Source organism: Trinickia soli, assembly GCF_002879855.1.
Lineage (GTDB): Bacteria > Pseudomonadota > Gammaproteobacteria > Burkholderiales > Burkholderiaceae > Trinickia > Trinickia soli.
In genome coordinates, this window is the sequence record NZ_PNYB01000019.1 from 56,435 (window position 1) to 102,472 (window position 46,038).

General features: G+C 64.2%; 36 protein-coding genes and 4 tRNA genes (1 of these 40 running past the window's edge). 18 read left to right on the forward strand and 22 right to left on the reverse strand.

Annotated elements, in window-relative coordinates; all coding sequences use genetic code 11:
• The 3 genes from folP to C0Z19_RS20350 form a co-directional block, all read right to left on the reverse strand.
• Positions 1 to 551, reverse strand: partial view of a dihydropteroate synthase gene (gene folP, locus C0Z19_RS20340; RefSeq protein ID WP_102611676.1) — the 5' portion only. Its footprint begins 265 nt before the window's first position; 551 of the gene's 816 nt are visible here — the first part of the coding sequence; it begins with the start codon at positions 549 to 551; its stop codon lies beyond the left edge, outside the window.
• A gap of 161 nt (positions 552 to 712) precedes the next feature.
• Positions 713 to 2,599: an ATP-dependent zinc metalloprotease FtsH gene (gene ftsH, locus C0Z19_RS20345; RefSeq protein ID WP_102611677.1), complete on the reverse strand. Its 1,887-nt coding sequence runs from the start codon at positions 2,597 to 2,599 to the stop codon at positions 713 to 715.
• 179 nt (positions 2,600 to 2,778) lie between these two features.
• Entirely contained in the window at positions 2,779 to 3,441 is a 663-nt protein-coding gene (locus C0Z19_RS20350; RefSeq protein WP_102611641.1) for an RlmE family RNA methyltransferase, read from the reverse strand.
• A gap of 181 nt (positions 3,442 to 3,622) precedes the next feature.
• Between C0Z19_RS20350 and C0Z19_RS20355 the strand changes: the two genes are divergently transcribed.
• Complete coding sequence (locus tag C0Z19_RS20355) at positions 3,623 to 4,243, forward strand: YhbY family RNA-binding protein (RefSeq protein ID WP_102611642.1); 621 nt, start codon at positions 3,623 to 3,625, stop codon at positions 4,241 to 4,243.
• A 119-nt stretch (positions 4,244 to 4,362) separates the two neighbouring features.
• Here C0Z19_RS20355 and C0Z19_RS20360 read toward each other — a convergent pair whose 3' ends face one another.
• The 6 genes from C0Z19_RS20360 to gloB form a co-directional block, all read right to left on the reverse strand.
• Complete coding sequence (locus C0Z19_RS20360) at positions 4,363 to 4,863, reverse strand: DUF4149 domain-containing protein (protein WP_102611643.1); 501 nt, start codon at positions 4,861 to 4,863, stop codon at positions 4,363 to 4,365.
• Between the two features lie 19 nt (positions 4,864 to 4,882).
• The gene (greA, locus tag C0Z19_RS20365) at positions 4,883 to 5,359 is read right to left on the reverse strand and encodes a transcription elongation factor GreA (protein ID WP_102611644.1); all 477 of its coding nucleotides are present in this window, start codon (positions 5,357 to 5,359) and stop codon (positions 4,883 to 4,885) included.
• Positions 5,360 to 5,505: 146 nt separating this feature from the next.
• Positions 5,506 to 8,760, reverse strand: coding sequence for a carbamoyl-phosphate synthase large subunit (carB, locus tag C0Z19_RS20370; RefSeq protein ID WP_102611645.1), 3,255 nt, complete (start codon positions 8,758 to 8,760; stop codon positions 5,506 to 5,508).
• A 75-nt stretch (positions 8,761 to 8,835) separates the two neighbouring features.
• On the reverse strand, positions 8,836 to 9,984 hold the full coding sequence (gene carA, locus C0Z19_RS20375; protein ID WP_102611678.1) for a glutamine-hydrolyzing carbamoyl-phosphate synthase small subunit: 1,149 nt from the start codon (positions 9,982 to 9,984) through the stop codon (positions 8,836 to 8,838).
• Positions 9,985 to 10,567: 583 nt separating this feature from the next.
• Positions 10,568 to 12,241: a transglycosylase SLT domain-containing protein gene (locus C0Z19_RS20380; protein ID WP_102611679.1), complete on the reverse strand. Its 1,674-nt coding sequence runs from the start codon at positions 12,239 to 12,241 to the stop codon at positions 10,568 to 10,570.
• Positions 12,242 to 12,586: 345 nt separating this feature from the next.
• Positions 12,587 to 13,378, reverse strand: coding sequence for a hydroxyacylglutathione hydrolase (gene gloB / locus C0Z19_RS20385; RefSeq protein ID WP_102611646.1), 792 nt, complete (start codon positions 13,376 to 13,378; stop codon positions 12,587 to 12,589).
• Positions 13,379 to 13,397: 19 nt separating this feature from the next.
• Here gloB and C0Z19_RS20390 point away from each other — a divergent pair, with 19 nt between their 5' ends.
• The 5 genes from C0Z19_RS20390 to C0Z19_RS20410 all read left to right on the forward strand — a co-directional run bounded on the left by C0Z19_RS20390 (position 13,398) and on the right by C0Z19_RS20410 (position 16,940).
• On the forward strand, positions 13,398 to 14,249 hold the full coding sequence (locus C0Z19_RS20390) for a class I SAM-dependent methyltransferase (protein ID WP_102611647.1): 852 nt from the start codon (positions 13,398 to 13,400) through the stop codon (positions 14,247 to 14,249).
• A 1-nt stretch (position 14,250) separates the two neighbouring features.
• Complete coding sequence (gene rnhA, locus C0Z19_RS20395) at positions 14,251 to 14,697, forward strand: ribonuclease HI (RefSeq protein ID WP_102611648.1); 447 nt, start codon at positions 14,251 to 14,253, stop codon at positions 14,695 to 14,697.
• 85 nt (positions 14,698 to 14,782) lie between these two features.
• Positions 14,783 to 15,538 carry a DNA polymerase III subunit epsilon gene (gene dnaQ / locus C0Z19_RS20400; RefSeq protein ID WP_102611649.1) on the forward strand — a complete coding sequence of 252 codons (756 nt, stop codon included), beginning with the start codon at positions 14,783 to 14,785 and terminating at the stop codon, positions 15,536 to 15,538.
• A gap of 48 nt (positions 15,539 to 15,586) precedes the next feature.
• A tRNA-Val gene (locus tag C0Z19_RS20405) sits at positions 15,587 to 15,661 on the forward strand.
• Between the two features lie 244 nt (positions 15,662 to 15,905).
• Positions 15,906 to 16,940, forward strand: coding sequence for a GSU2403 family nucleotidyltransferase fold protein (locus C0Z19_RS20410; RefSeq protein ID WP_102611680.1), 1,035 nt, complete (start codon positions 15,906 to 15,908; stop codon positions 16,938 to 16,940).
• A 315-nt stretch (positions 16,941 to 17,255) separates the two neighbouring features.
• On the opposite strand, the gene C0Z19_RS20415 is transcribed toward C0Z19_RS20410, so the two are convergent.
• Positions 17,256 to 18,146: a manganese catalase family protein gene (locus tag C0Z19_RS20415; protein ID WP_102611650.1), complete on the reverse strand. Its 891-nt coding sequence runs from the start codon at positions 18,144 to 18,146 to the stop codon at positions 17,256 to 17,258.
• Between the two features lie 176 nt (positions 18,147 to 18,322).
• On the opposite strand from C0Z19_RS20415, the gene C0Z19_RS20420 reads away from it, so the two are divergent.
• Both C0Z19_RS20420 and C0Z19_RS20425 read left to right on the forward strand, forming a co-directional pair.
• A complete protein-coding gene (locus tag C0Z19_RS20420; protein WP_102611651.1) occupies positions 18,323 to 19,192 on the forward strand; it encodes a PadR family transcriptional regulator in 870 nt (289 codons plus the stop codon).
• A 151-nt stretch (positions 19,193 to 19,343) separates the two neighbouring features.
• The gene (locus C0Z19_RS20425) at positions 19,344 to 20,615 is read left to right on the forward strand and encodes an MFS transporter (RefSeq protein WP_102611652.1); all 1,272 of its coding nucleotides are present in this window, start codon (positions 19,344 to 19,346) and stop codon (positions 20,613 to 20,615) included.
• Positions 20,616 to 20,719: 104 nt separating this feature from the next.
• On the opposite strand, the gene uvrA is transcribed toward C0Z19_RS20425, so the two are convergent.
• From uvrA to C0Z19_RS20450, 5 genes are all read right to left on the reverse strand, one after another.
• Complete coding sequence (gene uvrA / locus C0Z19_RS20430; protein ID WP_102611653.1) at positions 20,720 to 26,635, reverse strand: excinuclease ABC subunit UvrA; 5,916 nt, start codon at positions 26,633 to 26,635, stop codon at positions 20,720 to 20,722.
• Between the two features lie 270 nt (positions 26,636 to 26,905).
• Positions 26,906 to 27,571 carry a uracil-DNA glycosylase family protein gene (locus tag C0Z19_RS20435; protein ID WP_102611654.1) on the reverse strand — a complete coding sequence of 222 codons (666 nt, stop codon included), beginning with the start codon at positions 27,569 to 27,571 and terminating at the stop codon, positions 26,906 to 26,908.
• A gap of 43 nt (positions 27,572 to 27,614) precedes the next feature.
• Entirely contained in the window at positions 27,615 to 27,983 is a 369-nt protein-coding gene (locus tag C0Z19_RS20440) for a DUF488 domain-containing protein (RefSeq protein ID WP_102611655.1), read from the reverse strand.
• Between the two features lie 118 nt (positions 27,984 to 28,101).
• Positions 28,102 to 28,938: a hypothetical protein gene (locus C0Z19_RS20445; RefSeq protein WP_102611656.1), complete on the reverse strand. Its 837-nt coding sequence runs from the start codon at positions 28,936 to 28,938 to the stop codon at positions 28,102 to 28,104.
• 243 nt (positions 28,939 to 29,181) lie between these two features.
• Positions 29,182 to 30,246, reverse strand: coding sequence for a glycosyltransferase family 4 protein (locus C0Z19_RS20450; protein WP_102611657.1), 1,065 nt, complete (start codon positions 30,244 to 30,246; stop codon positions 29,182 to 29,184).
• Positions 30,247 to 30,978: 732 nt separating this feature from the next.
• Here C0Z19_RS20450 and C0Z19_RS20455 point away from each other — a divergent pair.
• Complete coding sequence (locus C0Z19_RS20455) at positions 30,979 to 32,853, forward strand: ABC transporter ATP-binding protein (RefSeq protein WP_233196223.1); 1,875 nt, start codon at positions 30,979 to 30,981, stop codon at positions 32,851 to 32,853.
• Between the two features lie 87 nt (positions 32,854 to 32,940).
• Here C0Z19_RS20455 and otsA read toward each other — a convergent pair whose 3' ends face one another.
• Positions 32,941 to 34,428, reverse strand: a complete 1,488-nt coding sequence (gene otsA, locus C0Z19_RS20460) for an alpha,alpha-trehalose-phosphate synthase (UDP-forming) (protein ID WP_102611658.1) — start codon at positions 34,426 to 34,428, stop codon at positions 32,941 to 32,943.
• Positions 34,425 to 35,177, reverse strand: a complete 753-nt coding sequence (otsB, locus tag C0Z19_RS20465; RefSeq protein WP_102611659.1) for a trehalose-phosphatase — start codon at positions 35,175 to 35,177, stop codon at positions 34,425 to 34,427. Before otsB ends, otsA begins: the two co-directional genes overlap by 4 nt.
• 339 nt (positions 35,178 to 35,516) lie before the next feature.
• Between otsB and C0Z19_RS20475 the strand changes: the two genes are divergently transcribed.
• The 3 genes from C0Z19_RS20475 to C0Z19_RS20485 all read left to right on the forward strand — a co-directional run bounded on the left by C0Z19_RS20475 (position 35,517) and on the right by C0Z19_RS20485 (position 37,675).
• Positions 35,517 to 36,233 carry an SCO family protein gene (locus C0Z19_RS20475; protein ID WP_102611661.1) on the forward strand — a complete coding sequence of 239 codons (717 nt, stop codon included), beginning with the start codon at positions 35,517 to 35,519 and terminating at the stop codon, positions 36,231 to 36,233.
• A gap of 64 nt (positions 36,234 to 36,297) precedes the next feature.
• Positions 36,298 to 36,774 (forward strand): copper chaperone PCu(A)C, encoded by a 477-nt coding sequence (locus tag C0Z19_RS20480; RefSeq protein ID WP_102611682.1) that lies wholly within the window; start codon positions 36,298 to 36,300, stop codon positions 36,772 to 36,774.
• Between the two features lie 28 nt (positions 36,775 to 36,802).
• Positions 36,803 to 37,675, forward strand: coding sequence for a cytochrome c oxidase assembly protein (locus C0Z19_RS20485; RefSeq protein ID WP_102611683.1), 873 nt, complete (start codon positions 36,803 to 36,805; stop codon positions 37,673 to 37,675).
• A gap of 132 nt (positions 37,676 to 37,807) precedes the next feature.
• Here C0Z19_RS20485 and C0Z19_RS20490 read toward each other — a convergent pair whose 3' ends face one another.
• Entirely contained in the window at positions 37,808 to 38,323 is a 516-nt protein-coding gene (locus tag C0Z19_RS20490; protein ID WP_102611662.1) for a GNAT family N-acetyltransferase, read from the reverse strand.
• 273 nt (positions 38,324 to 38,596) lie between these two features.
• On the opposite strand from C0Z19_RS20490, the gene C0Z19_RS20500 reads away from it, so the two are divergent.
• The 4 genes from C0Z19_RS20500 to C0Z19_RS20515 all read left to right on the forward strand — a co-directional run bounded on the left by C0Z19_RS20500 (position 38,597) and on the right by C0Z19_RS20515 (position 41,806).
• Positions 38,597 to 39,811 (forward strand): polysaccharide pyruvyl transferase family protein, encoded by a 1,215-nt coding sequence (locus C0Z19_RS20500; RefSeq protein WP_102611664.1) that lies wholly within the window; start codon positions 38,597 to 38,599, stop codon positions 39,809 to 39,811.
• 159 nt (positions 39,812 to 39,970) lie between these two features.
• Complete coding sequence (locus C0Z19_RS20505) at positions 39,971 to 40,645, forward strand: FMN-binding negative transcriptional regulator (protein ID WP_102611665.1); 675 nt, start codon at positions 39,971 to 39,973, stop codon at positions 40,643 to 40,645.
• 108 nt (positions 40,646 to 40,753) lie between these two features.
• Positions 40,754 to 41,395: a LysE family translocator gene (locus tag C0Z19_RS20510; protein ID WP_102611666.1), complete on the forward strand. Its 642-nt coding sequence runs from the start codon at positions 40,754 to 40,756 to the stop codon at positions 41,393 to 41,395.
• A 102-nt stretch (positions 41,396 to 41,497) separates the two neighbouring features.
• Positions 41,498 to 41,806, forward strand: a complete 309-nt coding sequence (locus C0Z19_RS20515; RefSeq protein WP_102611667.1) for an antibiotic biosynthesis monooxygenase family protein — start codon at positions 41,498 to 41,500, stop codon at positions 41,804 to 41,806.
• Between the two features lie 66 nt (positions 41,807 to 41,872).
• Here C0Z19_RS20515 and C0Z19_RS20520 read toward each other — a convergent pair.
• The 4 genes from C0Z19_RS20520 to C0Z19_RS20535 all read right to left on the reverse strand — a co-directional run bounded on the left by C0Z19_RS20520 (position 41,873) and on the right by C0Z19_RS20535 (position 43,757).
• A tRNA-Cys gene (locus C0Z19_RS20520) sits at positions 41,873 to 41,946 on the reverse strand.
• Between the two features lie 124 nt (positions 41,947 to 42,070).
• Positions 42,071 to 42,146: transfer RNA gene (locus C0Z19_RS20525), tRNA-Gly, on the reverse strand.
• Positions 42,147 to 42,216: 70 nt separating this feature from the next.
• Positions 42,217 to 42,292, reverse strand: a tRNA-Gly gene (locus tag C0Z19_RS20530).
• A 133-nt stretch (positions 42,293 to 42,425) separates the two neighbouring features.
• Positions 42,426 to 43,757, reverse strand: a complete 1,332-nt coding sequence (locus C0Z19_RS20535) for a gamma-glutamyl-gamma-aminobutyrate hydrolase family protein (RefSeq protein ID WP_102611668.1) — start codon at positions 43,755 to 43,757, stop codon at positions 42,426 to 42,428.
• 189 nt (positions 43,758 to 43,946) lie between these two features.
• Between C0Z19_RS20535 and C0Z19_RS20540 the strand changes: the two genes are divergently transcribed.
• A complete protein-coding gene (locus tag C0Z19_RS20540) occupies positions 43,947 to 45,326 on the forward strand; it encodes an amidase (protein ID WP_102611669.1) in 1,380 nt (459 codons plus the stop codon).
• A gap of 71 nt (positions 45,327 to 45,397) precedes the next feature.
• Positions 45,398 to 45,916 (forward strand): disulfide bond formation protein B, encoded by a 519-nt coding sequence (locus C0Z19_RS20545; protein WP_102611670.1) that lies wholly within the window; start codon positions 45,398 to 45,400, stop codon positions 45,914 to 45,916.
• Positions 45,917 to 46,038 lie beyond the last annotated feature (122 nt).

A 46,038-nucleotide genomic window follows, 5' to 3' on the forward strand; every position in this document is an offset into this window, starting at 1 on the left:
AAAGCGTAATTGTGCTCGCGCGTCGCCTTGCCGAAACCGAAGCCGGGATCAACGCTGATCCGCGCGCGCGCGATGCCGGCCTGCGTCAACACCTCGACACGTTCTTGCAGGAACGCACGCACCTCGGCGACGACATCGGCATAGTCAATCTCACCGCGCTGCATCGTCTGCGGCTCTCCGAGCATATGCATGACGCAAAGGCCGCAGTTCGTGTCGCGCACCGCGTCGAGCGCGCCGAGGCGACGAAACCCCCAGATATCGTTGATGAGGTCGGCGCCCGCGGCAAGCGTAGCCCTCATCACTTCGGGCTTGTAGGTGTCGATCGACAGCGGCACGCCGGTGCCGACAAGCGCCTCGACGACGGGCACCACGCGCGCGAGTTCTTCCTCGAGCGGCACCGGCGGCGCGCCGGGCCGCGTCGATTCGCCGCCTATGTCGATGATGTCGACGCCTTGCGCGATCATCTGCTCGGCCTGACGCAGCGCATCGTCGCGGGCGACGAAGCGTCCGCCGTCGGAGAACGAGTCCGGCGTCACATTGAGGATGCCCATCACGAGCGGGCGCTCGAACGTCAACGTGAAGCGTCCGCACACGAGCGGTTCGGGCGTTGCGGTAAGGGGATAACGGGGAGTCAAAGCGACAAAACCGGAAGGACCAAAAAAACGGGTCGGTGCCGTTCCGGCACCGACCCGTCGTCTGTTGCGTCAGCGCGTCACGCCGTCGCGGCTGCGCTGCCCGGCCGCACCTCGGCGCCCGCGCTGCCGCTGCCGCCCGACGCGTCCGTAGACGCCACGCTCTTGGGCGAGCGTGGCGGACGGCCCGCCATGATGTCGTTGATCTGATCGGCGTCGATCGTTTCCCACTCCATCAAAGCCGACGTCATGGCTTCGACCTTCTCACGGTTCTCTTCGAGCAGACGGCGCGCCAGACCGTACTGCTCATCGAGCAAGCGACGAATCTCTGCGTCGACCTTCTGCTGCGTGGCCTCCGAGATGGTTCGCGTGAAGCCTCGCCCGAACGGCGACGCTTCGTTCTCGTCGTCGACATAGACCATCGGCCCCAGTGCATCGGTCATACCGAAGCGGGCGACCATTGCACGCGCCGTTTGCGTCGCCTTATTGAAGTCGTCCGACGCACCCGTGCTGATGAGGTTCAGGAACAGCTCCTCGGCCACGCGGCCGCCGAACAAAATGGCGAGGCGATCGAGCAGGTAGTCCTTCGAGTAGGTTTCGTTGTCGTGCTCCGGCAACTGCCAGGTCACGCCGAGCGCACGGCCGCGCGGAATAATCGTGACCTTGTGAACCGGATCGGCCTTCGGCAGCAGCTTCGCCACCACGGCGTGCCCTGCTTCGTGATAGGCCGTGGCGCGCTTGGCGTCTTCGCGGATGACGGCCGACTTGCGCTCCGGCCCCATGAAGATCTTGTCCTTCGCGTCCTCGAAGTCCTGCATCTCGACGATGCGCTTGCCGCGCCGCGCGGCGAACAGCGCTGCCTCGTTGACGAGGTTCGCAAGATCGGCGCCCGAGAAGCCCGGCGTGCCGCGCGCGATGACGGATGCATCGACGTCGTTCGCGATCGGCACCTTGCGCAGATGGACCTTCAGAATCTGCTCGCGACCACGAATATCGGGCAGCCCAACATAAACCTGGCGGTCGAAGCGGCCCGGGCGCAGCAGCGCCTTGTCGAGCACGTCGGACCGGTTTGTCGCCGCGATCACGATGACGCCGGAGTTCGCTTCGAAGCCGTCCATCTCGACGAGCATCTGGTTCAGCGTCTGCTCGCGCTCGTCGTTGCCGCCGCCCATGCCTGCGCCGCGGTGACGGCCGACCGCATCGATTTCGTCGATGAACACGATGCACGGCGCGTGCTTCTTGGCCTGCTCGAACATATCGCGCACGCGCGCAGCGCCGACGCCGACGAACATTTCGACGAAGTCCGAACCCGAAATGCTGAAGAACGGCACCTTCGCTTCACCCGCAATCGCACGGGCGAGCAGCGTCTTACCGGTACCCGGAGGCCCGACGAGCAGCACGCCGCGCGGGATGCGACCGCCCAGCTTCTGGAATTTTTGCGGATCGCGCAGGAAGTCGACGAGTTCGGAGACTTCCTCCTTGGCCTCGTCGCAACCGGCGACGTCAGTGAAATTGATCGCGTTGTTGTTCTCGTCGATGAGGCGCGCGCGCGATTTGCCAAACGAGAAGGCGCCGCCTTTGCCGCCCCCCTGCATCTGCCTCATCATGTAGAACCAGAATCCGATGATCAGGATCGTCGGCCCCAGATAGTAGAGCGCAGAGACGAGCGCATTCGGCTCGTCCTCGGCCTTGCCGCTGACCTGGACGCCGTATTTCATCAGATCGCCGACCATCCAGATGTCGCCCGGCGAAACGATCTGGTACTTTTGACCGTCGGCGGGAGTGACCGTCAGATTACGGTTCTGGACGATCACGCTCTTGATCTTGCCGTTCTTGGCGTCGTCCATGAACTGCGAGTACGAGACGCCTTCCTGGACGCGGGGCTTGTCGAACTGCTTGAACACCGTAAACAGCACCAGTGCGATGACCAGCCACACTGCTGCCTTCGAAAACATATTGTTGTTCAAAGCCCACTCCTTCCTCATAGACGGGCGCCTACATTTACCTTGCGGCGCCACAAAAGCATTCTAATCCAGTCGGCTAGCCCCTGCCATAACGTTTCGCTACCGTGAAAATAGCGCTTTTCGTTATGCCGGCGCGGCTTTCGCCGCGATGACAAGGGGAATCAGCCGCCTTCCGGGCGCAATCAGCCCGGCCGCTTCAGAACCTTGCCCAAAATGAACGTTTCGGCCGACTTGTCGCGCGACGCCTTGGGCTTGCGTGCGGCGACAGTTTTGAACTGGCGCTTGAACTTCTCGACAATCTGGCTGTAGCCGCTTCCGTGAAAGCATTTGACGAGCAGCGCGCCCTCAGGCTTCAAATGCGCCTGTGAGAATTCGAGCGCGAGATCGCAAATATGTTCGATGCGCGCGGCATCGGCCACCGCCACCCCGGACAGATTGGGCGCCATATCGGAAATAACAAGGTCCACGCGCCGATCGCCGACCACTTCTTCGAGTTGCGCCAGCACTTCGTCCTCGCGGAAGTCGCCCTGAATGAAATGGACGTCCGCGATCGGTTCCATCGGAAGAATATCGAGCGCAATAATAGTGCCGTCGATCCCGCCCTCGCGCCCCGCATGGCGGCCCGCGCCCTGCGCGAGCCTGTTGCGCGCGTACTGGCTCCAGCTGCCCGGCGCCGAGCCGAGATCGACGATGACCTGCCCGGGGCGGATCAGCTTGTCCTGCTCGTCGATTTCCTTGAGCTTGTAGGCGGCCCGCGCGCGATAGCCCTCGCGCTGCGCGAGCTTCACGTAAGGGTCATTGATGTGATCGTGCAACCACGATTGATTGAAGCGATTTTTTGCCATCGAAAGGTCATCTATTACTGCATGGCGCCGCAGTTTTACTGCGTCGAGCCGCACTTTTGGCGGATAATACGCGTTTTGCCGGCGCGCCGTCCGGTCCCGCCGGCCGCAGGTTCGGCCGGCCGGATCGTCCACGCAATCAATGCGTGACCGCCCCTATTTTAGTCGAGTCGTGTACCGCCCTATGCCAGCCCTCAAAGTCTCCCCCGCCCAACGCGCCGATCTGCGCTCCCAAGCCCACGCGCTCAACCCGGTCGTGCTGATCGGAGCCGAAGGGTTGACCGATGCCGTGCTGGCCGAAATCAAAGTCCACCTGGCGGCCCATGAGCTGATCAAGATCCGCGTGTTCGGCGACGACCGCGATGCCCGCGTCTCGATTTACGACGAAATTTGCGACACGTTGAACGCCGCGCCGATTCAGCATATCGGCAAGCTGCTCGTCATCTGGAAGCCCGAAGCGGCGCCCGTCAGCAAGCCGGCTGGCAGAACCGCCGCCAGGACGAGCGGAAAGCCGACCGGCAGGCCGGGCGCCAAATCGACCGACAAATCGGCCGGCAGAACCACCGGTGCCCGCGGCAGGGCGGGACTGCCCACGGCCCGTGAAGCGGCGGACGACTCCGGCAAGCGCGGCGCTGCGCCGCGCGTCGTGAAAGTCGTCAAACAATCGCAAGCGAAAACCGTCCGCAGGCCGAAGCCCGAAAAGGTGCTCGTGCGCGGCAACGAGCGCGTCACCGCCGGAGGCACCGTCAAGCGCGCGAAAAAGCGCCAGACGAGCGCCAAGCGTCAGCATCAAGCGGTGAAGTGACCCTGGTAAAGCGACCCTGGTGAAGCGACGCGGCAACGTGACCCGGTAGAACGAACCCCACGTCACCGTGTCCCGCCAGCAGGCGGCACCGGCGCTGCTTCCGGGCGAAATGCACGGAATCAGGCCGCGCGGTTCGCCGGTTCGGCGCCGCGATCCGACAGCCCGGCCGGCAGCATCCAGACCAGCGCAATACCCAGTAAGGTCTCGGCGAGATAAAACAGGCTCGCAATGCCGTGCAGCACGCCGAAACGAACGGCGTACGGCGAATTCGCGAGATCGAGCCCTGCGTCGCGAGCCGTGGTGCGCAACGCATCCATAAACGGCTGCAGGCCGAAGTACCCGATCAGCACGCACAGCAGCATGCCTGCCACGATCCAGCGCAACCGGCGGTAGCCCGACGCGCCACGCCGCACGAGCACGTTGCCGAGCGCGAGCGACAATACGCCGCACGTTACACCGACGAACGCTTCGATCCGAAAGAGTCGCGCCGCGACATCGCCCGCGACGGCGCGCTCGAGCATCGCAAAGAGCGTCGGCGCCACCAGATAGCCGATTGTCAGCGCACTGCCGACCCAGATCAGCACCAGCAGCCGAAAGACGCGATGAGGAGCGGAGGACACGACCGTTGCCTCGATCCGATCAAACGTAGCGGACCGAGATGATCTCGTACTCGCGCACGCCGCTCGGAGCTTGCACCGCGGCCACGTCGCCTTCGAACTTGCCGATCAGCGCGCGGGCGATCGGCGAGCTGACCGAAATCAGACCGTGGTCGATATCGGCTTCGTCGTCACCGACGATTTGATAAGTGACTTTATCGCCCGAATCGAGGTCTTCGAGGTCGACCGTGGCTGCAAACACGATGCGCCCCTCCGCGTCGAGCGCTTGCGGATCGATGACCTGTGCAGCAGCCAACTTCGATTCGATCTCGGCGATACGCCCTTCGATGAAGCCCTGTTTTTCCTTCGCGGCATCGTATTCGGCGTTTTCGGACAAATCGCCTTGCGCGCGCGCTTCGGCGATCGAATTGATGACGGATGGACGCTCGACCGATTTCAAACGCTGCAGCTCGTCGCGAAGTTGATCAGCGCCTCGCTTCGTCAAGGGAATCGTGCTCATAGACAGACCAGTAAACAAAAAACGGCAATAAAAAAGCACCGCGGTTAAGTGCATCCCACCGGATACGACAACTTCGGCGGGACGCCGCTTAACCGCGGCAGTGTGGGGCGTGATGCGACCCCAGCTTGAGTGGAGTAATCGAAGGGTTAGTTTAGGCGACCATGTAGGCCTTGTAAATCATAGACTTCCAGGTTCTTCAGGTAGCGCAGACCTTCGACCGCGGCGCGAGCGCCCGACATCGTCGTGTAGTACGTGACCTTGTTCGCCTGTGCGCTCATCCGGATCGAGCGCGAATCGGCGATCGCCGCGCGCGTCTCGTCCACGGTCGTGAACACGAGCGCGATCTCGCCGTTCTTGATCATGTCGACGATGTGCGGACGGCCGTCCTTGACCTTGTTGACGACCTTCACGGGCACGCCGGCCGCCGCGATCGCCGCCGCCGTACCCTTCGTTGCGACGATCGGATAGCCCAGCTCGTGCAGCATGGCGGCGACTTCGACGGCCTTCGGCTTGTCGGCATCCATCACGGTCAACAACACGGTGCCTGATTCGGGCAGGCGCGAGCCGGCCGCCAGCTGCGACTTGAACAGCGCTTCGCCGAACGTTTGACCCACGCCCATGACTTCACCGGTCGAGCGCATCTCGGGCCCGAGCACGGGGTCGACGGACGGGAACTTGACGAACGGGAACACGGCTTCCTTCACGCTGAAGTACGGTGGCTCCACTTCCTTCGTCACGTTTTGCTGTGCGAGCGTCTGGCCGACCATCGCGCGCGCCGCGATCTTCGCAAGCGGCAGCCCCGTCGCCTTCGACACGTACGGCACCGTACGCGACGCACGCGGGTTCACCTCGAGGACGTAGATGATGTCTTCAACCTTGCCGCTCGCATCGCGCACCTGCTGAATCGCGAACTGCACGTTCATCAGACCCACGACGTTGAGGGCCTTGGCCATGGCAGCCGTCTGCCGCTTGAGCTCGGCCACGGTCGTCTTCGACAGCGAATACGGCGGCAGCGAGCAGGCCGAATCGCCCGAATGGACGCCCGCCTGCTCGATGTGCTCCATCACGCCGCCGATGAAGACAGCGGTGCCGTCGGAAATGCAGTCGACGTCGCATTCGATCGCATCGTTGAGGAAGCGATCGAGCAGCACCGGCGAATCGTTCGAAACCTTCACGGCTTCGCGCATATAGCGCTCGAGGTCGCGCGGCTCATGCACGATTTCCATCGCGCGGCCGCCCAGCACGTACGACGGACGCACGACGAGCGGGTACCCGATTTCGTCGGCAAGCGCCAGCGCTTCGCTTTCCGCGCGCGCCGTACGGTTCGGCGGCTGACGCAGACCGAGTTCTTGCAGCAGCTTCTGGAAACGCTCGCGATCCTCGGCCGCATCGATCATGTCGGGCGACGTGCCGATGATGGGCACCCCGTTCGCTTCGAGATCGAGCGCCAGCTTCAGCGGCGTTTGGCCACCGTACTGCACGATCACGCCGAGCGGCTTTTCCTTGTCGACGATTTCGAGCACGTCTTCGAGCGTCAGCGGCTCGAAGTAGAGCCGATCGGACGTGTCGTAATCGGTCGATACAGTCTCGGGATTGCAGTTGACCATGATCGTTTCATAGCCATCCTCGCGCATCGCCAGCGCCGCATGCACGCAGCAGTAGTCGAACTCGATGCCCTGCCCGATCCGGTTCGGACCGCCGCCGAGCACCATGATCTTCTTGTTCGAGGTGGGCTGCGCTTCGCACTCTTCCTCGTAGGTCGAATACATGTAGGCCGTTTTCGTCGCGAACTCGGCCGCGCATGTATCGACGCGCTTGTAGACGGGGCGCACGTTCAGTTCGATGCGGCGGCGGCGCACATCGGCCGCGTTCGCCTTCACCAGCTTTGCGAGGCGCCGGTCCGAAAAACCGCTGCGCTTCAGATAGAGCAGTTCGTCCTTCGACAGGCTTTCGAGCGTGCGGCCGGCCAGCGCCTTTTCCGTCTGCACGATCTCTTCGATCTGCGCGAGGAACCATGGGTCGATCGACGTTTCCTCGAATACTTCGTCGAGCGTCATGCCGAGGCGGAACGCATCGCCCACGTACCAAATGCGCTCGGGGCCCGGCTCGCCGATCTCGCGCACGACTTCATCGCGGTCGAGCGTCTTTTCGTCGAGACCATCGACGCCGACTTCCAAACCGCGCAGCGCCTTTTGAAACGACTCCTTGAACGTACGGCCGATCGCCATCACTTCGCCGACCGACTTCATCTGCGTCGTCAGGCGCGAATCGGCCTCGCGGAATTTTTCGAACGCGAAACGCGGGATCTTGGTCACGACGTAGTCGATCGTCGGCTCGAACGAGGCCGGCGTTTGTCCGCCCGTGATTTCGTTCCTGAGTTCGTCGAGCGTGTAGCCGACGGCGAGCTTGGCCGCCACCTTCGCAATCGGGAAGCCCGTCGCCTTCGAGGCCAGCGCCGACGAGCGCGAGACGCGCGGATTCATTTCGATGACGATGACGCGGCCGTCCTTCGGATTGATCGCGAACTGCACGTTCGAGCCGCCCGTATCGACGCCGATCTCGCGCAACACCGCGAGCGAGGCGTTACGCAGCAGCTGATATTCCTTGTCGGTCAGCGTTTGCGCAGGGGCCACGGTGATCGAATCGCCCGTATGGATACCCATCGGGTCGAGGTTTTCGATCGAGCAGACGATGATGCAGTTGTCGGCGCGGTCGCGCACGACTTCCATCTCGTATTCCTTCCAACCGAGCAGCGATTCCTCGATCAGCAACTCGCGCGTGGGCGAAAGATCGAGCCCGCGACGGCAGATTTCTTCGAACTCCTGCCGGTTGTAGGCAATGCCGCCGCCCGAACCGCCGAGCGTGAACGACGGGCGGATGACGACCGGATAACCGGCGCCGCCCGTCTGCATCGTGATTTCGGCGTGAACCTTGAACGCCTCTTCCATCGAATGCGCGGTGCCCGATTTCGCCGAACCGAGCCCGATCTTCGTCATCGCGTCCTTGAACTTTTGACGATCTTCGGCCTTGTCGATCGCCTCGGGCGAAGCGCCGATCAACTCGACGCCGTACTTGGTCAGCACGCCGTGATGATGCAGATCGAGCGCACAGTTCAGCGCCGTCTGCCCGCCCATCGTCGGCAGGATCGCGTCGGGGCGCTCCTTGTCGATGATGCGTTCGACGACTTCCCACGTGATCGGCTCGATGTAGGTGACGTCGGCCGTGTTCGGGTCCGTCATGATCGTCGCCGGGTTGCTGTTGACGAGGATGACCTTGTAGCCCTCTTCACGCAGCGCCTTGCAAGCCTGGGCGCCCGAATAATCGAACTCGCAGGCCTGGCCGATGATGATCGGCCCCGCGCCGATGATGAGAATGCTCTTGATGTCTGTCCGCTTGGGCATAACGCTCTCGCTAATGTCTTTCTGATGTATTCGATGGGGCGGCGGCGCAGCCCTGAAGCGCGCCGCGGCGCGGATTCAAGCGGCGGCGCTGCCGCGCTTGGCGTCCATCAACGCAGTGAAGCGGTCGAACAGGTAGCCGATGTCGTGCGGCCCCGGCGACGCTTCCGGGTGACCCTGGAAGCAGAAGGCCGGCTTGTCCGTCAGCTCGAAGCCTTGCAGCGTGCCGTCGAACAACGAGACGTGCGTCACGCGCGCATTGGCGGGCAACGTGTTCGCATCGACCGCGAACCCGTGGTTCTGCGACGTAATGACGACACGGCCGTCAGCGAGATCCTTCACCGGGTGATTCGCGCCATGGTGGCCCGTTTTCATCTTGACGGTCTTGGCGCCGACAGCCAGACCCATGATCTGATGGCCGAGGCAGATACCGAACGTCGGCACGCCGCGCTCGATGAACTCCCGGGTGGCGGCGATCGCGTAATCGCAGGGTTCCGGGTCGCCCGGGCCGTTCGACAGGAACACGCCGTCCGGATTGAGGGCCAGCGCATCGGCCGCACCGGCCTGCGCCGGCAACACGGTGACCTGGCAGCCGCGCTCGGCGAGCATGCGCAAGATGTTGTACTTGACGCCGTAGTCGAACGCGACGACGCGGTATTTCGGCGCGCGCTGCGCGCCGAAGCCCGAGCCCAGGCGCCATTCGGTTTGCGTCCACTCGTAGGGCTTGGCCGTGCTGACGACCTTCGCGAGGTCCATGCCGGCCAAACCGGGGAACGAGCGCGCCAGCTCGACGGCTTTCGCCTCATCGGTGCTGCCCGCGAGAATGCAGCCGTTTTGCGCGCCCTTGTCGCGCAGGATGCGTGTCAGGCGGCGCGTATCGATGCCGGCGATCGCCACAACGCCTTCGGCTTGCAGGTACTCGCCAAGCGAGCGCTCCATGCGGAAGTTCGAAGCACGCGCGGGCAGGTCGCGCACGATCAGGCCGGCGGCATGCACCTTCGTGGATTCGACGTCTTCGGCGTTGACGCCGACGTTACCAATGTGCGGATAGGTGAGCGTCACGATCTGGCGCGCGTAGCTCGGGTCGGTCAGGATCTCTTGATAACCGGTGATCGCGGTATTGAACACGACTTCGCCGATGGTATGCCCGGCCGCGCCGATGGCATAGCCGCGAAAGATCGTGCCGTCGGCGAGTGCGAGCAGTGCGGGAGGAAATGACGGCAACACGGGAAGCTCCTTCAGGAACACCGCGCGCCGACCTGTTGATCCGGCCATGCGAACTATCGCGACGTTCGTCGCACGCACATCGCACGCACAACCGCTGAACGATCGGGGCGACATGACACAAGCTCGCACGCTGCTGCGTCGGACGATCGGTGCTGGAGACGGGGTTCCGGGGACCGGACGGGCTCGGCGGCACAGTTCGCTACGGCGGCGCGTGGCGGATGAACGGGATGAGTGAGGTAGGCGCTAGGGTGCGGGTTGGATAGTGCAAACTTTCAAATTATAGCTGGAAACGCCCCTTCCCCACAATCCGAAATTGTCCCTGCCGCGTGCGCACGACGCTCGGATACGCCGACAACGACGATCCTACACCCGTCGCGAATCACTCGGAACCGCTATGCCATTTCGGTGGCAGGAAGGGACGAGACAGGGGCGAGACGGCGCAGAAGCAAGCAAAGAGCGGCCGCGAACGAAAACGCCGCCAACAGGCGGCGGCGTTGAAAACAAGGGAGGTGATTCGGAGCGTCCACCGCACCCTGCCCCCGCAGAGCGCGGCCCACCTCCCCAAAGGCGGCTCAGAAGCTGCTTATTCCTGCTTGGTTTTGCCATGCCCCCGCGTCGAGGCCTTCTCGCTGCTCGACGCAACGTTGACCCTCTTTGCAGCGGACTTCGACGATCCGACGCTCGACCGCGCCGGCTTCGCCGCCGCTTTTGTCTTGCGAGCCGCAGTCTTGACGACCGTCGTCCGACCGTGATTCTTAACATGCTTGTCGGAACGGTATTTCGGCTTGACACCCGCCGCGTTGGAGTCGATCTTTTCGGCGTGCGTGCCCGGCGGCACCGCCGTTGCGATTTTCCGCGGACCCGGCTCGCTCGGCATCGCACGCCCCACCGGCACATGCAGCACGATGACCTGCCCCGGCATCGCCAGCGTTCGGTGCGTCTTGTTCCATGTGTGCAGTTGGCCGACCGACACGCCGTAGCGCAGCGCGATCGCCGCCATCGTCTGCTTGCGCCGCACGCGTATCAACATCTTGCGCGTATCGGGGACGTCGGGCTCCATGGCAAGCACGGCGCTTTCGGCGACATCGGCGCTGATATCTTCGTCATCGTCGTCACCGCGCGGGACGACGAGCGTCGAACCGGGCTTGAGCCGCATGCCGGCCGGGATCTTGTTGACCGACATCAGCGTTTCGGCGTCCATACCGATCTTTTCGGCAAGCGCCTGCGGACGGGTACGCTTGGTCACCGTATACGTGGTCCAGGACGACAGCTGCCCGTTGTACGCCTTCAGATTGTGCTCGAACGCGCTGGCGTTATCGAATGGCAGCAGGATCTGCGGCTGCGTCGCGCCGAGAATCACCGGCTTCTTGAACGAGGGATTGAGCGCGCGGAATTCGTCCGTCGTCATGTTGGCGAGCTTCGCGGCCACATCGACGTCGATGTCGTGCGAGGTCGTCACCGTCACGAAGTACGGGTGATTCGGGATCGACGGCAACGTGAGCCCGTAAGCCTGCGGATTCATCACGATGTTCTTGACGGCCTGCAGCTTCGGCACATAGTTGCGCGTCTCGCCCGGCATGCGCAGGCTTTCGTAGTCGGTCGGCAGGCCTGCCGCCTGGTTGCGTGCGATCGCGCGCTGCACGTTGCCCTCGCCCCAGTTGTAGGCCGCCAGCGCGAGATACCAATCGCCGAACATATCGTGCAGACGCGAGAGATAGTCGAGCGCGGCGCCCGTCGACGCAAGGACGTCGCGGCGCTCGTCCTGCCACATGTTCTGCTTCAGGTTGTAGGTACGCCCGGTGCCGGGAACGAACTGCCACATACCGGCGGCTTTCGCGACCGACAAAGCCTGCGGGTTGTAGGCTGATTCGATGAACGGCAGCAACGCCAGCTCGGTCGGCATGTGGCGCGATTCGAGTTCTTCGACGATGTAATAAAGGTACTTCTCCGAGCGCGTCGTCATGCGCTGAACGTAATCGGGACGCTGCGCATACCAATTGGCCTGCATGTCGACCAGATCATTGTTCAGATCGGGAATCTGAAACCCGCGACGGATGCGGCTCCAAAGATCGGCATCGGCGCTCGTCAATTGATCGACCGAGCTCTTATCGACGTCGATAGTCTCTTTGGCGGCGGTCGTGCGGACGGTATCGGTGGCGGAATTCGGATTGGAAGCGTCGGAAGGGGGGGCCGTCGGTCCCTGGCTTGCGCACGCGGCAAGCGTCAAAACCAATAGCGCGCTGAAGATAAATCGCATGAACGTCTCTGCTTCCAAAGCTGGAAATTGCAGGCGATAGTACGAAAGCGAATCGTCCGCGTCAACTGGAATAGAGGGGAAAAAACCAGTCAAATCCAAGACTTGCCGCATTTTCTCCATCTTTCAGGCGAAATTTGCGTCGCGTGCAATCACCTGCAAACACAAGCTGGGCCAGCGAAAAGACCTCGAAACCGCCGCTTTCTCCCCCCGGAGGGCGCCGGCCTGCGACGTCGGCGGGAAACGCCCCGGACCGCTTCGAAGCGAGCCCCTATATTTTGAGAAGAACGTCCGGTTGCGACCGATCGGCGCGTCGCGGTCCGCGCAAGCGTCGCCGGGGCGCCATCTCTAACGAAAGCGATTCTTCCATTCGCGCATCAATGTGAAAGCAGCCAGGCGGTCGGGCACCGTTTCGTGCAATTGTTCGGCAAGCGTGTCGCGAACCGCGGGATCGTCGGCACGCAGGAACGGATTGACCGCGCGCTCGTGAGCGATCGTCGTCGGCAGCGTCGGGACGCTGCGCTCGCGCAGTGCGCTCGCTTCGTCGCGCCAGGCTTGCAGCCGTTCGTTGTCGGGATCGCAGGCCAGCGCAAACCGGATATTCGACAGCGTATATTCGTGCGCGCAATGGACGCGGGTTTCGCCCGGTAGCGCGGCCAGTGCGTCGAGCGAAGCGAGCATTTGGGCAGGCGTGCCTTCAAACAACCGCCCGCAACCGCATGCGAACAAAGTGTCGCCACAAAAAACGTGCGGCGGCGTAGCCCCTGCCCCCGCTTCGAAATAGGCAATGTGGCCGCGCGTGTGACCGGGCACGTCGAGCACTTCCAAATCGAGATGCGGCGCGGACAACCGGACGCGGTCGCCGCCGGAGAGCGCGTGCGTGACGACGGGAATGGCTTCCGCGGCGGGGCCGTAGACGGGAATAGGGGTATCGCCTATGAGGTCGGCGACCCCGCCGACGTGGTCGGCATGGTGGTGCGTGAGTAAAATAGCGCTCAGTCGCCACCCCCGCTCAGCAAGATACGCCCCGACAGGGGCCGCTTCGCCCGGGTCGACGGCGACCGCATCACGCCCGTCCGATACGAGCCAGATGTAATTGTCCGCAAACGCCGGCACCGGCACGTATTCGAGCGTATTCATAGGCGACGCACTCACGACGATGTCTAACTCAACAATTATAGACTGGCCCACCTGGACCGAATCGCCGGCCGGGCGTTACGTGCTGGATTGGGAACAAGCGCAGCTCGACAGCGTCGTGTCGAATATATTCGGCTACCACGCGCTGCAGCTTGGCCTGCCGCGACTCGACGCCCTGCGCGAGAACCGCATGCCGTGCCGCGCGCTCGTGCTCGATGCCGCGAGCGGCGCCAGCGCGCCCTACACGTGCCCGCCGGGCTCGCCGGACTCGCCGCAGCCGTTTGCGCCGGGGCTGGGGCTCGCCGGGGCTCAGGCGCCCTACGCGCCCGCCGGGCGCACGACGCTTTGGTGCGATCTGCTCGATCTGCCGTTTGAGGCGCAGAGCGTGGATCTGCTCGTGATGCCTCATACGCTGGAATTCACGCGCGATCCTCACCGACTCCTGCGGGAAGCCGAGCGCGTGCTCGTGCCCGAAGGTCAACTCGTCATTCTGGGCTTCAATTCGTTGAGCCTGTGGGGCGCGCGTCAGGCGTTCGGCAAGATGACGGGACGCCCGTTCGTGCCGGCCGCACACGACCTGATCGCATTCACGCGAATCAAGGATTGGATCAAATTGCTCGGATTCGAACTTGAACGCGGGCGCTTCGGCTGCTATCGTCCGCCCCTCGCTCGCGAAAACTGGCTCGAGCGGTTCGCTTTCATGGAGGCGGCCGGCGATCGCTGGTGGGCGATTTTTGGCGCGGCCTATATGGTCACCGCGGTCAAACGCGTACGCGGTATGCGGCTCGTCGGCCGGATCAAGGCGAAGAAGCCCGTGCTGGCACCCGGCCTTGCGCCGGCGGCGACGCACCAAACACCTAACCCGAGAGTATGAAGTGACGCCCGAATTCATCGAAATCTTTACCGACGGCGCTTGCAAAGGCAATCCAGGCCCTGGCGGATGGGGCGCCCTGCTTCGCTACGGCACGCAGGAAAAGGAGCTGTTCGGCGGCGAGGCGAACACGACCAACAACCGCATGGAACTGATGGCCGTCATCGGTGCGCTCGAAGCGTTGAAGCGGCCCTGCAAGGCGACCGTTCACACCGATTCGCAGTATGTCCAAAAGGGCATCAGCGAGTGGATTCATGGCTGGAAGAAGAAGAATTGGATGACCGCGGCGAAAACGCCCGTGAAAAACGCCGATCTTTGGAAGCGTCTGGACGAACTGGCGGCCCTGCATCAAATCGAATGGCGCTGGGTGAAGGGTCACGCGGGCCATCCGGAAAACGAGCGCGCCGACGCGCTCGCGAACCGCGGCGTCAGCGCACTCGCCGAAGGCTGACCTGTCTCTCTTGCCGCGCGCCTTCGCTGCGCGCGCGGTTAGTCGCACCGTATTGCACTTGCTCACGCACGAGACCAACCCATCTATGCGTCAAATCGTTCTCGATACCGAAACCACCGGCCTTAACGCGCGCACGGGCGATCGCATCATCGAAATCGGTGGCGTCGAACTCATCAATCGCCGGCTCACAGGCAACAATCTGCACTTCTACGTCAACCCCGAACGGGACAGCGACCCGGGCGCGCTGGCTGTGCATGGATTGACGACGGAGTTTTTGAGCGACAAGCCGAAGTTCGCCGAAATCGTCGATGAATTGCGCGACTACTTGCGCGACGCCGAACTGATCATTCATAACGCGCCGTTCGATCTCGGCTTCATGGAGGCCGAATTTGCGCTGCTCGGGTTGCCGCCGTTCAGCCAGCACTATGGCGGCGTGATCGACACGCTCGTGCAGGCGAAGGCGATGTTCCCCGGCAAGCGCAATTCGCTCGATGCGCTCTGCGACCGCTTCGGCATCAGCAACGCGCATCGGACGTTGCACGGCGCACTGCTCGACTCGGAATTGCTGGCCGAGGTGTATCTGGCGATGACGCGTGGGCAGGAAAGCCTCGTCATCGACATGCTCGGCGAATCGCCGACGCACCACGCTCAGACCGCTACGCGCAAGACGATGTCGTTCGAGGGATTGGCGTTGCCGGTGCTGGCCGCCGACGCGGGCGAATTGCAGGCACACGAGGCTGTGCTTGATGATCTCGACAAAGCAATCAAAGGCACGAGCATCTGGCGCCAGGAGCCCGCCCCCGAAACGGCTGCCGATACCGCTAGCGCGCAGGCTGCATAAAAATTGCTTTACGAACGCGCGAGCGTCTGACATAATTCGAGGCTCTTCGGGTGGTTAGCTCAGCGGTAGAGCACTGCCTTCACACGGCAGGGGTCACTGGTTCGATCCCAGTACTACCCACCAGATTCATGGGTACGTTGGAAGCCCGAAGAACAAAGGCCCTCTGGCGAAAGCCGAGGGCCTTTTTCATTTCTGCGCGCACACTTTGTGCTGTGCGGCATTTCGAGTCGCGCCGAATCCCGCACGAGTCCTACGGTCTCCCCCAACACTTCAGTCATACGCTCATTACGCGACGCGCTCGATATCTCGTTGAATTTTAATGATTTTCCGTGCAACATTCAGAAATGACTTTTTTCACGGAAAAAATATGGATGAACCTCAGATCACGCCCCTGTCCGGTAACGCGAGCCGCCAGTACATCGACGCCTGCGCCGCATTCCGTGCGCTCGGGCAGGCCCGCAAGGATGCGGAGGCCGTGCGCGGCGTCATGTATTGGCGGGAACAAAACGGCACCGAATATCTGATCCGCCAAACGGGCAGGAACAAGCAAACCAGTCTTGGGCGGCGATCCGAAGAGACCGAAGCAATCCACCAGAATTTCGTGCAGAGGAAGGTCATAGCCGAAGCCAGACTGAACAAACTCGAAATCACAGTCGCCGAGCATGAACGGATGAATCGCGCGCTGCGCGTCGGCCGCGCCCCCCGCATGTTGACCCGAATTCTCAATGGCCTGGAAACATGGGGCCTCGCCGAGTATTTCCGTGTAATTGGCACCCATGCGCTGTATGCCTACGAGGCGGAAGCCGGGGTACGTTTCGATGAACCGGATGCGATGGCGACGAAGGACGTTGACCTCCTATGGGACACAAGGAAGCGCTTGCAATTCGTGGCTCAAATGAACGTGCTGGACTCGACGTTGCTCGGTCTATTGCAGAAGATCGATCCGACCTTTCAGCTATCGGAAGAAGATCGCTTCACAGCCGTTAACGCGGACGCTTTTCAGATCGACATTATCCGCCGCGAAGCCAAAGAGGGGGACGATCACCCTCTGCCCCTTACTGAAGGCCGAGGAGAAGAGTTCTTCGCGGTACAGGCATTACGTGCAGGCCGCTTGTTGAGTGCAAAGCCCTTCTCCACCATCATTGTGGACGACCTGGGGCATATGGCGCGTATGACGACCGTCGCGCCGATGGACTTTGTCGTATTCAAAGAATGGATGTCAGCCCAGGAGAGTCGCGAGATGATCAAGCGCCGACGTGATGCTTTGCAAGCCGCGCTTGTGCGCCAACTCGTGACTGAATTCTTACCTCAATGGAAGACGCCGGACCCGCGGCCTGTTGACGCCGTAGAGACAGCCAAGGGTGATGCGAAACAGACGCCTACCCCAGGGCGCGACACATAAGCTATCCCTTCGCCGGCGAAGAGGCAATGAAGGCGTGGCTCAGAGACTTAGCGTCGACAACTACATGGCGAGGCAGGAACTTCTCGATAGTGCGATTTCGGTCGTTGCATCCTCCAGGTGATCGACATCAGCAGAGCGCGGAGGCTTGCCGTCGGGCAACATCTAGCCGGCTGCCCTTGCCCTGCGCCGGACCGCCGCCTGCCACAAACTGCAGGCGCGGCCCGGATGGCGCCACGCAGGTGGCACAGCAAACCTACCAGCGTCAACGCCGGCGCGAATCTATCGCGCCATTCGTAGGATCCACCCCTTTTGCACTCACTCCGCCAGCCCGTTTGCTCCCGGCTCGGCCGCACCCAGCTCCGCGCCCGTCTCGGGATCATGCGTACGATCCGACTTCAACCGTCGCTTCATCTCGTCGAGCGTCGTGCGTTCCTTCTCGCTCAACTGCACCGCCGCCGAGCCGTCGCCGCCATCGACCGGAATCGGCGGATCGTCGACGAGTTCCAAGCCACGCCCTTCGTTCCAGGGCCCGCGCTCAGGCGGCGCACCATGCGACATCTTGTAGTACGCATCGGCGTACTCGGGCACAGGCGCAAGCTTGCCCGGCGGGAAATTCGCCGTAATCGAATACAGCGCCTTCTCGAACGACTTCTGGTGCGACACTTCGCGCGTCATCAAAAAGCCCAGCGCTTCTCGCACGCCAGGGTCATCCGACACATTGATGAGCCGCTCGTAGATGATCTTGGCCCGCGCTTCGGCCGCGATGTTCGAGCGCAAGTCCGCCGTCGGCTCGCCAATCGTGTCGATATAAGCCGCAGTCCATGGCACGCCCGCCGAATTCGTCAGCGGTGCGCCAGCGCCGAATAGCACCTGCGTCACATGGCTGTCGTTACCGGCCCCGTTCAATTTGCGGTACAGCTCCGCTTGCGCATCGACCGCTTCCGCCAACTCCCCCTTCGCGCCGCGATTGAGCATCGCGACGATCGAGCCGATGATCTCCAGGTGGCTCAACTCCTCGGTCGCGATGTCGAACAACATGTCCTTGCGCCCCGGATCCTCCTCAGTGATCGCCTGCGTGAAGTAACGCATCGCCGCCGCCAATTCGCCCTGCGGCCCGCCGAACTGCTCCAGCAACAAATTCGCCAATCCCGGATCGGTGCTGCCAACGCGAACCGTGTACTGCAACCGCTTGTTATGCACGAACATGGGACCCCCTTTGCGTGGTCGTGGATGAAGGCATTGCCGTCCCGGCTTCGTGCGCAACGACCGTTCCAGTCCCCCCTCGCTTGCCGCCATCCCACGCAGTCTGTCCTTGACTTACTATCTTTAGATATATATCTTTAGATACACATTCACCGTTCCACCTGCTCAAGGGGGCTCACATGCGTCACCGTCTTCATGACTTCCATCGCGATTCCGACTTTCACGAGTCGCACCACGAACATGGCCATGCGCACACTGCTCAGCACGACAGCGCGCATGACTTCGGGCATTGGTACGGGCGTTGCCGTGACGCCTCCGCGCGCCACGACTTCTTTCACGGTCACGAGCGAAACCATCGCGCGCGTCACGGAGAACCCTCGTTTCTTCACGAGCTATGGCATGCGATCGGCCGTCACCGGCATCGTCACGGTAGCGGCGGTCCCTTCTGGGGCGGCCATGGCGACCGGGGATTCGGCGACGACGACAGCTTCACGCGCGGCCGCAAGTTCAGCGGCGACGATCTGCAACTCATGTTGCTCGCGCTGATTGCCGAGGCGCCGCGACACGGCTATGAGCTCATCAAGGCGCTCGAGACGCGTTCGAACGGGTTCTATGCGCCAAGTCCCGGGATGGTCTATCCTGCGCTGACCTTTCTCGAAGAACTCGGCTTCGTTACCGTTCAGCAAGAAGGGAACCGCAAGCGCTACGAAATTGCGGAGGCCGGCCGCGCGCATCTCGCCGCCAATCGGGATCAGGTCGACATGATTCTCGCCAAGCTCAGCTACGTCGCGCACAAGATGGAGTCGATGCGGCGTGCGTATGCGGCCGATGCGGAGGCCGATGACGAGTCAGGCGCGTTCGGTCGCCAGGCAGGCAGTTGGCATCCGAGGCTGCGCCAGGCGCGCTATGCGCTAAAGCTCGCGCTACTCAGGCGGATCGATGCCGATGAAACGGAGCAACAGCGCGTTGCCGATATTTTGCTGCGCGCCGCCGCCGAAATCGAAGCCAAGCCGGCAGCAGGTCCGGCGCCGCAGGGCGCGCCAGCGTAATCAGGAAGGAACCACAGCAGGGACGAACGACCGCGCGAGCCGTAACGGGAGGGACTTCGCGCGCGTCAAGCAAGACGACGGCTCACTGCCGGCTGCCTTTCGGAGATTCCGCTCCCGGCAGCACCCTACACGTACAAGGATTCGAATAACTATGTATGCAATGCCCTTGGCGCGCGAGCGGCGTCTGATATGGCTGCTCGCGCTCGTGCAGTTCACGCTCATCATGGATTTCATGGTCATGATGCCGCTCGGCCCGCAGATCATGAGCGCTTTTCAGATCTCGCCCGCGAAATTTGCAACGGCCGTCTCGGCTTATTCGTGGTGCTCCGGGCTGTCCGCGCTGCTTGCTGCCACCTACATCGATCGCTTCGACCGTCGCAAGCTGCTGCTCGCGGCCTATCTGATGTTCGCACTCTCGAACGTCGCATGCGCGTGCGCCACAAGCTATCCGCTGTTGCTCGCCAGCCGCGCCTTCGCCGGCGTCACGGGCGGCGTGCTCGGCGCCGGCGTGATGGCGATCGTCGCCGACGTTGTGCCCGTCGCGCGGCGCGGTACGGCCAGCGGCATCATCATGACCGGTTTCTCGATGGCCGCCATCGCAGGTGTGCCGGCAGGCGTTCTGCTCGGCGCGCACTTCCATTGGTCAGCGCCATTCTGGTTGCTGGCGGCGCTCACCGTGACGATCGCGCTCGCCACCTCGCGCATCGTGCCCTCGCTCGGCGAGCATCTGGCCCAGCGCGCGCCGTCGCTCGCACAAACGCTGCCCGCCCTCGTGCACCTCGTGACGTTTCCCCGTCATGCGCGCGCGCTCGCACTGACGTTTTTGATCATGCTCGCGCATATGCTCGTGATCCCGTTCATTTCGCCGATGCTCGTGGCCAATCACGGCGTCAGACCAGATCAGATTTCCCTGCTCTATATGGCAGGTGGCGCGGCAACGCTGTTTACGTCGCGCGCGGTCGGCAGGCTCGCCGACCGGACCGGGCATCGCCGCATATTCCGCCTCTTCGGCGCGTTGGCACTGGGGCCCGTGCTCGCCGTCACCCACTTGCCCAACCTGCCGTTCTGGATCATGGTCCCCGGCTTCGCGCTGTTCATGATCATTTCGTCGGCACGCATCGTTCCCCTGCAGGCGATCTTGTCGACCGTGCCCGACAGCAGGCATCGCGGCGCCTTCCTCAGCGCAAACGGCGCCGTGCAGGCGCTCGGCACGGGCTGCGGCGCGTGGCTCGGCGGGCTCATGTTGTCCACGGACGCCGCGGGACACATCCTCGGCTACGGCCTGAACGGCTGGGTGTCCGTGGCGCTGGCGTCGCTCGCGCTCGTATGGGTCGGATGGGTGAGCAGCGCCGGCGCGCAACGCACGGATGCAAGCGCGCCCGCACCGCAAGCGGTTACGCCGGATCTGGCTGGCGAGGCGTGAGCGTCGCGAGACGAGCGGGCCCGCAGCGCTCGGTGTCCGCTCGCAATGAGCGTCGATTTGAGAGCCGGTTCGGGCGCTGCGCCGTCGCAGCGCCCGGTCTTCGTTCATGCGCTGCGACGACCGCCTTCGGCACTCGCTTCGCCCGACGGTGATGCGACGCGCGCCAGCACCGATTTCAGCGCTTCGCCCGTATGGCTTTCGCGCACGCGCGCCAGCGTCTCGGGGTCGGCCGCCGCGACGATCGTGCCGCCGCCCGCCCCGCCTTCAGGGCCCAGATCGATGATCCAATCGGCTTCGGCAATCACGTCGAGGTCGTGCTCGATGACGATGACGCTGTGCCCCCCATCCACGAGCCGATGCAGCACGCGGATCAGCCGCGCAACGTCGGCCATATGCAGGCCCACCGTCGGTTCGTCAAGCACATAGAACGTGTGCGGCGGTTTCTGCCCGCGTCGCGTCACGTCATCGCGCACCTTTGCCAGCTCCGTCACGAGTTTGATCCGCTGTGCCTCGCCACCCGACAGCGTCGGCGACGGCTGGCCCAACGTCAGATACCCGAGGCCGACGTCCTTCATCAGCTGCAGAGGATGCGCAATGCCCGTCATCGAGGAGAAGAACTCGACAGCTTCGTCGATCTCCATCGTAAGCACGTCGCCGATATTCTTGCCGCGCCACGTCACCGCCAGCGTCTCGGGGTTGAAGCGCTGTCCATGACAAACGTCACAAGGCACTTTCACATCGGGCAGGAAACTCATGCCGATCGTGCGCACGCCCTGCCCTTCGCAGGCCGGGCAGCGACCGTCGCCCGTATTGAACGAGAAACGCGAAGGAGCGTATCCGCGCGCTCGCGCTTCGAGCGTTTCGGCAAACAGCTTGCGGATCGTATCCCACACGCCGATGTAGGTCGCCGGACACGAACGCGGCGTCTTGCCGATCGGCGTCTGGTCGACTTCGAGCACACGATCGATCGCTTCGAAGCCGGTAATCGACGTGCAGCCTTGCCAGCGATGCGTAACGTTCAACGGCGCGCGCGTCGTGCTCGCGTTCGTACGGCGGCTCGGCTGCGCGCGCGCAGGACGCTCGCCGTCTTGCGCAGCGCGGCGCGCACGCCGCGTCGCAGGCGAGGACAACACCGAACGACCGACCGCATCGAGCAGGTTCGTCATCAGCACGTCGCGCGCGAGCGTCGATTTGCCGGACCCCGATACGCCCGTCACCGCGACGAGCCGCGCGAGCGGAATGCGCGCCGTCACATCGCGCAGGTTGTGCAGCGAAGCTCCATGCACCGTCAGCCATTGCTCGGGCACGGCGGCCTTGGGCTGCGCCACCACGGCTCGGCGCGGCTGCAGCGGATGGACGATCGGCTTGGCCAGGAACTGTCCCGTCAGCGAATCGGCGTGTCGTGCGAGATCGTCGACGCCGCCCTCGGCAACAAGGCGGCCGCCGCGTTTGCCTGCGCCGGGACCGATGTCGATGATGTGATCGGCACGACGTATCGTGTCTTCGTCATGTTCGACGACGACCAGCGTATTGCCCTTGTCGCCGAGCTGATGCAGCGCGTCGAGCAGGATCCGGTTGTCTCGCGGGTGAAGACCGATCGTCGGTTCGTCGAGCACGTAGCACACACCCTGCAGGTTGCTGCCGAGTTGCGCCGCGAGACGTATCCGCTGCGCCTCGCCGCCCGACAAGCTCGGCGCCGCGCGATCGAGGCTCAGATAGCCGAGGCCGACTTCTTCGAGGAATCGCAGCCGGCCCGCGATTTCGCTGACGACGTCGCGCGCGATCTGCGCGTCGCGGCCGCCCAGTTCGATCGTATCGATCCATGTGCGCGTATCGGACACGGTCCAGCGGCCCACATCGACGATCGAACGTCCGTCGAACTGCACCGCTCGCGCCGATTCGTTCAAACGCGTGCCGCTACAGTCAGGGCATGGCGTATCGCCGACGCCTTCGATTTCCTGCTCTTCGGACGGCAACGTCTGCTCGCGGCCGCGTCCGTCGTCGCCACCCAGGACGGTGTCGTCGTACGCCGCGCGCTGTTCGCGCGTCAATGCGAGCCCCGTGCCGACGCAACTCGTACACCAGCCATGTTTGCTGTTGTACGAGAACATCCGCGGATCCAACTCCGGGTAGCTCGTGCCGCAGACGGGGCACGCGCGCTTGACCGACAGCACCTCGATTTCGCCGATGCCTGCGGTCGATCGTTTCGATGAGATCGCATCGGCCAATCCGTCGAGCGGCGCGAGCAGATGCACGACGCCCTTGCCCAGTTCGAGCGCCGCATCCAGCGCGCGGCGCAGCTCGGCCTCGTGGTCGGCCGAGACGACGAGATCGGCGACCGGCAGCTCGATCGTATGTTCGCGAAAGCGCTCGAGCTTCGGCCAGGGATCGACGGGCAGGAACTCGCCGTCCACGCGCAAATGCGTATGGCCGCGCGCCTTCGCCCACTTCGCCAGATCGGTATAGACGCCCTTGCGGTTGACGACGAGCGGCGCGAACAAGCCCACATGCTCGCCCGCATAGTTGCGCAGCAAGTGCGCCGCGATCGATTCCGCGCTCTGCGGCATGACGGGCGTGCCGTCGTGAATACAGTGCTGAATCCCCAGCTTCACATAAAGCAGCCGCAGGAAATGCCATACCTCGGAGGTCGTCGCGACGGTACTCTTGCGCCCGCCGCGCGAGAGACGTTGCTCGATCGCGACCGTCGGCGGAATGCCGTAGACGGCATCCACTTCGGGCCGCCCTGCCGGCTGCACGATCGAGCGCGCATAAGCATTGAGCGATTCGAGGTAGCGGCGCTGCCCTTCGTGAAACAGGATGTCGAAGGCGAGCGTCGACTTGCCCGAGCCCGACACGCCGGTGACGACGTTGAATTTGCCGTGAGGGATATCGACGTTCAGGCTCTTGAGGTTGTGCTCGCGCGCGTTGACGATACGCACGACGTCGTCGCCCTCGACCGCCCGGCGCGAGCGCGCCGCGGCCAACGCCGATTGCAGCGGCACCCCGCCGTCCGACGCCGTCCCGACCTTCGCACCGAGCGTGTCGTCGTATTGCTTCAGCGCGCGGCCCGTGTGCGAAGCCGGGCACGCTTTGATGTCCTCTGGCGTGCCGGCGGCCACGACGAGCCCGCCTTCGTCGCCGCCTTCGGGGCCCAGATCGACGATCCAATCGGCCGCGCGAATCACGTCGAGATTGTGCTCGATGACGACCAACGAATGGCCGCGCGCGAGCAGCTTGCCGAACGCGCGCATGAGCTTGGCGATGTCGTCGAAATGCAGGCCCGTCGTCGGTTCGTCGAACATGAAGAGGCGCCCGCCCGGCGCGGCCGCGTCGCCGGCCTTGCCGCTCGTCTCCGCCAGAAAACCCGCCAGCTTCAGTCGTTGTGCTTCGCCGCCCGAGAGCGTCGGGACCGGCTGGCCGAGCTTCACGTATTCGAGGCCCACATCGACGATCGGCTGCAAGACGCGCAAGACATCGGCGTCATCGGCGAACAGGCCGACAGCCTCGCTGACCGTGAGCTCGAGCACATCGGCGATCGATAGCGCGCGCGCTGGGGTGCCGCGTTCGATCGTCACCTCCAGGACCTCTGCACGATAGCGGCGGCCATCGCAATCGGGGCAACGCAGATAAACGTCGGAGAGGAACTGCATCTCCACGTGCTCGAAGCCCGAGCCGCCGCAGGTCGGGCACCGGCCATCGCCCGAGTTGAAGCTGAAGGTGCCGGCCGAGTAGCCGCGTTGCAACGCAAGCGGCGCTTTCGCGAACAGTTTGCGGATTTCGTCGAACGCGCCGACGTAGCTCGCGGGATTGGAACGCGCGGTCTTGCCGATCGGCGATTGATCGACAAACACGGCGTCGGCGATCAATTCGGTACCGAGCAAAGCGCGGTGGACGCCCGGCGTTTCGGTGGGGCGTCCGAGGTGGCGCGCGAGTGCCGGGAAGAGCACGTCCTGAATCAGCGTCGACTTGCCCGAGCCCGAGACGCCCGTCACGCAGACGAGACGTGCCAATGGAATCTCGACCGTCACGTCGCGCAGGTTGTGTTCGTTTGCGCCTTCGAGCACGAGCCGCGGCGTCTTCGCATCGACGGTGCGCCGCGCCCAATGCGTCGCATCGGCCACGCGCAGACGCGCCCCGAGGTACTGTCCCGTCAGCGTCTGCGCCGAGCGGATGTCGGCCGGCGTGCCGTCGTAGACGATGGAGCCGCCCCGCTCGCCGGGCCCCGGTCCCATATCGATGAGCCGGTCGGCCGCGAGCATGACGGACGGATCGTGCTCGACGACGACGAGCGTATTGCCGGCGTCGCGCAGCCGCCGCATCGCTTCGACGATACGGTCGAGATCGCGCGGGTGCAGGCCGATGCTCGGCTCATCGAGCACGAACAGCGTTTTGGTCAGCGACGTGCCGAGCGCCGTCGTCAGGTTGATGCGCTGCACTTCGCCGCCCGAGAGTGTGCGGCTTTGCCGGTCGAGCGTCAGATACCCCAGGCCGACGTCGCATAGATAACGCAGCCGCGTGCGCACTTCGGCGACGAGCAGCTTCAGCGCATCGTCGAGCAGCGCGCTCGGCAGTGTCATGTCGTCGAAAAACCGCCGGATGCGCGCGATCGGCATCAGCATCAGATCATGCACGGTCAAACCGGGCAGCGCTTCGAGTTGGGCGCGCGTCCACGTTACGCCGCGCGGCATGAAGCGCGCATCGGGCGCGAGCACGGCGTCGGCGTTCTCTTTCGTGCCGAGACGCCACAGCAGCGATTCCGTCTTCAGTCGCGCCCCGCCGCAGGTTTCGCAAGGCGTATAGCTGCGGTACTTCGACAAGAGCACTCGAATGTGCATCTTGTACGCTTTCGATTCGAGGTAATTGAAGAAACGCCGCACGCCGTACCACTCGCGCTGCCACTCACCGTTCCAATCGGGCGAGCCGTTGATGACCCAATCGCGTTCGGCTTCGGTCAGCTCGCTCCACGGCGTCGTCGTGCGGATGCGGGCCCGCGCCGCATAGCGCATGAGATCGTCCTGGCACTCCTTCCAGGCCGGCGTCTGCATCGGCTTGATCGCGCCGCCGGCAAGCGTCTTGCGTCCGTCTGGAATGACGAGGCCCAAATCGACGCCGATCACGCGCCCGAACCCGCGACAGGTCTCACAGGCGCCATAGGCAGAATTGAACGAGAACAGCCCCGGCTGCGGGTCGGCATAGCGCAGATCGCTTTCGGGGCAGTGCAGGCCCGTCGAGAAGCGCCAGATGCGCGGCTCGGCCGCGCTGCCTCCCAGGTTGGCGTTGCCCCCCTCGACCGCGCCAGCCGCATCGCCCTCGTCGGGCAGCACATAGACGTAGACACGCCCGCCGCCGCGCTTGAGCGAAGCTTCGATCGCCTCGATCGCGCGCGCCTTTTCGACGCGACCGAGGCGGAACCGGTCGGCCACCACGTCGAGCACTTTGCGCACGCCGGACGGCGTCGTCACCTCGCGCTCGGCTTGCACGCGCGTGTAGCCGCTCGCCGACAACCATTGGCCGACTTCGTCGGCGCTGGTCTGCTCGGGCAGCTCGACCGGGAACGTCACGACAAGCCGCTCGTCGCGCTGCGCGCTGCGCTCGAGCAGCGCAGCGTAAATCGTCTCGGGCGTGTCGTGCCGCACGGGCTCGGCCGTCGCTTTGTCGAACAGTTGCGCCGCGCGCGCATAGAGCAGCTTCAGATGATCGTTGAGCTCGGTCATCGTCCCGACGGTCGAACGCGAACTGCGCACGGGATTCGTTTGATCGATAGCGATCGCGGGCGGCACGCCGTCGACACGGTCCACCTGCGGGCGATCCATCCGATCGAGAAACTGCCGGGCGTAAGCGCTGAACGTCTCGACATAGCGGCGCTGTCCCTCAGCGTAAAGCGTGTCGAACACCAGGCTGGATTTGCCCGAGCCCGACGGCCCGGTCACCACGGTCATTTCCCCCGTGCGAAGGTCGAGATCGATATTTTTGAGATTGTGCTGACGAGCTCCGCGGATGCGGATAACGCCGGAAGTCATGAGACGTGTCCCTTTTACGCGCTGTATCGAACGACGCGCGCCATCCTTTTGAGACGAGAAAGCGCGCCAGGGGTGCAATGATAGACCCGCGCGGCCGAGTTGGCCGCGACGCCGTTCATGCGAGCCCGCTTTGTTGGGGCAAGGGCGGGCTCGCGCGTTGATCCGCCCCGATTGGTCGGCACAGGCCCCGCAACTTCGTGACAGCCACTGACGAACGTTCGCGTAGGACAGCGTTGCGCTTTGCGCTTCGGTCGCGGCTTCGGTGGCAGCTTATCGCGCTCGGCCCGAATCGATCTTCCCTGTCGTGCCGGGCGGCTCGATCGGCTCGATCGGCACATCCGCCAACGCCGCGGCGACGCGCGCTTTCAGCACGGGCAACAGCTCCCGTTCGAACCAGGGATGATGTTTGAACCAGCCTTGATTGCGCGGCGAGGGATGCGGCAGCGGGACGCGCGCGTCACCGCAGTCCCGCCAGGCGGCGACCGTCTCCGTCAGATTGCCGCGCCGCGTCTCGGCCAGAAAGCGACGTTGCGCATAAGCGCCGACGAGCAGCGTCAGGCGGATGTGCGGCATCTCGGCCAATACCCGGTCGAGCCAGAGTTCGGCGCATTCGGGACGCGGCGGCAAGTCGCCCGAGGCGCCGCGCCCGGGATAGCAATAGCCCATCGGCACGAGCGCGACGCTGTCCGCATCGTAGAAGCGCTCAGGGCCGATTCCCATCCAATCGCGCAACCGCTCCCCGCTCTTGTCGTCCCAAGGTACGCCCGAAGCATGGACGCGCGCGCCCGGCGCCTGGCCGATCACGAGCACACGCGCCGAGCGCCCGGCTTGCAGAACAGGCCGCGGGCCATGAGGCAAATGGGCCTCGCAGGCGCGGCAGGCGCGAATTTCGGCTAGCAGCGAGGGCAAGCGGGCAACGGAAGACGAGGAAGACATCGGCAATACGGTGGACAGGGACCGGTGCGGAAAAGCGAATGTTTCAATGATGCGCGAGTTTATGTAAGAGATACTCGCGCAAGACGACCGCCTGATTGTGCTCGCGATCGCGCGCGCCGAACAGCAGCACGACGGGGCTGCGTTCGGCCGCATCGACGAGCGGCTGCCACGCCTGAGGATTCGCGTCGAGTTCGGCGTGATAACGCTCTCGAAATTCTTCCCAACGCTCGGGGTCATGGCCGAACCAGCGGCGCAGCGCGGTGCTCGGGGCAACATCGCGCAGCCACGCCTCGAGGCGCAGCGTGTCCTTCGTGACTCCGCGCGGCCACATACGGTCAACGAGGAAGCGCACGCGCCCATCCTGTCCGAGCAAATCGTAAGCTCTGGCGATATCGATGCGAGCCTGTTTCATGGCTATCCTCCGCGCGGCAAACGGCTGTGGTTCGCAGGCTGTCAACGTGCGTCTCGTCGATGTCACCCCTCCCCTTGCCGCACCACCAGTCGATGGTTCGGCAGGCGGCTTTCAACGCTCAAATCTGCCTGAGCGACGTATCGAGCGCGTGCGCGGCCGTCCGGTCGCCGTCCGTCGCGAGCGTCGCGCGAAATACCGTTTGACCGTTGTGGCCGACCGCCGCCGGCGAATCCCACAACAACTCTACTTGCGAGCGTCGTGCCCACCCGTGTGCGCGCAGCGTCGTTGCGCCACCGCGGCTGCCGGCCACCGGCGCGCCGGCCGGCGCCGGGACGCGCGCCGCCGGGCGCTCGCGCTCGATCGCCGCCGCGGCGGGCCATTTGACCGACAGTTCGCGCGCGTCGTATTGCCCGAGCTTGCGGCTTTCCACCCAAACGACGACAGTCCGTGTCGAAGCATCGACCGATATCGCATATCGCCCGATCGCAAAGCGCCGTGCGGCGACGTTCGTTCGCCAGAGCGAGCGCGGGCGGCAAATCCAGAGCACCGCCGCGTACAGCGAGGGCGCGGCGACCAGCCATCCGTTCGTTGCAGCGATCGCGCGAACGGTTCGCCGGCTGCCTTCGGCCCAGACGAAAACGCCGATCGACCAGATGGCGAACAATAAACACAGGAAGGCGAACAATCGCAGTGCCTGCCGCAGCCATTGCGGCAGCGGATGAAACGGCCGTTCGGCGCGCGCGCGGGCGCCGGGCAGCACGATCAGCAAAAACAGGAAGACGCCGTTGATGGACGCCCACGGAGACGACGCCATCGCCGACAATGATTCGGCATATCCCATCTGCGCCATCGAGTGCAGCCAGCGCGCGAGCAACACGAGACCGATGGCGCGCAGCGTGAACATCGTGCCGGCCCCGGGCGCCGGATCCGCTCGCGTGTGATGCGCTCTCGCCAAGTCTTTCTCCCAGTTCAATTGCCGCCGCCCATGGCGCGCAGCAGCATTATAGGGATTCGGGCGCTATCGTACCCGACCGTATGAGCATCGAACCGAAAAAACGCTGTCGCACCACCCGAGATCGCCAGCAGGCGGAAATCGATTTTGCCGCGCCCAATGCAACACGCCCCGCTGCCGGCTGGCAGACGGGGCGTGTCTCGTCTGGATGGCGGCGCGGCGACAGCGGCCGCGCCCCGTCGATGATCAGCCGGCGGCGACTTCGCGCAGCACGGTGCGGCGCTTCTGGCGCAACAGGTTTTCGTACGAAGCCAGATAGTTCTGCGCCATCACCTTCGAGGTGAAGCGCTCTTCGAACGCCTTGCGCACCGTAGCGCGCGGCAGCGACGGCAGGCGCTTGAGCGCGGCGACGGCCGACAGTTCATCTTCGACAACGAAACCCGACACCCCGTTCTCGATGACTTCCGGCACCGAGCCGCGCTTGAACGCGATCACGGGCGTGCCGCAGGCCATGGCTTCGATCATGACGAGACCGAACGGCTCCGGCCAATCGATCGGGAACAGCAACGCGTGCGCGCCGCCGAGGAATTCGGCCTTCTGGGCTTCGTTGATTTCGCCGATGTACTCGACGTGCGGCAGCGCGAACAGCGGCTTGATCTGCTCTTCGTAGTAAGCGCGATCGGCCTTGTCGAGTTTGGCGGCGATCTTGATCTTCATGCCGGCCTTCTCGGCAATGCGGATAGCCGTGTCGACACGCTTTTCCGGCGAAATGCGACCGAGGAACGCGAGGTAGCCCGGCTCGACATCGGGACGCGGCGTGAGCAGATTCTCGGGCAAGCCGTGGTAGACGGTCGAGAGCCAGTTCGCCTGCGGCAGCGGCATGCGCTGATTGTCCGAGATCGAAACGACGGGCACTTCGTTGAACGTGTTGAAGATCGGCTGCAGTTCGGGCAGATCGAGACGGCCGTGCAGCGTCGTCAGATGCGGAACCGGCTGACGCGAGAACAGCGAAAACGGGTAGTAATCGATGTGGAAATGCAGGACGTCGAATTCATCGGCGCGGCGGCGCACTTCCTCGAGCAGCAGCATGTGCGGAGCCATCGTGTCGCGGATCGACGGATCGAGACGCAGCGCTTGCGGCCAGAATGCTTCGAGCTTCGCCGACGTCTGCGAATCGCCGCTCGCGAACAGCGTCACATCATGACCAAGCTCGACCAGCGCTTCGGTCAGGTACGACACCACGCGCTCCGTTCCGCCGTAAAGCTTCGGAGGAACCGCTTCATGCAAAGGAGCGATTTGAGCGATCCGCATAGTGATGAACTCCTAATAAAAATTCAGGCAAAAATGTTGACTGTTGGTCTGGAAGCGAATCGCCCGCTCCGGCCGTTATGGCATCAAGGCGGCAGCACGCCCGGCTCGTTTTGCGAGCGGGTGCGATTCCCTTCGGTCGTCGACGGTGTCGTGCGAACGACCTTGGAGCTACGCGCCACAGGTCGTTCAACGCATCAGGACGCCAACCGTTGACGTCGCCCGTCGAATTTCCTAGGGCAAACCCGAATCGATTATCGGATCGGTTTCATGCTGCGCCGCGGGACATTTCAAACTCTTTACGTTGTTACAAGCCGGAAACATTTCGCCTGCCCCAGCGCGGAAATGGCCGCCTACAGTAGCCCGAAGCGATATCCATATCGCCGCGCGGCCTGCGGGTCAGCCCCTGGATTCACCCTTTTGGTGCTTCCGCCACCGGCGCGGCGATTGAATCGGCCCCGAATGCCCTTGTCCCCGGAGCATCCGAACGTTAACCGGCGATTGTAACTCAAAATTACGGTTCCCTTCAGCCGACCTTTCGTTCTAAAACGCGCATCGAACTTGCTCATCGCAGCCGCCGACGATGCGCCGCCGCAAAAGCGGCGTTGTTGATATCCAACGCTCGTCGCGAAGCCCCGGGGATCTACCGCGGATGTTTACAATGGCGGCGTGCCGCGCCATCTCGATATTGCTCGGGATTGGCTTCCGGACCGCCACACGCAGACTATGCTTTTCATGACACTTGCTTCGCGTGCCCCGCACGAACCACAATTGGAACATTTGACAGTCGCCGAGCGTAACGCTCGCAACGCCAGGCTCTCGAGCTATGCCGAGCGCCCGCTCGCGTTCCTGCTCAGTTACATCCGGCGCCATCCCGTCTCGCACGCGATCGTGCTGGGCAGCGTCTTCGCGGCCGTCGTTTGCGCCCTCGCTTCGCAGTACGCGATCAAACACCTGATCGACGTCCTCGGCATGGGCCGCCATCACCCGGGCCCGCTGTGGGCGGCATTCGCGATCCTGGTGGGGTTGATCGCTGCCGACAACCTGCTCTGGCGCGTCGGCGGTTGGGTCGCTGCGCATGCGTTCGTCGGCGTGACGGGCGATTTGCGCCGGGATCTGTTCCAGTATCTGACGGGCCACGCGCCCACGTATTTCGCCGAACGGCAGCCGGGCATGCTCGCAAGCCGGATCACCGCGACATCGAACGCCGTCTATACGTCTGAAAATACGATGGCATGGAACGTTCTGCCGCCGTGCATCGCCGTGTTCGGCGCCATCGTCATGATCACGACGGTGAATCCGATCATGGCCGGCAGCCTGATGCTGTGCTCGGCCATTCTGGCCATGGTGCTGTTCAAACTGGCAGGGCGCGGCTCGGCTCGCCACCATATGTTCGCGACGAAGGCCGCGGCCGTCGACGGCGAACTCGTGGACGTGATCGGCAACATGGCGCTCGTGCGCGCGTTCGGGATGACGCTGCGTGAACAGCGGCGCTTCGGCGATACCGTCAAGGGCGAAATGGACGCCCGCCAGCAAAGCCTGCTCTACCTCGAACGGCTGCGGCTGCTGCACGCCGTCATCACGGCGCTGCTGTCGGCCGGTTTGCTGGGCTGGGCGCTTTGGCTGTGGAACGAAGGGCGTGCAACCTCGGGCGACATCGTGCTCGTCAGCTCGCTAGGCTTCACGATCCTGCACGGCACGCGCGACCTCGCGGTCGCCCTGGTCGACGTCACGCAGCACATCGCACGCCTTGCGGAAGCGGTGAAGACGTTGCTCGAGCCCCACGGCATGCCCGATCGCGAAGATGCAGTCGAACTCGTGACGCGCGGCGGGCGCGTGGACTTCGAAGGCGTGACCTTCGCCTACCCGCGCCGCCGTGCGATCCTCGATCACTTCGACCTGCACATCGAGGCCGGACAGCGCGTCGGGCTCGTCGGCAAGTCGGGCGCCGGCAAATCGACCGTGCTCGCGCTGCTGCAGCGCTTCTACGAAGCGCAAGGCGGCTCGATCCAGATCGATGGTCAAGACATCGCCGCGATCACGCAAGACAGCCTGCGTCACGCGATTGCACTCGTGCCGCAGGACATCGCGCTGTTTCACCGCACGATCTACGAGAACATTGCCTACGGCCGGCCCGAGGCGAGCCGGGAGGAAGTCTACGCGGCCGCACGCGAAGCGCGGTGCACCGACTTCATCGAAGCGATGCCGGAAGGATTCGATACCATCGTCGGCGATCGAGGCGTGAAGCTTTCGGGCGGTCAGCGGCAACGGATCGCGATTGCGCGCGCCATTCTGAAGAACGCGCCGATCCTGCTGCTCGACGAAGCCACATCCGCGCTCGATAGCGCGTCGGAGGAAGCCATTCAACACGCGTTGGACCGGCTCATGGTCGGTCGCACGGTCATCGCCATCGCGCACCGCCTCTCGACGCTGCAAAACTTCGATCGCATCATCGTCATGAGTTCGGGCAAGGTCATCGACGACGGCACGCCCGAAGCACTGCGCAACCGCCCCGGCATTTATCGCGATCTGCTCAGCAAGCAGCACGGCAAGGCGATGCAGCTGCATGTGAGCGGCGGCCGCAGCAAAATCGATGAGCACGTAGCGTAGAAGCGAGGGGCGCCTGATCAAGCCCCCGTGCAACCGCTAGAAAAGGTTTAAAGCTTCTTCTCTCCAAGCTTCTATTGGCGGCGCGGCTCAAGCCTCGACACGCTTGCGCGTCGTCTTCGCCCGAGGCGCCGCTCCTTTCTTCTCACCCGGCGCGCGCTCCGCCGGCAGCTGCCCGCCCTGCGCAAGATCGCGCAAGAACGTATCGCGCCAGACCGACACGTTGTTGCTGCGCAGTTGCGCCATCATGTCGCGATAGCGCGCACGCCGATCGGCGAGCGGCATCGCAAGCGCCTCCGAGAGCGCCTGCGCCATGCCGTCGATGTCGATCGGATTGACGATGAGCGCCCCCGTCAACTCGTCGGCCGCGCCCGCGAAGCGCGACAGCACGAGCACGCCGGGATCGTCGGGATCCTGGGCCGAAACATATTCCTTCGCGACCAGATTCATGCCGTCCCGCAGCGGCGTGACGTAGCCGACATGCGATTCGCGAAACAGCGCGGCCAGCACCGAACGCTCGTATTGCCGATGGATGTATCGAATCGGCGTCCAGTCGAGCTCGGCGAAACGCCCGTTGATGCGCCCGAGTTCCGACTCGAGCCGCAGCCGGATGTCCTGGTAGGCGTGCATGTCGGCGCGTGTCGGCGGTGCAATCTGCACGAATGAGACGTTGTTGCGGCAGGCCGGCACCTGGTCGAGCAGGTGTTCGAACGCGCGGAAGCGTTCGACGAGCCCCTTCGAGTAGTCGAGCCGGTCGACGCTCATGATGAGTTTGCGCTCGTGCCGTGTCTGACGCATCAGGCGCACCGACTTGCCGCGGGCGCCCGCTTTTGCCAGTTGCGCGATTTCATCGGGATAGACGCCGATCGGATACGCGGCCGCGCGCAGCGACCGTCCGAAGGCCCGTACATGCGCAGGCGCACCGGCGACAACCGGCGCCCCCTGCTCGCCGCCCGCGACTTCTCCCCCACCCTCATGCACGACGTAATCGCAGAACGCGCGCACATCGGCTTGTGTCTGGAAGCCGAGCAAGTCGAACGAGCACAGCGCCTCCACCAGCGCGCGATGCGGCGGCACGGCCAGCAAGACCTGTGCGGCCGGAAACGGAATGTGCAGGAAAAAGCCGATCCGATTGCGCACGCCTGCCGAGCGCAGCGCTTGGGCGAAGGGGATCAGATGGTAATCGTGGACCCAGATGACATCGTCTGGACGCAGCAGCGGCACGAGCTGCTGTGCAAGCCAGGTATTGACGCGCCAATACCCTTCGAAGTCATGCCGGTCGTACTGGATGAGATCGGCCCGATAGTGAAAGGCGGGCCACAGCGTCGCATTCGAAAAACCGCGGTAATACTGATCGTAATCGCGCCGCGCGAGCCCGATCGTCGCGAACGTCACCGGACCCTGTTCGACGAGTTGCAACTGAGGCTGACCGGACGCGACGACCTCGCCGCTCCAGCCGAACCACATACCGCCCGTTTCTTTCAGCGCGTCGTAGACGCCGACAGCCAGACCGCCGGCCGCCGGGCCGCCTTCCGAGATCGGTGCGACCCGGTTCGAAACGATGATGAGACGACTCATGAGTTGCGTTGCGCCTGGGTGACGATGTCCGAGAGCCAACCGACGAACGAAGCGACCGAGTCGACGCGCGTGCGCGCCGACGTATCGCCGGCGCCGACTTTGATCGACAGGCCGCCACGTTCGTTGACGACGGCGAACCCTTTTTCGTCAGTCAAATCGTCGCCCGCAAAGACGGGCGTGCGGCCCGCGAATGGCGGCTCGTCCAGAAAGGCCGCGAGCGCGCGCCCCTTGTCGACGTTCTTCGGCTTGATCTCATAGACCATCTTGCCGGGCTGCAACACGTAGGCGTCGGCGTATTGATCGACGAGCCGCTCCGTTGCGGCGCGCGCGGCCGTCTCGGCAAGCGGTGCGTTCCGGTAGTGCAGCGCGATCGCCGCGCCCTTGATTTCGAGCAGCGTGCCCGGGTGCGCCTTGACGAGCTCGGCCAGGACGCGCTCCATTCGCAGCAGGCGCTCGTCGTTGAAGCCGACCCGGATCGTGTCGCCGCTCGCATCGCGCCGCTCGGCACCGTGCAGGCCCGCGATCGGTAAATCGGGCAACCCGAGAAACGCGTCGATGCTGTCGATGCCGCGCCCGGAAACGACGGCGACCGCGCCCTGCGTCAACCGTCGCAACTGTGCGAGCGAATCGACGACGGTGGCCGGCACGACGACGCCGTCGGGCGTGGGCGCGAGCTCGACGAGCGTGCCGTCGAAATCGAAGAAGAACGCTGTCTCGCTCGGAGACAAAAAACCCGGTAAAGATTGCATCAGCCCGCTCTGCGTAACGGCCCGTGCGGCCCCATCGCCGCCCCGAACCGGAAAAGTTTGCGCATCTTACCGCGCCTGCGGCGCGTTTTGGAGCACGAAGGCCCCAAAGCGCCGAGCGCGCCGACAGGGAACGCGAAAAGCGCCAAAAAGCGCGATCCCGTTCCCGTACTGCTCATCTTGCCTGCGCCTGCGACATATTGCCTCGCCGCGGGCGGCCGTGCGGCGTGCGAACGGCAACTGTAGGGCAACTGCGCTATAGTCGCAGCCTCGCAGCCGCTGGCTGGGCGCTGCCCGCGAAGGGCGGCGCCGCCGCGCCTGAGCATTGTTACAGAGTCACGGATGCCGCCACATGTTCCCTGCGTCGGCTCGCCGCCCGGCGAACCGGCACCGCCCGCCCTCCCCCGGCCTACGCTCGTTCGGGGCGCCTGCGCACCGTCGCGGCCTGCCCGTTGGGCGCGACGCACGCTCGGCGGGTTGGCGACGCTCGCCTGCGCAGCGCTCATCGCCGGCTGTTCGCATGACGACGGCCCCTGGCTCCTGACCGATGTCAGCGGCCATCTACCGGATCTCGCCTTCAGGCTGACCGAAGACAGCGGGAAGAACGTCGATGCGACAGCGTTCCGCGGGCATACGACGCTGGTCTATTTCGGCTACACGCATTGTCCCGACGTGTGCCCCGAAACCATGGCGCGATTGATGCAGGTGCTCGAGAAACTGCCCGCGAGCGATGCGAAAGACGTGCGCATCCTGTTCATTTCCGTCGACCCTGCCCGCGATACGCCGCAAGCCCTGCATGCTTATGTCACGGCGTTCGATGCGCAGCATATCCGCGGGTTGACGGGCACCGACGCGCAGGTGGAATCGCTCGCGAAACGCTACCGCGTTGCCTATCAAATGGAGAAACGCGACCCGAACGGCAGCTACGAAGTGACGCACAGTTCCGCCGTTTATATTTTCGATCGCGACGGGCGAGCACGACTGTTGGCGACGAGCGGGGACACGCCCGACGCCATCGCACACGATCTGCGTCGCGTCATCGAGCGCGGGAGCCGATAGCGGTTCGTTGACCGATGGCCGTCGATCGCCCCATGCATCCTTCACTCCTTTACGACCCATGCCGATGAAATCTCGTCCGACTGCACACCGCTTTGCCGCCCTCGCCTCGCTCGCCGCATCGTTCTGCGCCTGCGCCGCCCTCAGCACGCCCGCCCACGCCGCCGGCGCATCCGCCATCACGGCCTCGCACGCATGGGTCCGCTGGCTGCCGAACAATCTGCCGGCCGCCGGCTACGTGACGCTCACCAACACCAGCGACAAAAATATCGACCTGACCGATGTGGCCAGTCCCGATTACGGCAGCGCCATGCTCCACCAAACGGTGTCGAACGGCTCGACGACGAACATGATCATGGTCGACAAAGCCACCGTCCCGGCGCACGGCAAGCTGACGATCGCACCGGTGGGCTATCACATCATGCTCGAAGAGCCGAAACGCAAGATCGCGCCCGGCGACACCGTGCACCTGAAATTGCGGTTCTCGGACGGCGAAACGCTCGATACACCGTTCGCGGTCAAGTCGCCGGCCACGGCACAGTGAACGGGCGAGCGCCGCGATGAACCTGCCGATGAACCTGCTTTACTGGCTCGATCCGTGGGAGCCGTCGCCGACGGTGGTCGTCGCGATCCTCGTCGCCGCGATTCTGTTCGTGCGCGGCGTACGTCACGCGCGCGTATCGGCGCTGCGCCAGGTGTCGTTCTGGTTCGGGCTTGTCGCGCTCTATATCGCGTTGCATACGCGTCTGGACTACTTCTTCGAGCACGAATTTTTCATGCACCGGTTGCAGCACCTGGTGCTGCACCATCTCGGGCCGTTCTTCATCGCGTGGTCGTATCCGGGCGCCGCCTTGCGCGCCGGCATTCCGTTCCGTTGGCGCCAGCGCTTCATCGGGCCGGCCGTCAGGACGGCACCGGTGCGGATCGCACTCGATGTCGTCTTCAACCCTGTCGTCGCGGTCCTACTGTTCGTCGGCTTGATCTACTTCTGGCTGCTTTCGCCGATTCACTTCAAAGCGATGCTCGACTGGCGGCTCTATCGCGTCATGAATTGGAGCATGGTGATCGACGGCTTGCTGTTCTGGTGGCTCGTGCTCGATCCGCGGCCGGCGCCGCCGGCGAGATTGTCGCCGGGGCGGCGCATCATGATGGTCATCGCCGCCATCCCGCCGCAAATCGTGCTCGGCGCGTTGATCTTTTTCACGCCGCATGAGCTTTATCCGATCTATTCGATCTGCGGCCGCGCGTTCACCTGGATCAGCCCGATCCGCGATCAGCAGATCGGCGGGCTGTTGCTGTGGATCCCGGGCTCGATGATGAGCGTGTTCGGTGCGCTGATCGCGCTGCGGCACTGGATGCGGCTGTCCGCACGCGAACGCCTGCTCGAAGAGCGGCGGGATACGCCGGCGGAGCGTCGCCCCGCGGCGCCGGCACGCGCGCATTGAGTTCACGCGTGGTCCGCTCGATGCTCGTCGGGCGCTCGTTGGGCGCTCGTTGGCCGTTAGTGGCTGCACATGCCCGCGCGGGCGTCTGCGTGTGCGTCTCCGTTCGCGCCCGATAGCCGCTGGCAACGCGCGTCAGACCGAGCGCATCCAGATGTGCGGGATCCCGTCATCGTCGTGGACCTCCGAAACCGGCTCGAAGCCGAACGCGCCGTAAAACATTTGCAAATGGGCCTGCGCGTGCAGTTTGATCGCCGCGTCGGGCCACTGCGACACGATATGCTTGAGTGCCTGCTCGAGCATTTCGCTGCCCAATCCGATGCGCCGAAACGCCGACGCGGTCAATACACGGCCGATGCGGATGTCGCTATCCGATTCGTCAGGTAGCAGCACGCGCAGATAGCCGGCCAGCACCGGGGCCGCCGCGCCTTCGCCTGCCGCGCCCATCGAATTGCGATCCTGCGAATACGCGAACAAGTGCCACGCGCCCCTGTCGAGTCCGTCGACATCGTGATAAACGCATTGCTGTTCGACGATGAACACGGCGTTGCGCGCTTCCAGCATGTCGTACACCTCGACTGCCGTCAGCTCGGAAAACGGCTTCCAACGCCATTGGAGCATTTGATGTGATTCGCGGGTATCGATGTTCATGAGTCGTCCGAGAATTGACGCTCGCCGATTATCCCGCGACGTCGACGCAAACGCCAGCCACGGCGGCCGCACGGTGGCTAGGACAGTGCACGGACAAGCAGATCGCCGCCGGGCGCACGACGAAGCCAGGCGGCGCTTTCGATCGAATCACGTCCATCGCCGCGGGACTATGCCGTTCGGCCGAATCGCCGCCGCCCGCCTCGGCGCGTAGCATCGTTGTCAGTCATGCATCGCACTCCTTCGCGAGCAGGCCGTTCTGAGAGAAACGCCCTCATGCCCGATACCGTCACCGCCATAGAAACCATTCTCTTCGGCGCATTCGACCGTCACAACTTCGGCGATCTGCTGTTTCCACACATCGCCGCGCGGATGCTACCCGGCCGACATCTACGGTTTGCAGGATTGGCCGCGGGCGATCTCACCGCATGCGGCGGTCACCACGTCGAGGCAATTGCGACGCTGGCCCACGCGTACCCTGATCAACCGGTCGACATCGTTCATGTCGGTGGCGAGCTCCTCACCTGCAATGCCTGGGAAGCCGCCGTCATGCTGTCGTCGGGCAAGCACGCGAAGTCGGTGATCGATCAGCGCAGCGCCTGGTTGTGGGTGCCGCTCGAATGGGCCGACGATCGTCTCCGCTCACCGGCGCGCGCTCCGTATGTCCTACCGCGCAGGTACTTCGCGCAGACCCGCACGTTGGCGTTCAATGCGGTCGGCGGCGTCGACCTGCAAAAATGCGAGCCGCGATTGCGCGCGGAAGTCGTCGAAACGCTGCGAGGCGCCACCGACATCAGCGTGCGCGACATCGTCACCCAGCGTGCGCTCGAAGCAAACGGCGTCGCCGCGCGGCTGTTGCCGGATCCGGCCGTCATGGTCGACGAACTGTTCGGCGATCTCATTCGCAGCCAAATGTCGGGCGAGCCCGTTTCCTCTGTCCGCGATGCGTGTCCGAACGGCTACCTCGCCGTGCAGTTCAGCGCCGATTTCGGCGACGACCGGACGCTCGACGAGATCGCCGCGCAACTCGATGCCGTCGCCTCATCGGAGGGTTTGGGCATTGCATTCTTTCGCGCCGGCATCGCGCCCTGGCACGACGACCTCGATGTATTCGAGCGAACCCGGCAGCGAATGCGTACGCCATCGGTTCACGTGATGACATCGCCGAACGTGTGGGACATCTGCGCGCTGATCGCAGGCAGCAGCGCGTATTGCGGAAGCAGTCTGCACGGCAGAATCGTTGCCGCTGCGTTCGCCCTTCCACGCGTCAACATTCGCCACCCGGCGCTGACGCGTCCCGACAGCAAGCAAACGGCGTTCGCCGCCACTTGGGAGCACGAGGATATGCCCGCGGACGTGGGAGTCGCCCACATCGCGCAAGGCGTCGATGCCGCGCTGCGGATCGAGCGCGTCCGGCTCGAGCGCATGGCGACAGCCCTCGCTCGTACGTACAAGGAGGGCTTTGCCCACCTTTCAGCGCTGCTGGCGTGATGCGTCGGACCGGCGCGAGCCCGCGGTTGCGGCAAATGATCGAAATTGGTCCTTTAGCTTAAACCCGTTTTCCTTGACAATCAGGTTGGCCGGGCCGTCCGGGTCCAAGGCATATCCTTATCCGGCCGCCTTCACCTTTCACTCGCCCGTGGAATCGACATGTACGTACCCGCCCATTTCGACGAGCCGCGCACCGACGTCCTGCATTCGCACATCGTGCGAAATCCGTTCGGCACGCTCATTACACATGGCAAAGGCGGATTGAACGCCAACCACTTCCCCTTCGAGCTTGCGCCGGAGCAGGGCGAATTCGGCGTATTGCACGCGCACGTCGCCCGCGCCAACCCCGTATGGCAGGACGTGGCGAATGGCGACGAGGTGCTCGTGGTCTTCGGCGCCGAGAACGCCTACATTTCTCCGAGCTGGTATCCGTCCAAGCAGGAGACGCATCGGCATGTGCCGACGTGGAACTACGTCGTGGTCCATGCGTACGGACGCATCACCATTCATGACGACGAAAAATACGTCCGCGGCCTGGTTGCCAGGCTGACGAGGACGCACGAAGCGGCGGAACCGCAACCGTGGAAGATGGGCGACGCGCCGGCCGACTTCATCGATACATTGCTGAAGTCCATCGTCGGGATCGAGATCGAGATCACGCGGTTGATCGGCAAGAGCAAGCTCGGTCAGAACAGAGAGGCGCGCGATATTCAAGGCGCAGCGGAAGCATTGAAGGCGCGCGGCCACGTGGAACTTGGCAACGCAATGCTGTCCGAAGCCACGCTCAAGCGCCAACACGAACAAGAGCAAGAGCAAAACAAACAGCAAAAGTAGCGCGGTGTTCGTTGCGCCACTGGCCCGGCGAAATGTCGCGCAACTGAGCATGGCACTCGACGCGCAACCGAGAACAATGTCGCAATAGCGCTCAACTCGAGATCCCATATGTCCGTCCATACTTTCTTCTCGGCGAACCTCCTGCTCGCGTACACGGCTTATTTCGTCGGCACCGCAAGCCCCGGCCCGAGCAATCTGGCCATCATGTCGATCGCGGCCAATCACGGCAGAAAAGCCGCACTGGCGTTCGCGCTGGGCGTCATCTCAGGTTCGATGTTTTGGGCGACGGTGGCAACCGTGGGCATCTCCGCGACCCTGATCGCCTACTCGCATTTCATCGTCGCGATCAAGATTTTCGGCGGGCTCTATTTGCTGTGGCTGGCGTTCAAGTCGGGGCGCACGGCGCTTGCCACACGTGCGTCGGAGGCAACGAAAGCCGGCCAGGCAGACACGCTGAGAGCCTTATACGTCCGCGGCGCGTTGCTGCATCTGACCAACCCCAAGGCCGTCCTCGTCTGGGTGTCGATCGTCGCGCTGTCCTCCAGCAACGCAGGGGCCGCGCACGGCGCGGTGATCCCAGGGTGCGCCGCAATCGGATCGCTCGTGTTCAGCGGGTACGCGCTGCTGTTCTCGATGGACCGCGCGCGCCGGTTCTATATGCGTACGCGCCGCGCATTGGAGGGATGTCTCGCCGTCGTATTCGGAGCGGCCGGTATCCGGCTCCTGGCTTGGCCGTCCACGTCCAACTGATACTTCCGGCATGCACACGCCGGCCGTGCCCCGGTCGATTACGTGTCGCCCGCGCTGAGAGCCATCAAACCGAAGTTCGTCCTGTCGTACCCATTACCCGCTATGTTCTCTTCGACGTTCACCTTCAAAGCCGGTCAGTACGATCAGCACTTTCATCGTCTCGATCAGCAGATCGCTGAAGCGGCGCGCGCCATTCCCGGCTATCTGGGCGAGGAGACGTGGCAAAGCGCCGATGCCGCATTGATCCAGAACATCTACTACTGGGAGTCGGAAGCAGCCCTGCTCCAATTGATCAACCATCCGGCGCATCGGGAAGCCAAGGCGAAACAGGAGCGTTGGCTCGACGGCTATCGCGTCGTCATCGCCAAGGTGATTCGAGAGTATGGGGACGGTAAGCTCGCGCCGCGTTAACCCTCGGCGCAACGAAGCCAGAATGAAAAAACCCTGACGAGCCGAGACTGGTCAGGGTTTTAGACTTGGAGGCGCGAGCCGGAGTCGAACCGGCCTACACGGCTTTGCAGGCCGCTGCATAACCGCTTTGCTATCGCGCCGAAAGCGGATTTGCCGGAGCGTCGACGCTGCTGCGAACCACCGCTGCGAAACGTCCCGGCATTTCGGTTCAGCTGGCCGCCGTAGGCCGCTAAACAAAAAGGGAAGCTTAGCTTCCCCTATACCTGGAGCGGGAGACGAGTCTCGAACTCGCGACCTCAACCTTGGCAAGGTTGCGCTCTACCAACTGAGCTACTCCCGCGTATTCCTTCCTACTACCTGAAACACAGCACCTCGCGCGAATCGATCCGCACGACACGCTATATCGAAACTGGAGCGGGAGACGAGTCTCGAACTCGCGACCTCAACCTTGGCAAGGTTGCGCTCTACCAACTGAGCTACTCCCGCAGTTTGCTTCCTTTGCTTCCCTGACTCACACGCTAACCCGTGTTCGCCGGAGAAGCGAGATTATGTATAAACCGCAGAATCGTGTCAACACTTTTTGCATCGGGCCACGACACGATGCAAAAAACCCAAAAACTCAGAATCGCGTCTCGCGCGCCGCTCGCAAGAAGGTGTCGAGCAACGGCGTGCAATCGAGCAGTTCGGGTCCGCCCGCGCGGTGAAACTCGGGGTGCCATTGCACGCCGACGACGAACGGCGAGCGTCGATGGCGGACCGCCTCGATGAGCCCATCGCCCGACGAGACGGCCTCGACGCTGAGATCGCGTCCGAGCGTCTTCACGGCCTGATGGTGAATCGAATTGACCACGGCCTCGCGTCGCCCCGGGAACATGCTCGCGAGCGTCGAGCCATCCGGAAAGCGCACCGAGTGGCGATGCTGGTCATAGAATTCGTTGACGTGAACGCCGGCAGTCGGCACTTCGGTCGCGATGTCTTGATAGAGCGTGCCGCCGAAAGCCACGTTGATAAGTTGACACCCGCGGCAAATGCCGAGCACGGGCTTGCCCGATTCGACGAACTCGTACAGCAGCTCGAGTTCGTACATGTCGCGCACGCGATCGCCGGGCCACTCGGCATGCATGTCGCTCGCCGCGTAGGTCTGCGGCGAAACGTCTGCGCCGCCCTGCAGCAGCAGCCCATCCAGATGTTTCGCATAGTCGCGCAAACGGATGTTGCTCGGGTGCAGCATCCCCTGATGACCGACCGTGGGAATCATGAACACCATCACGTCACGCGACATCACCCAATGCGCGACGGATTCCTCGAGGTACTGCAGCGTTTTGCCGCGCAGCCCGCGAGCGCCAGGCTCGGGATGAAAGATCCGCGCTGAAACGCCGATGCGCAACGTGCGCTGCGTAATGCGCTGCCCGGCGCGGTCGAACAGCTGACGCGCGCGCGCTGCGAACGTGCGGCCCAGCACCGTCCAGGCCGAATCGTTTTGCCGCAGGTAGGCCGGCTGCGTTTGCGATACGGCAGCAGCTGGCGGCGGGCGCGGCGTGTCGAAATCGGGCGGTGCGCCGAAGCCGGGCGGCGGGGCGCCGGGCGCCGAGCCCGTCGATGCAGCGGATGCCTGCGCCATCTGCGCCGCCGATTCTTGCGCGGCCGTCTCCTTCGCCGCAGAAACGCGTGCTTGGGCGGCGTCGGCTGCCTGCGCGGAAGGCGTGCTCGCCTGCGCGCGCTCGACCGCGGAGGCCGACTCCAACGCGTCGGTCGAGGCCCGGGCGGCCGCGTGCGCCGGCGCTTCATCCGATGCGTGCCCGGCTGGCACGGGCGGCGTCCCGGTGGGTCCCGCCTCTGGCGTCGCAGACGGTCCGGCCGCACCGCCCTTCTCATCGATCGGGCCAGGCGCGGGGGTGGAAGAAGAATCCAGGCCGGGGCGACCGGCGTTCGGCGGCTTGTTTTCGCTCATGAGGATGGCAAGCGCGTCTCGCACGCGAAACGTTGAAAGGTGTTCATTATCCGCCAGCGCGGCGGTCTGTCCAAATCGGGGCCAACAGCTACAATGCCCCGGATACCTGGAGCTCGACAGCGCAATAGACATGCCTCGCGCGTTGCGCAGACCTCTCTCTTTCGTTCAGTCCGTTCATCTCGCTACTTCATGGCTACCGATTTCGCTCCGTTCCCGCCGCTTGCCGAACTGGCTGCCGGTCTGGCCGCCGGCCGCACGACCAGCCGTGAGCTCGTCGAAACTGCGCTCGAGCGCATCGCGGATCCGTCAGGCCAAGGCGCGACCGTCTTCGTCGAAGTCGACGCCGCACGCGCCCGCGCGAACGCCGATGCGCAAGACCGTCTGCGCGCCGCCGGCACCGTGCTGTCGCCGCTTGCCGGCATCCCGGTCTCGGTCAAGGATCTGTTCGACGTCGAAGGGCAAGTCACACGCGCCGGTTCGCGGGTACTGGCGGACGCGCCGCCCGCGACGGCAGATGCACCGGCCGTTGCGCGTCTGCGGCGAGCCGGCGCGGTCATCGTCGGACGCACCAACATGACCGAGTTCGCGTACTCGGGGCTCGGGCTCAACCCTCATTACGGAACGCCCCTCTCGCCCTATCGGCGCGACGAAGCGGGGCAAGCACGCATCGCCGGCGGGTCGTCCTCGGGAGCGGCGGCGTCGGTCGCCGACGGCATGGCCGCTATCGCGCTCGGCAGCGACACGGGCGGATCGATCCGTATCCCGGCCGCTTTTTGCGGGCTGACCGGGTTCAAGCCCACCGCGAGCCGCGTTCCCAGGCAGGCCGCCGTGCCGCTCTCGACGACGCTCGACTCGTTCGGGCCGATCGGCGTCTCGGTGTCGTGCTGCGCGCTGGTCGATCGCATCCTCGCCGGTCTCGCGCCGGACGTGCCCGCCGCACGGCCGCTCGAAGGCTTGCGCCTGGGCATCCTGACGCATTACGTGACCGACGGGATGGAGCCGGCCGTCGCTACGGCGTTTGACGCTGCAATCAAACACCTGGAGGCAGCCGGCGCAATCTTGGCCGACGTCCACTTTGCACCGCTCGACCAGCCGACCTGGGCCAGGCGCTTCGGCCTCTCGGGGATGGAGGCCTATGCCTGGCACCGGCGGCTCATCGAGCTGTATGCAGACCGCTACGACCCGCGCGTGCTCGTGCGTATCAAGAAGGGCGAGACAGCGCTGGCGGCCGACTATATCGACCTGCTTGCGGAGCGCGCCGTCCTGTTGGAGACGGCGCAACATACGCTCTGGCGTCGCTTCGACGCGATCGTCGCGCCGACGGTGCCGATCGTGCCGCCGCGCGCGGCCGATTGCGATGCCGACGATGCCGCTTACGCCCGTATCAATGCGCTCGTGCTGCGCAATCCGGGCGTATTCAACATGCTCGACGCGTGCGCCGTATCTCTGCCGTGTCACCCGCGTGGGGAAGGTCCCGTCGGTTTGATGCTGGCCGCGGCGCCGCACGCCGACGACGCCTTGCTCGCGACGGCGCGTGCCGTCGAGCGGGTGCTCGAGTCGATCCGGTGAGGGATGCGCCCTCCCTTCATCGAAAGCGCACTAAAATCCACCGGTTTCTCTCATCTGAACGCCTGCCCCTCATGAACGATTCGTCTTCGCTGCGCCGCGAGCGCGGCCTCCTTGCGCTGCTCGGCTTCGTCTGTCTGGCCCTCGTCGGCGGCGCACTGTACCTGCAATACGCGAAGCACGAAGATCCGTGCCCGCTCTGCATCATTCAGCGCTATCTGTTCCTGCTGATCGCGCTGTTCGCGTTCCTCGGGGCGGGACGCAAAGGCTGGGGCGGCATCGCGCTGTTCGAGACGCTGATCGCGATCACCGCCGCGACGGGCATCGCGGGTGCGGCGCGCCATTTGTACATTCAGTTGAATCCGGGTTTCAGTTGCGGCTTCGACGCACTGCAGCCGGTCGTCGACAGCCTGCCGCCCGCGCACTGGCTCCCGAGCGTCTTCAAGGTGGCCGGCCTCTGTGAAACCGTCTATCCGCCGATCCTCGGCATCCTGCTGCCCGGCTGGGCGCTCATTGCGTTCGTCCTGATCTTCGGCGCGGTCGTCGTCAGTTCGTATCGTCGGCGCGCGCGGCGGCGCGTGCACATCGCTTGAGCGTCCCTTGTCGCTTGTCGCTCGTAACCCGACGCCGGTCTGCGCGGACGCATCGAGCGGCCGTCCGGCGGCTCCCGGCCCATCGGGGTTAACCCAGCATCCCGGCCGCCACTGCCCCCTCC

What these genes read in the sequence shown, in the direction of transcription:
- dnaQ (WP_102611649.1), top strand. Translation starts at nt 14,783, where the DNA reads ATGCGTCAAATCGTTCTCGATACCGAAACCACCGGCCTTAACGCGCGC.
- C0Z19_RS20475 (WP_102611661.1), top strand. Translation starts at nt 35,517, where the DNA reads ATGCCGCCACATGTTCCCTGCGTCGGCTCGCCGCCCGGCGAACCGGCA.
- C0Z19_RS20455 (WP_233196223.1), top strand. Translation starts at nt 30,979, where the DNA reads ATGACACTTGCTTCGCGTGCCCCGCACGAACCACAATTGGAACATTTG.
- C0Z19_RS20535 (WP_102611668.1), bottom strand. Translation starts at nt 43,757, where the DNA reads ATGAGCGAAAACAAGCCGCCGAACGCCGGTCGCCCCGGCCTGGATTCT.
- C0Z19_RS20450 (WP_102611657.1), bottom strand. Translation starts at nt 30,246, where the DNA reads ATGCGGATCGCTCAAATCGCTCCTTTGCATGAAGCGGTTCCTCCGAAG.
- C0Z19_RS20545 (WP_102611670.1), top strand. Translation starts at nt 45,398, where the DNA reads ATGAACGATTCGTCTTCGCTGCGCCGCGAGCGCGGCCTCCTTGCGCTG.
- C0Z19_RS20425 (WP_102611652.1), top strand. Translation starts at nt 19,344, where the DNA reads ATGTATGCAATGCCCTTGGCGCGCGAGCGGCGTCTGATATGGCTGCTC.
- C0Z19_RS20435 (WP_102611654.1), bottom strand. Translation starts at nt 27,571, where the DNA reads ATGTCTTCCTCGTCTTCCGTTGCCCGCTTGCCCTCGCTGCTAGCCGAA.
- gloB (WP_102611646.1), bottom strand. Translation starts at nt 13,378, where the DNA reads ATGAATACGCTCGAATACGTGCCGGTGCCGGCGTTTGCGGACAATTAC.
- uvrA (WP_102611653.1), bottom strand. Translation starts at nt 26,635, where the DNA reads ATGACTTCCGGCGTTATCCGCATCCGCGGAGCTCGTCAGCACAATCTC.
- C0Z19_RS20505 (WP_102611665.1), top strand. Translation starts at nt 39,971, where the DNA reads ATGTACGTACCCGCCCATTTCGACGAGCCGCGCACCGACGTCCTGCAT.
- C0Z19_RS20485 (WP_102611683.1), top strand. Translation starts at nt 36,803, where the DNA reads ATGAACCTGCTTTACTGGCTCGATCCGTGGGAGCCGTCGCCGACGGTG.
- C0Z19_RS20540 (WP_102611669.1), top strand. Translation starts at nt 43,947, where the DNA reads ATGGCTACCGATTTCGCTCCGTTCCCGCCGCTTGCCGAACTGGCTGCC.
- C0Z19_RS20440 (WP_102611655.1), bottom strand. Translation starts at nt 27,983, where the DNA reads ATGAAACAGGCTCGCATCGATATCGCCAGAGCTTACGATTTGCTCGGA.
- otsA (WP_102611658.1), bottom strand. Translation starts at nt 34,428, where the DNA reads ATGAGTCGTCTCATCATCGTTTCGAACCGGGTCGCACCGATCTCGGAA.
- C0Z19_RS20515 (WP_102611667.1), top strand. Translation starts at nt 41,498, where the DNA reads ATGTTCTCTTCGACGTTCACCTTCAAAGCCGGTCAGTACGATCAGCAC.
- otsB (WP_102611659.1), bottom strand. Translation starts at nt 35,177, where the DNA reads ATGCAATCTTTACCGGGTTTTTTGTCTCCGAGCGAGACAGCGTTCTTC.
- C0Z19_RS20390 (WP_102611647.1), top strand. Translation starts at nt 13,398, where the DNA reads ATGTCTAACTCAACAATTATAGACTGGCCCACCTGGACCGAATCGCCG.
- C0Z19_RS20380 (WP_102611679.1), bottom strand. Translation starts at nt 12,241, where the DNA reads ATGCGATTTATCTTCAGCGCGCTATTGGTTTTGACGCTTGCCGCGTGC.
- C0Z19_RS20490 (WP_102611662.1), bottom strand. Translation starts at nt 38,323, where the DNA reads ATGAACATCGATACCCGCGAATCACATCAAATGCTCCAATGGCGTTGG.
- C0Z19_RS20420 (WP_102611651.1), top strand. Translation starts at nt 18,323, where the DNA reads ATGCGTCACCGTCTTCATGACTTCCATCGCGATTCCGACTTTCACGAG.
- C0Z19_RS20355 (WP_102611642.1), top strand. Translation starts at nt 3,623, where the DNA reads ATGCCAGCCCTCAAAGTCTCCCCCGCCCAACGCGCCGATCTGCGCTCC.
- greA (WP_102611644.1), bottom strand. Translation starts at nt 5,359, where the DNA reads ATGAGCACGATTCCCTTGACGAAGCGAGGCGCTGATCAACTTCGCGAC.
- C0Z19_RS20410 (WP_102611680.1), top strand. Translation starts at nt 15,906, where the DNA reads ATGGATGAACCTCAGATCACGCCCCTGTCCGGTAACGCGAGCCGCCAG.
- C0Z19_RS20350 (WP_102611641.1), bottom strand. Translation starts at nt 3,441, where the DNA reads ATGGCAAAAAATCGCTTCAATCAATCGTGGTTGCACGATCACATCAAT.
- C0Z19_RS20415 (WP_102611650.1), bottom strand. Translation starts at nt 18,146, where the DNA reads ATGTTCGTGCATAACAAGCGGTTGCAGTACACGGTTCGCGTTGGCAGC.
- carB (WP_102611645.1), bottom strand. Translation starts at nt 8,760, where the DNA reads ATGCCCAAGCGGACAGACATCAAGAGCATTCTCATCATCGGCGCGGGG.
- C0Z19_RS20510 (WP_102611666.1), top strand. Translation starts at nt 40,754, where the DNA reads ATGTCCGTCCATACTTTCTTCTCGGCGAACCTCCTGCTCGCGTACACG.
- C0Z19_RS20480 (WP_102611682.1), top strand. Translation starts at nt 36,298, where the DNA reads ATGAAATCTCGTCCGACTGCACACCGCTTTGCCGCCCTCGCCTCGCTC.
- C0Z19_RS20500 (WP_102611664.1), top strand. Translation starts at nt 38,597, where the DNA reads ATGCCCGATACCGTCACCGCCATAGAAACCATTCTCTTCGGCGCATTC.